The organism is Kribbella sp. NPDC000426 (genome assembly GCF_040300265.1).
Lineage (GTDB): Bacteria > Actinomycetota > Actinomycetes > Propionibacteriales > Kribbellaceae > Kribbella.
The window spans coordinates 57302-113534 of record NZ_JBEPDK010000013.1; the positions used below are offsets into that span (position 1 = coordinate 57302).

Annotated in this window: 57 protein-coding genes and 1 pseudogene (1 of these 58 only partly in view); 38 read left to right on the forward strand and 20 right to left on the reverse strand. The window is 68.8% G+C overall.

Annotated elements, in window-relative coordinates:
• Positions 1-92 precede the first annotated feature (92 nt).
• Complete coding sequence (locus ABT313_RS43305; protein ID WP_350866702.1) at positions 93-848, reverse strand: SDR family oxidoreductase; 756 nt, start codon at positions 846-848, stop codon at positions 93-95.
• Between the two features lie 99 nt (positions 849-947).
• Here ABT313_RS43305 and ABT313_RS43310 point away from each other — a divergent pair, with 99 nt between their 5' ends.
• The 5 genes from ABT313_RS43310 to ABT313_RS43330 all read left to right on the forward strand — a co-directional run bounded on the left by ABT313_RS43310 (position 948) and on the right by ABT313_RS43330 (position 6755).
• Positions 948-1814, forward strand: a complete 867-nt coding sequence (locus ABT313_RS43310) for a helix-turn-helix transcriptional regulator (RefSeq protein WP_350866704.1) — start codon at positions 948-950, stop codon at positions 1812-1814.
• A 42-nt stretch (positions 1815-1856) separates the two neighbouring features.
• Positions 1857-3122: a ThuA domain-containing protein gene (locus ABT313_RS43315; protein WP_350866706.1), complete on the forward strand. Its 1266-nt coding sequence runs from the start codon at positions 1857-1859 to the stop codon at positions 3120-3122.
• Positions 3123-3143: 21 nt separating this feature from the next.
• The gene (locus ABT313_RS43320; RefSeq protein WP_350866708.1) at positions 3144-4217 is read left to right on the forward strand and encodes a WD40/YVTN/BNR-like repeat-containing protein; all 1074 of its coding nucleotides are present in this window, start codon (positions 3144-3146) and stop codon (positions 4215-4217) included.
• 64 nt (positions 4218-4281) lie between these two features.
• Positions 4282-5094, forward strand: coding sequence for an endonuclease/exonuclease/phosphatase family protein (locus ABT313_RS43325; RefSeq protein ID WP_350866710.1), 813 nt, complete (start codon positions 4282-4284; stop codon positions 5092-5094).
• A 248-nt stretch (positions 5095-5342) separates the two neighbouring features.
• On the forward strand, positions 5343-6755 hold the full coding sequence (locus ABT313_RS43330) for a C40 family peptidase (RefSeq protein ID WP_350866712.1): 1413 nt from the start codon (positions 5343-5345) through the stop codon (positions 6753-6755).
• 12 nt (positions 6756-6767) lie between these two features.
• Here the strand turns inward: ABT313_RS43330 and ABT313_RS43335 are convergent, their stop codons facing one another.
• From ABT313_RS43335 to ABT313_RS43345, 3 genes are read right to left on the reverse strand one after another with little or no spacing between them, the layout of a single operon-like run.
• A complete protein-coding gene (locus ABT313_RS43335; RefSeq protein WP_350866714.1) occupies positions 6768-7475 on the reverse strand; it encodes an SDR family oxidoreductase in 708 nt (235 codons plus the stop codon).
• Positions 7476-7521: 46 nt separating this feature from the next.
• On the reverse strand, positions 7522-8412 hold the full coding sequence (locus tag ABT313_RS43340; protein WP_350866716.1) for a LysR family transcriptional regulator: 891 nt from the start codon (positions 8410-8412) through the stop codon (positions 7522-7524).
• 12 nt (positions 8413-8424) lie between these two features.
• Positions 8425-9387: a quinone oxidoreductase family protein gene (locus ABT313_RS43345; RefSeq protein ID WP_350866718.1), complete on the reverse strand. Its 963-nt coding sequence runs from the start codon at positions 9385-9387 to the stop codon at positions 8425-8427.
• A gap of 87 nt (positions 9388-9474) precedes the next feature.
• Between ABT313_RS43345 and ABT313_RS43350 the strand changes: the two genes are divergently transcribed.
• A complete protein-coding gene (locus tag ABT313_RS43350; protein ID WP_350866720.1) occupies positions 9475-9906 on the forward strand; it encodes a MarR family winged helix-turn-helix transcriptional regulator in 432 nt (143 codons plus the stop codon).
• Here the strand turns inward: ABT313_RS43350 and ABT313_RS43355 are convergent.
• Positions 9903-10391 carry an inorganic diphosphatase gene (locus ABT313_RS43355; protein WP_350866722.1) on the reverse strand — a complete coding sequence of 163 codons (489 nt, stop codon included), beginning with the start codon at positions 10389-10391 and terminating at the stop codon, positions 9903-9905. The genes ABT313_RS43350 and ABT313_RS43355 overlap by 4 nt on opposite strands.
• 50 nt (positions 10392-10441) lie before the next feature.
• Here ABT313_RS43355 and dacB point away from each other — a divergent pair, with 50 nt between their 5' ends.
• From dacB to ABT313_RS43435, 16 genes are all read left to right on the forward strand, one after another.
• Complete coding sequence (dacB, locus tag ABT313_RS43360; RefSeq protein WP_350866724.1) at positions 10442-11800, forward strand: D-alanyl-D-alanine carboxypeptidase/D-alanyl-D-alanine endopeptidase; 1359 nt, start codon at positions 10442-10444, stop codon at positions 11798-11800.
• Positions 11801-11839: 39 nt separating this feature from the next.
• Positions 11840-12934 carry an Rv3626c family coenzyme F420 biosynthesis-associated protein gene (locus ABT313_RS43365; RefSeq protein ID WP_350866726.1) on the forward strand — a complete coding sequence of 365 codons (1095 nt, stop codon included), beginning with the start codon at positions 11840-11842 and terminating at the stop codon, positions 12932-12934.
• 25 nt (positions 12935-12959) lie between these two features.
• A complete protein-coding gene (tilS, locus tag ABT313_RS43370) occupies positions 12960-13976 on the forward strand; it encodes a tRNA lysidine(34) synthetase TilS (RefSeq protein WP_350866727.1) in 1017 nt (338 codons plus the stop codon).
• Positions 13977-13981: 5 nt separating this feature from the next.
• The gene (hpt, locus tag ABT313_RS43375) at positions 13982-14533 is read left to right on the forward strand and encodes a hypoxanthine phosphoribosyltransferase (protein WP_130443709.1); all 552 of its coding nucleotides are present in this window, start codon (positions 13982-13984) and stop codon (positions 14531-14533) included.
• 175 nt (positions 14534-14708) lie between these two features.
• Positions 14709-16748, forward strand: a complete 2040-nt coding sequence (ftsH, locus tag ABT313_RS43380) for an ATP-dependent zinc metalloprotease FtsH (protein ID WP_350866729.1) — start codon at positions 14709-14711, stop codon at positions 16746-16748.
• A gap of 54 nt (positions 16749-16802) precedes the next feature.
• A complete protein-coding gene (gene folE / locus ABT313_RS43385; RefSeq protein ID WP_350866731.1) occupies positions 16803-17375 on the forward strand; it encodes a GTP cyclohydrolase I FolE in 573 nt (190 codons plus the stop codon).
• Between the two features lie 133 nt (positions 17376-17508).
• Entirely contained in the window at positions 17509-18645 is a 1137-nt protein-coding gene (locus ABT313_RS43390) for a S1 family peptidase (RefSeq protein WP_350866733.1), read from the forward strand.
• Positions 18646-18748: 103 nt separating this feature from the next.
• Positions 18749-19546 carry a dihydropteroate synthase gene (folP, locus tag ABT313_RS43395; RefSeq protein WP_350866835.1) on the forward strand — a complete coding sequence of 266 codons (798 nt, stop codon included), beginning with the start codon at positions 18749-18751 and terminating at the stop codon, positions 19544-19546.
• Positions 19543-20019 (forward strand): nuclear transport factor 2 family protein, encoded by a 477-nt coding sequence (locus ABT313_RS43400; protein ID WP_350866735.1) that lies wholly within the window; start codon positions 19543-19545, stop codon positions 20017-20019. The genes folP and ABT313_RS43400 overlap by 4 nt, the downstream gene beginning before the upstream one ends.
• Positions 20016-20405 carry a dihydroneopterin aldolase gene (gene folB, locus ABT313_RS43405; RefSeq protein WP_350866737.1) on the forward strand — a complete coding sequence of 130 codons (390 nt, stop codon included), beginning with the start codon at positions 20016-20018 and terminating at the stop codon, positions 20403-20405. Before ABT313_RS43400 ends, folB begins: the two co-directional genes overlap by 4 nt.
• Complete coding sequence (gene folK / locus ABT313_RS43410) at positions 20402-20959, forward strand: 2-amino-4-hydroxy-6-hydroxymethyldihydropteridine diphosphokinase (protein ID WP_350866738.1); 558 nt, start codon at positions 20402-20404, stop codon at positions 20957-20959. Before folB ends, folK begins: the two co-directional genes overlap by 4 nt.
• Before the next feature lie 2 nt (positions 20960-20961).
• On the forward strand, positions 20962-21480 hold the full coding sequence (locus ABT313_RS43415; protein WP_350866740.1) for a DUF3180 domain-containing protein: 519 nt from the start codon (positions 20962-20964) through the stop codon (positions 21478-21480).
• A gap of 95 nt (positions 21481-21575) precedes the next feature.
• The gene (locus tag ABT313_RS43420) at positions 21576-21932 is read left to right on the forward strand and encodes a hypothetical protein (protein WP_350866742.1); all 357 of its coding nucleotides are present in this window, start codon (positions 21576-21578) and stop codon (positions 21930-21932) included.
• Between the two features lie 21 nt (positions 21933-21953).
• Positions 21954-22346: a hypothetical protein gene (locus tag ABT313_RS43425; protein ID WP_350866744.1), complete on the forward strand. Its 393-nt coding sequence runs from the start codon at positions 21954-21956 to the stop codon at positions 22344-22346.
• Positions 22347-22393: 47 nt separating this feature from the next.
• The gene (locus ABT313_RS43430) at positions 22394-23173 is read left to right on the forward strand and encodes an inositol monophosphatase family protein (RefSeq protein WP_350866745.1); all 780 of its coding nucleotides are present in this window, start codon (positions 22394-22396) and stop codon (positions 23171-23173) included.
• Positions 23174-23890, forward strand: coding sequence for an NADPH-dependent F420 reductase (locus tag ABT313_RS43435; protein ID WP_350866747.1), 717 nt, complete (start codon positions 23174-23176; stop codon positions 23888-23890).
• Between the two features lie 4 nt (positions 23891-23894).
• On the opposite strand, the gene ABT313_RS43440 is transcribed toward ABT313_RS43435, so the two are convergent.
• A complete protein-coding gene (locus ABT313_RS43440; RefSeq protein WP_350866748.1) occupies positions 23895-25088 on the reverse strand; it encodes an NADH-quinone oxidoreductase subunit D in 1194 nt (397 codons plus the stop codon).
• 26 nt (positions 25089-25114) lie between these two features.
• On the opposite strand from ABT313_RS43440, the gene ABT313_RS43445 reads away from it, so the two are divergent.
• Entirely contained in the window at positions 25115-25603 is a 489-nt protein-coding gene (locus tag ABT313_RS43445) for a PH domain-containing protein (RefSeq protein WP_350866750.1), read from the forward strand.
• On the forward strand, positions 25600-27000 hold the full coding sequence (locus ABT313_RS43450) for a PH domain-containing protein (protein WP_502884071.1): 1401 nt from the start codon (positions 25600-25602) through the stop codon (positions 26998-27000). Before ABT313_RS43445 ends, ABT313_RS43450 begins: the two co-directional genes overlap by 4 nt.
• Positions 27001-27095: 95 nt before the next feature.
• On the opposite strand, the pseudogene ABT313_RS43455 reads toward ABT313_RS43450, so the two are convergent.
• Positions 27096-27740 (reverse strand): annotated as a pseudogene (locus ABT313_RS43455) (SAM-dependent methyltransferase); the annotation flags it as partial.
• Positions 27737-28291 (reverse strand): 2'-5' RNA ligase family protein, encoded by a 555-nt coding sequence (locus tag ABT313_RS43460; protein WP_350866754.1) that lies wholly within the window; start codon positions 28289-28291, stop codon positions 27737-27739. The pseudogene ABT313_RS43455 and the gene ABT313_RS43460, both read right to left, overlap by 4 nt.
• Positions 28292-28373: 82 nt before the next feature.
• Between ABT313_RS43460 and ABT313_RS43465 the strand changes: the two genes are divergently transcribed.
• The 6 genes from ABT313_RS43465 to ABT313_RS43490 all read left to right on the forward strand — a co-directional run bounded on the left by ABT313_RS43465 (position 28374) and on the right by ABT313_RS43490 (position 33698).
• Positions 28374-29249: a Rossmann-like and DUF2520 domain-containing protein gene (locus ABT313_RS43465; RefSeq protein ID WP_350866756.1), complete on the forward strand. Its 876-nt coding sequence runs from the start codon at positions 28374-28376 to the stop codon at positions 29247-29249.
• Positions 29246-30073: a pantoate--beta-alanine ligase gene (gene panC, locus ABT313_RS43470; protein ID WP_134109822.1), complete on the forward strand. Its 828-nt coding sequence runs from the start codon at positions 29246-29248 to the stop codon at positions 30071-30073. The genes ABT313_RS43465 and panC overlap by 4 nt, the downstream gene beginning before the upstream one ends.
• A gap of 23 nt (positions 30074-30096) precedes the next feature.
• Positions 30097-30951 (forward strand): carboxylating nicotinate-nucleotide diphosphorylase, encoded by an 855-nt coding sequence (nadC, locus tag ABT313_RS43475; RefSeq protein WP_350866759.1) that lies wholly within the window; start codon positions 30097-30099, stop codon positions 30949-30951.
• On the forward strand, positions 30951-31715 hold the full coding sequence (locus tag ABT313_RS43480) for a type III pantothenate kinase (protein WP_350866761.1): 765 nt from the start codon (positions 30951-30953) through the stop codon (positions 31713-31715). The genes nadC and ABT313_RS43480 overlap by 1 nt, the downstream gene beginning before the upstream one ends.
• A 67-nt stretch (positions 31716-31782) precedes the next feature.
• Positions 31783-32229: a hypothetical protein gene (locus tag ABT313_RS43485; RefSeq protein ID WP_350866763.1), complete on the forward strand. Its 447-nt coding sequence runs from the start codon at positions 31783-31785 to the stop codon at positions 32227-32229.
• Positions 32230-32258: 29 nt separating this feature from the next.
• Positions 32259-33698 carry a multicopper oxidase family protein gene (locus ABT313_RS43490; RefSeq protein WP_350866765.1) on the forward strand — a complete coding sequence of 480 codons (1440 nt, stop codon included), beginning with the start codon at positions 32259-32261 and terminating at the stop codon, positions 33696-33698.
• Here ABT313_RS43490 and ABT313_RS43495 read toward each other — a convergent pair.
• Positions 33686-34276: a carboxymuconolactone decarboxylase family protein gene (locus tag ABT313_RS43495; protein ID WP_350866767.1), complete on the reverse strand. Its 591-nt coding sequence runs from the start codon at positions 34274-34276 to the stop codon at positions 33686-33688. The genes ABT313_RS43490 and ABT313_RS43495 overlap by 13 nt on opposite strands.
• A 116-nt stretch (positions 34277-34392) precedes the next feature.
• On the opposite strand from ABT313_RS43495, the gene ABT313_RS43500 reads away from it, so the two are divergent.
• Entirely contained in the window at positions 34393-35682 is a 1290-nt protein-coding gene (locus ABT313_RS43500) for a hypothetical protein (RefSeq protein ID WP_350866837.1), read from the forward strand.
• Here the strand turns inward: ABT313_RS43500 and ABT313_RS43505 are convergent.
• Genes ABT313_RS43505 through ABT313_RS43520 form a run of 4 tightly spaced genes read right to left on the reverse strand, consistent with a single transcriptional unit; the run spans position 35668 to position 38327 of the window.
• Positions 35668-36327, reverse strand: a complete 660-nt coding sequence (locus tag ABT313_RS43505; protein ID WP_350866769.1) for a DedA family protein — start codon at positions 36325-36327, stop codon at positions 35668-35670. The two genes, ABT313_RS43500 and ABT313_RS43505, sit on opposite strands and share 15 nt — an antisense overlap.
• Before the next feature lie 46 nt (positions 36328-36373).
• A complete protein-coding gene (locus tag ABT313_RS43510; RefSeq protein WP_350866771.1) occupies positions 36374-37267 on the reverse strand; it encodes an SPFH domain-containing protein in 894 nt (297 codons plus the stop codon).
• On the reverse strand, positions 37255-37701 hold the full coding sequence (locus ABT313_RS43515) for an NfeD family protein (protein WP_350866772.1): 447 nt from the start codon (positions 37699-37701) through the stop codon (positions 37255-37257). Before ABT313_RS43515 ends, ABT313_RS43510 begins: the two co-directional genes overlap by 13 nt.
• Before the next feature lie 56 nt (positions 37702-37757).
• Positions 37758-38327 carry an ArsR/SmtB family transcription factor gene (locus tag ABT313_RS43520; protein ID WP_350866774.1) on the reverse strand — a complete coding sequence of 190 codons (570 nt, stop codon included), beginning with the start codon at positions 38325-38327 and terminating at the stop codon, positions 37758-37760.
• Between the two features lie 58 nt (positions 38328-38385).
• On the opposite strand from ABT313_RS43520, the gene ABT313_RS43525 reads away from it, so the two are divergent.
• The 6 genes from ABT313_RS43525 to ABT313_RS43550 all read left to right on the forward strand — a co-directional run bounded on the left by ABT313_RS43525 (position 38386) and on the right by ABT313_RS43550 (position 47923).
• A complete protein-coding gene (locus tag ABT313_RS43525; RefSeq protein WP_350866776.1) occupies positions 38386-39609 on the forward strand; it encodes an MFS transporter in 1224 nt (407 codons plus the stop codon).
• 9 nt (positions 39610-39618) lie between these two features.
• Positions 39619-41139, forward strand: coding sequence for a lysine--tRNA ligase (lysS, locus tag ABT313_RS43530; protein WP_350866778.1), 1521 nt, complete (start codon positions 39619-39621; stop codon positions 41137-41139).
• 228 nt (positions 41140-41367) lie between these two features.
• Entirely contained in the window at positions 41368-41697 is a 330-nt protein-coding gene (locus ABT313_RS43535; RefSeq protein WP_350866779.1) for a histone-like nucleoid-structuring protein Lsr2, read from the forward strand.
• A 341-nt stretch (positions 41698-42038) separates the two neighbouring features.
• The gene (locus ABT313_RS43540; protein ID WP_350866781.1) at positions 42039-44588 is read left to right on the forward strand and encodes an ATP-dependent Clp protease ATP-binding subunit; all 2550 of its coding nucleotides are present in this window, start codon (positions 42039-42041) and stop codon (positions 44586-44588) included.
• Positions 44589-44920: 332 nt separating this feature from the next.
• Positions 44921-46903, forward strand: a complete 1983-nt coding sequence (locus ABT313_RS43545; RefSeq protein ID WP_350866783.1) for a coiled-coil domain-containing protein — start codon at positions 44921-44923, stop codon at positions 46901-46903.
• 72 nt (positions 46904-46975) lie between these two features.
• A complete protein-coding gene (locus ABT313_RS43550) occupies positions 46976-47923 on the forward strand; it encodes a DivIVA domain-containing protein (RefSeq protein WP_329003832.1) in 948 nt (315 codons plus the stop codon).
• A gap of 45 nt (positions 47924-47968) precedes the next feature.
• Here the strand turns inward: ABT313_RS43550 and ABT313_RS43555 are convergent, their stop codons facing one another.
• Positions 47969-48859, reverse strand: a complete 891-nt coding sequence (locus tag ABT313_RS43555; RefSeq protein ID WP_350866785.1) for an HhH-GPD family protein — start codon at positions 48857-48859, stop codon at positions 47969-47971.
• Positions 48860-48883: 24 nt separating this feature from the next.
• On the opposite strand from ABT313_RS43555, the gene ABT313_RS43560 reads away from it, so the two are divergent.
• Positions 48884-49528 carry a hypothetical protein gene (locus ABT313_RS43560; protein ID WP_350866787.1) on the forward strand — a complete coding sequence of 215 codons (645 nt, stop codon included), beginning with the start codon at positions 48884-48886 and terminating at the stop codon, positions 49526-49528.
• On the opposite strand, the gene ABT313_RS43565 is transcribed toward ABT313_RS43560, so the two are convergent.
• From ABT313_RS43565 to ABT313_RS43590, 6 genes are all read right to left on the reverse strand, one after another.
• Entirely contained in the window at positions 49525-51027 is a 1503-nt protein-coding gene (locus tag ABT313_RS43565) for a DHA2 family efflux MFS transporter permease subunit (protein WP_350866789.1), read from the reverse strand. The two genes, ABT313_RS43560 and ABT313_RS43565, sit on opposite strands and share 4 nt — an antisense overlap.
• Entirely contained in the window at positions 51003-51575 is a 573-nt protein-coding gene (locus tag ABT313_RS43570; RefSeq protein WP_350866791.1) for a PadR family transcriptional regulator, read from the reverse strand. Before ABT313_RS43570 ends, ABT313_RS43565 begins: the two co-directional genes overlap by 25 nt.
• A 121-nt stretch (positions 51576-51696) precedes the next feature.
• The gene (gene disA, locus ABT313_RS43575) at positions 51697-52791 is read right to left on the reverse strand and encodes a DNA integrity scanning diadenylate cyclase DisA (RefSeq protein ID WP_350866793.1); all 1095 of its coding nucleotides are present in this window, start codon (positions 52789-52791) and stop codon (positions 51697-51699) included.
• A 180-nt stretch (positions 52792-52971) separates the two neighbouring features.
• A complete protein-coding gene (locus tag ABT313_RS43580; protein WP_350866794.1) occupies positions 52972-53910 on the reverse strand; it encodes a beta-ketoacyl-ACP synthase III in 939 nt (312 codons plus the stop codon).
• Positions 53911-54052: 142 nt separating this feature from the next.
• Positions 54053-55453 (reverse strand): DNA repair protein RadA, encoded by a 1401-nt coding sequence (gene radA / locus ABT313_RS43585; protein WP_350866796.1) that lies wholly within the window; start codon positions 55451-55453, stop codon positions 54053-54055.
• Positions 55454-55463: 10 nt separating this feature from the next.
• Positions 55464-56233, reverse strand: partial view of a tetratricopeptide repeat protein gene (locus tag ABT313_RS43590; protein WP_350866797.1) — the 3' portion only. It continues 514 nt past the right edge of the window; only the last 770 of its 1284 coding nucleotides appear in the window; its start codon lies beyond the right edge, outside the window; it ends in the stop codon at positions 55464-55466.

Consider the following 56233-nt stretch of genomic DNA (forward strand, 5'->3'; position numbering starts at 1 on the left):
TAACCACTTTCCACGACTCGACGAACAGGCTCCGGAGCCTGTTGCCACGACTCGGCGAGCGGGCGGGTCCTTCGGCTTATTCTTGAGGGCTGTCAATCCTTCTGGACCCTGTGGGTTGGGTTGAGGGCGGCGACGACGGCTTCGTAGCGGTTTTCGCGTTCGGCGTGGCGGAGGAAGTGGACTCGGTTGACCAGGATTTCGTCGGCGTCGGGGTTTTGCTGGAGGAGGGCCATGGTCTCGTTGATGTAGTCGTCGAGGGGCATGGCGTGGTCGTCGTTCTCCTGGTTCATCAGGGTGGTCTGGACCGCCGGCGGGACGACCTCGATGACCTGGATGCCGGTGTCGGCGAGCTGGATGCGCAGGCTCTGGGTATAGCTGTGGATCGCGGCCTTGGTGGCGCTGTATGTCGGGGTGATCGTCAGCGGCACCGACGCGAGACCGGACGACACGGTCAGGATGGCGGCGTCGCGCTGGTTCAGCAGGTACGGCGTGAAGGTGGCGATCGCGCGGATCGTGCCAAGCAGGTTGATGTCGATCGTCTGCTCCGCGGTCGGGAGGTGACCGGGGTCGCGCAGGTCCTCGATCTGCATGATGCCGGCCATCGTGACCAGCACGTTGACGTCGTGGGCGGCGGTCACCTTCTCGAAGGCGGCCGTGATCGAGGCCGGGTCGGCGACGTCGAGGTAGATCCCCTCGATCCCGTCCTCGAGAGCGATGCTGTCGAGCAGTTCCTGCCGGCGCCCGCTGATGATCACGGTGTTACCGAGGTCGCGGAACCGGCGGGCGAGCTCGAGGCCGATACCCGACGTACCGCCGGTCATGAAGATCGTGTTCCCGGTTGTTTTCATGTCTCCAGCCTGCGGTCGGATGCCCGCAGCAACCAGGCTGCACTCAGCCACTGCTCGGCAAGCAGTGGATAACGATGAAACGCCGTGGACACTGGAGTCATGGAGTACGCCGAACTGTCCGACTTCCTGCGCAAACGCCGCGAAGCCCTGCAACCCGAGGACGTGGGCATGCCCCGCGGCCGCAGGCGCCGTACCCCCGGTCTGCGTCGCGAGGAGGTCGCCGCGCTGGCGTCGATGTCGGCCGACTACTACAGCCGGCTCGAGGGCGGCCGTGGCCCGCAGCCGTCGGTCGACATGCTCGGCGCGATCGCCCGGGCGCTCCGGCTGACACTCGAGGAGCGCGACCACCTGTTCCTGCTGGCCGGCCACGGTACGCCGCCGCGCACGACCCGGGCCTGCCACGTCGATCCCGGCATGCTGCGGATCCTCGACCGCCTGCACGACACCCCGGCGATGCTGCTCAACCGCTGCGGCGAGGTGCTCGCGCAGACCCCGGCGCATGTCGCCTTCGCCGGCGAGCTGACCAACTTCCAGGGCATGGAGCGCAGCGAGGTCTACCGCTGGTTCGTGCACCCGGAGACCCGGACGCTGTACGCCGAACCCGAGCTGACCACCCACAGCAAGCTGCTGGTCTCGATGTTGCGCACGACCGCGACCATCGACGGCCCGAAGTCGTACTCCGCGTCGCTGGTGAAGGCGCTGCAGAAGCTGAGCCCGGAGTTCGTCCAGATCTGGGACGCGCACGAGGTGGTCGTCGGGCACAGCCAGACCAAGCGGTTCAAGCATCCGGTGGTCGGCGACCTGGAGCTGTACTGCGAGCTGATCGACAACCGGGACGGGCAGCAGACGCTGATCGTGTTCACCGCGGAGCCCGGCAGCGAGAGCGCGGAGAAGTTGCAGTTGCTCGGCGTTCTGGGCAGTCAGGCGATGAGCTCTGGACAGGGCTTTGATCGGGAGTTAATTTAAGTCCTGAAATTTCATAAGGTTCTGACGGAAAGGTCCGCCCCCATGCTTTCCGATCGATTTCGCCTGCCCGCCCTCCTGCTCGCCGTCGTACTACTGGTCAGCGGGCTCACCTCCACCGCGGTCGCCAAAGCTCAAGCGACGTTCAACGTGCTCGCGTTCTACAGCGGGACGTACGATGCCGCCCACATCGACTTCGAGAAGGAAGCCAACCAGCGCTTCCCGCAGTTCGGTGCGCAGAACGGGTTCTCGTACACGTCGACGACCAACTGGGACCAGCTCAACAACCTGAGCGCCTCGCAGTACCAGGTCGTGATGTTCCTCGACGACTCGCCGCATACCGATGCCCAGCGCAACGGGTTCAAGAACTACATGGACCACGGCGGTGCGTTCTTCGGCTTCCACGTGTCGGCGTACAACGACGCGAGCGGCGGCTGGCCGTGGTTCAACAACACGCTGCTCGGCACCGGCCGGTTCGAGTCGAACACCTGGGGACCGAGCGCGGTCACGCTCCGGACCGAGAACCGCTCGCACCCGTCGCTGGTGAACACGGGCGCGACGTTCCGCTCGTCGGTGAGTGAGTGGTACAGCTGGCAGAACGACCTGCGGAACAACCCCGACATCCAGGTCCTCGCCTCGATTGACCCGTCGAGCTTCCCGGTCGGCAACCAGCAGGGCAACATCTGGACCTCGGGCTACTACCCGATCATCTGGACCAACAAGAACTACAAGCTGATCTACGCGAACTTCGGCCACAACGCGATGAACTACGAGACCAACACCCGGCTCTCGTCGACGTTCGACAGTCCGGCGCAGAACCAGTTCATGATGGACGCGCTGAAGTGGCTCGGCGGCGGCGGTACGACGCCGCCGGTCGACCAGCCGTCGCCGTCCGCGTGGTACCAGCTCGCCAACAAGGGCAACGGGAAGTGCGTCGACGCCCGCGCGGCCGGAGTCGCCAACGGGACCGTGATCCAGCAGTACACCTGCAACGGCACGCAGGCACAGCAGTTCCAGTTCCAGCCGACGTCAGATGGATTCACCCGGGTCAACAACCGCAACGACGCCACGAAGGTGATCGACGTGACCGGGGTATCGGCCGCCGACAACGCCGGCCTGCAGCTGTGGACGTACAGCAACGGGACCAACCAGCAATGGCAGGCCGTCTCCGAAGGCAGCGGCTACTTCCACTTCGTCAGCCGCTTCAGCAACAAATGCCTGACCGTTCCGAACGGTTCCACCGCCGACAGCACCCAACTGGTCCAACTCACCTGCAACTCCAGTGCGGCGCAGTCCTTCAAGCTGACATGACCTGAGGTTAGATTGCGGCGCATGAGAATCCTGCGTGTGGCCGCTCTCGCGGCAGGAGGTCTGTTGTTGATGTCGTCCCAGGTCATCCCCGCCCAGGCGCACGGTGGCCCGTCGTACCGCTGGGAGCTGACGCCGACCGGAAGTACGGCGCAGTTCCGCGGGCTCGCGGCGGTCAGTAAAGACGTCGCCTGGGTGGGTGGGACCGAGGGGACGGTACTGCGTACCGTCGATGGCGGGAGACACTGGCAGAACGTCAGTCCGAAGGGTGCGGAGGCGCTGCAGTTCCGCGATGTCGAGGCGTTCGACGCGAAGCGCGCGGTCGCGCTGTCGATCGGCACCGGCGAGGACTCCCGCGTCTACCGGACCGCCGACGGCGGCAAGAGCTGGACCGAGACGTTCCGGAACACCGACGAGAACGCGTTCTACGACTGCTTCGCCTTCAACGACGACAAGCACGGGCTGGCGATGAGCGACCCGGTCGACGGGAAGTTCCGGATCGCCGCGACGTCGGACGGTGGGAAGTCGTGGAAGGTGCAGTCGAACGCCGGGATGCCGGCCGCGCTGACCGGCGAGTTCGCGTTCGCGGCGAGCGGGACCTGCCTGGTCGCCGGACCCGGCCGGACCGCCTGGTTCGCGACCGGCGGCGGCGATCGGCCGCGGGTGTTCCGGACGAACGACGGCGGCCGGCACTGGCGGGTCTCGGACTCGCCGATGGCCAGCGGGCCGGCGGCCGGCATCTTCAGCCTCGCCTTCCGCAACCCGCTGTTCGGCGTCGCGGTCGGCGGTGACTTCGAGAAGCCGACCGAGGCGGTGAAGGCGGCCTCGATCACGTACGACGGCGGCCGCACCTGGAAGCTCGTTCCCGCGGACAAGGCGCCGAAGGGGTACCGCAGCGGCTCGCACTTCGTGCCGTGGGCGCCGTCGACCGTCGTCGCGGTCGGCCCGTCCGGCAGCGACGTGAGCTTCGACGGCGGGCGCAGCTGGAAGCAGTTCTACGACGGCAGCTTCGACAGTGTCGAATGCGCCGGGCACGGCTCCCAGGCCGGCTGCTGGGCCTCCGGCGCGAAGGGTTCGGTAGGCCGCCTCGTGCACTGACCGTTCAGGCCGGCGACACTCGCTTGTCGTGCGGGTGTCGCCGGCTTTCCGGAAGGATGGATGTATGCGTAAATTACTGACGGTTCTGGTGGGGTTCCTGATCGCGGTACCGACCGTTGCCGCCGCGCAGCCGGCCGCGGCACGGCCGGAGCGGCCGTTGACGGTGATGACGTACAACATCCATCACGGTGCGGGGATCGACGGTGTGCTCGATCTCGAGCGGATCGCCGTACTGATCGAGCAGTCCGGGGCCGACGTGATCGGGCTCCAGGAGGTCGACCGGCACTGGGACGTGCGGAGCAACTGGGTCGACCAGCCGGCCTGGCTCGCCCAGCGGCTCAAGATGCACTACGCGTACGCCGCCAACCTCGACCTGCCGCCGGTGAACCCGGGCGAGCCGCGGCGCCAGTACGGGACCGCGATCCTGTCGAAGTATCCGATCAAGGACTTCCAGAACACGCTGCTGCCGCTGTACCCGACCGGCGAGCAGCGCGGGCTCGCGGTGGCGAAGATCAAGGTTCGTGGGGCCGACCTACGGTTCGCGAACACGCACCTGACCAGCAACAACAACGCCGAACGGCTCGAGCAGGCGCAGAAGGTGGTCGAGCTGCTCGGCAAGTCGAAGACCCCGACGCTGCTCGTCGGCGACCTGAACGCGACGCCGGAGGCGCCGGAGATCAAGACCCTGACCGCCGTGTACGACGACACGTGGACCGAGGTCGGTGTCGGCCCGGGCTACACGATCGAGGCAGGCAATCCGACCAAGCGGATCGACTTCCAGCTGCACAGCGCCGGCCTGCGCGCGGTGAAGGCCGCCGTACCGGTGACGCCGGCTTCGGACCACCTCCCCGTGGTCGCCTCGTTCGCCCTCCGCTGAACACCTGACGCGTCACCTGAACGCCCTCCGGCTCCGGCCGGAGGGCGTTTTTGCGCGCCGACCTGGGGCTTCGCGGAATTACAAGCTTGTAGTTTGTCAAGTCGACACACGGGTGAAACAAAGTTACTTGTGTGAAAGCTGTTCCCATTGGGGCTGTAGGCAACTAGTGTCACGTATGTGGTCCAGGAGGACCAAAAGTTCACGAACCCTGGGGAAGGGGTTCGTGACCGGCGGAAGGAACGATCCCGATGCGGACGCCCCTCAGGGCCACGTCCGGCGAGCGGGTCGGGAGCACTGGGAAGACCGGTAGGGCGCTGCTCTCCGGGGTGCTCGCGATCTGCTTGGCCGGCACGATGGTCATCCAGCCCCTTGCGGCCGAGGCTGCCAAGCCGAAGCCGCCGGTGATCCCGTCCAAGGCCGCGGTCGAGCGCGCCAAGCAGGCCGCCGCCTCGAAGGCCGCGCAGGTCGCGACCATCGAGCGCCAGCTGGCCGCGGCGAACGCGCGGCTCGAGCAGCTCGGCATCCAGTCCGGTATTGCCGACGAGGCGTACAACGGCGCCGTCTACCGGTTGCAGCAGGCCAAGGCCGACGCGGCCGCCGCCGCGGCCCGGGCGACCGAGGCGGAGAAGACGCTTGCCGTCCAGCGGGCGCAGATCGGCCGGTTCGCCGCCGCGTCGTACCAGGGTGGCGGCGACGTGGCGAAGATCGCGCCGTTGTTCACCGCGAACGGCCCGCAGGACCTGCTCGACTCCGCCGGCGCGGCCCGCTCGGTGTCGGCCGCGATGCAGGGGTCGTACCTGCGGTTCTCGGCCACCCAGGTGATGACGAACCTGTTCAAGGTGCAGGCCGACCAGGCGGTCGTGAAGGTGAAGAAGGCGACCGACGAGGCGGCTGCCGCGAAGAAGGCGGCCGAGGACGCGGAGGACGCGCAGTCGGCCGCGGTGACCGCGATCGGGGTGCAGCGCACGAAGTCGATCGCGCAGCTCGCCGTACTGCAGAACACCTCGGTGCAGGTGGCCGCCCAGCGGCAGCGGGGGCTCGAGGAGCTTGCGCGACAACGAGCCGCCGCTCTCGCCGCGAAGAAGGCCGCCGAGCTGAAGCGGCGGATCGCCGCCCGCGAGGCCGCGGAACGCCGGGCGGAGGCGGCCGAGCGGGCCCGCGAGGAGCAGGAAGCGCGGGAAGAGGCGAAGAAGAACCACGGCAAGAAGCCGAAGCACAAGCCGTCCTCGCCGGGGCGCAACGACGACAACGGCGGCAACAACGGCGGCAACGAGGGCGGCGGGCACAGTTCCGGCGGCAGCGCGCGGGACGCGATCAACTTCGCGTTGAGGCAGCTCGGCGACATGTACCTGTGGGGTGCGACCGGTCCGTCGCGCTGGGACTGCTCGGGTCTGACCCAGGGCGCCTGGGAGCGGGCGGGTGTCCAGCTCCCGCACTACAGCGTCGCGCAGTACGAGCAGATCCAGCACATCGACGAGGACGAGCTGCGGCCGGGCGACCTGATCTTCTGGGCCACGAACCCGAGCGACCCGGGGACCATCCACCACGTTGCCATGTATCTCGGCAACGGGGAGATGATCCACGCGCCGCGGACCGGGAAGCCGGTGCAGATTGACAGCGTCTACTACTGGATCCCGCCGAACTTCTTCGGCCGCCCCTGACCCTATGTCCGTCTAGATCAGCCGGTGTCCGCCGTCGGCGTGGAGAACGGTGCCGGTGATGAAACCATTGCGCAGCAGGGCGATGATGGCGGCCGCGATGTCCTGGGTCCGGCCGATGCGGCCGACCGGGAGGCGGTCGGCCATCGCGGCCAAGGTGGCGGGCGCCGCGTCGCCGGCGACGTCCTGCCAGATCGGGGTGTCGACCCAGCCGGGGGACACCACGTTGACCCGGATCGGCGCGAGCTCGACGGCGAGCGCCGCGGCCAGTGACGCCAGCGCGCCGTTGAGTGCCGCGAGCAACGATGCGCGCGGTCCGGGGCGGTACGCCGCGATACCCGAGGTGAACACGATCGAGCCGCCGGGTTCGAGTGCGGACGCGCCGTGCTTGGCGAGCAGCAACGGGCCGAGCAGCTTGGAGTCGACCGCGGACCGGGCCGCGTCCACGTCGTACTCGCTGATCGGCTGGTAGGCGCCGCCGACGTCCGCGGCGGTGGTGACGATGTGGTTCACCTTGCCGGTGGCGGCAAAGAGCCGCTCGATGTCGGCCTCGATTCCGAGGTCCATGGCAACGGTGTGTACGCCGAGCTCCCGGCGTACCGCGTCGAGCTTGCCGGCCGAGCGGCCGGCGATCGTGACTTCGCTGCCCTGGGCAACGAGCTCGGCGGCGAGAGCGCGGCCCATACCGGAGCTGCCGCCGACGATCACTACGTGTTCCTGCACTGAAACTCCTTCGGTGGTTGACGTTTCGAGCCAACCACCGGACGAGTCAGTCGACCACGACGTGCTGACTAACGACCGTTAGGCCGGGGCTAACGGTCATTGCCTGCAGTACCGGATTGCGTGAATCGATGCGCCAGACCGCGGCGTACCGAGCCATCAGCGGCCGGCCCTCGATGGGTCGCCAGACGACGTCCGGGGTCGCGGCACGCCGGGAGCCGAGACTGATCGCCGACCTGCGGACGAGCAACGCCGAGCGGAGCTGCGAGTGGCTCATGCTGATATCGCTGACCCGTACGCCGGGACCGAGCCGGCGGATCGCGTCGTCGTAGAACTCCGGGGCGGCCGCCCGTGGGATCCAGATCAGCTCGAGCCCGCTCAGGTCGTCGAGAGTGAGCATCGGATGCGAGGCGAGCGGATGGGTCGCGGTCAGCAGTACGCCGAGCTCCTCGGCGGCGAGGTGTTCGGAAGTAATTGCTGGAGGCAACGTTAGCGGTGTCCGGACCAGGCCGAGATCTATCTCGCCGGCGGTCAGCATCCGGAGCTGGTCGGTCGTCGTGCCGGCCTCGAGGGTGACCGTGCTGTTCGGAAAGCGTTCGGTGGCGAGCTGTTCGAGGGCGGCGGGGAGCGAGCCGGGGATGCCGTTCAGCAGGCCGAGCCGCAGGACCGGTTCGTCCAGGCCGGCGGCCCGGCGCGTGTCCTTCAGCGCCAGGCCGGCCGCCTGGAGGGTTTCGCGGGCGCGGGCCAGGAACACCTGGCCAGCTGGGGTGAGCTCGACGCCGCGACTGTGTCGGATCAGTAGCGTGGTGCCGACCTCGCGTTCGAGCTGCTTGATCTGTTGGCTCAGTGTCGGGGTGGAGATGTAGAGCCGCTCCGCGGCCTTGCCGAAATGCAGTTCCTCGGCGACGCCCACGAAGTACCGCATCTGCCGAAGCTCCACCCGGTCATGGTTTCACGGGATGGCGATCAGGCGTCCGAGGTTCTCGCGGGCGTCGAGGGATTCGTGAATGCGGGCGACGTCTGTCAGCGGGTACGTGGCGTGGATGATCGGGCGGAGCTCGCCGGACTGCCAGCGGCGGACGACCTCGGCGATGTCGGCGCGGGCCTCGTCGGGGCGGGCCTGCTGCCAGCCGTACAGCGAGACGCCGGTGAGGATCCGGAGCTGGAGTCCGAGCACCGGGACGGCCGGGACCTCGGTCGTGATGGCGCCGTACGAGACCATTCGGCCGAGCGGCTTCACGAGCTCGAGGCCCTGGTCGAAGACGGTGCCGCCGACCGCGTCGAGGACCGCGTCGACGCCGTCCGGCGCGAGGGCGCGGACCCTGGCCGGCCAGTCGGGGTCGCTGAGGTCGACCGGCTCGGCGCCGAGGTCGCGGATGAAGTCGAGCTTCTTCGCGCTGGACGCCGTACCGATGATCGTCTTCGGGTCGTAGCGGCGGGCCAGCTGAGTGGCCAGGTGGCCGATCGTGCCGGCCGCGGACTGGATCAGGACCGTGCCACCGGCCGGAATCTGGCCCGACTCGAGCACGCGAAGAGCGAGCGGGGCGGTCAGCGACATCATCGAGGCTTCGCCCGCGTCGGCGCCCTCGGGGATCGTGGCGAGGAACGCGGCGTCGGCGACGGCGTAGTCGGCGAAGGCGTCCACGGTGAGCGCCGAGACGCGCTGACCGACGGCGACACCGGGCGGGGTGTCCGGGCCGAGCTTGACGATCCGGCCGACGACGTCGCCGGTGAGCGTGCCGGGGAGCGGGCGGTCCCAGGGTGAGCCGCCGCGACGGAGCACGGCGTCGATCGCGTTCGCGCCGATCGCCTCGGCTTCGATCAGGACCTGACCGGCGGCGGGTTCGGGTACGGCGACCTCCTCGAGCTGGAGGACTTCGGGACCGCCGTGGCGGTGGAAGCGCACTGCGCGCATTGTGGGATCTCCATATCGTGGGATCTATAAATAATGGGAGATGCCCACGATAACGCTATGGCTGACCGATGCCAATAGAGTTGGGGGGTGAAGAAGGCGCCGACGCATCGGCTGGCCGACCGGGTGCTGTGGGCACTCGGACGGTCGAGCCAGCATGCGCAGCGGCTGGTCCGGCAGCACATGACGGAGGCCGGCGTCCGGACGCAGCACTATCACGTGCTCGCCAGCCTGGCCGACGACGGCGAGGCTGCGCAGGCGACGCTTGCCGACCGCATCGGCTTCGACCGCAGCGATCTGGTCACGCTGCTCGACGAGCTCGAGGACCTGAAGATGCTGGCCCGGCGGGTCGACCCGGCCGACCGGCGCCGCAAGATCGTCGCGATCACCCCGGCCGGCGAGCAGCAGCTGGACGCTATGGACAAGCTGATCTACGCCGCCGAGGCCGACCTGCTCGAGCCCCTGACGGCGGCCGAGCGCAAGACCCTCCTGGCGCTGCTGCTCCGGCTGTCAGCCGATTAGTGGCCTTCGGTCTTCAGGCGCTCGAAGGACGCGGTGATCTCGGCCTCGGCGTCGGTGCGGCCTACCCAGGTGGCGCCTTCGACGGACTTGCCGGGCTCGAGGTCCTTGTAGACCTCGAAGAAGTGCTGGATCTCGAGCCGGTCGAACTCCGGCACGTGGTGGATGTCGCGCAGGTGTTCCTGGCGCGGGTCACCGGCCGGGACGCAGAGGACCTTGTCGTCCGGGCCCTTCTCGTCGGTCATCCGGAACATGCCGATCGCCCGGGCCTTGATCAGGCAGCCGGGGAAGGTCGGCTCGGTCAGCAGGACCAGCGCGTCCAGCGGGTCGCCGTCCTGACCGAGGGTGTCCTCGATGAACCCGTAGTCGGACGGATACTGGGTGGCCGTGAACAGGGTCCGGTCCAGCCGGAGCCGCCCGGTCTTGTGGTCCAGCTCGTACTTGTTACGGGTGCCCTTGGGGATCTCGATGAAGACGTCGAACTCCATACGGCAGATACTGTCACGGTTCCGACCGACCGAATGACAGGAGCAGCCAGGTGGCACGACCTGCCCGTGCGGCATTCGTCACGCTGCTGACCACGGCGCTGTGCGCGAGCATGGGCGCCGGCCTGGTGAGCAGCGCAGGCGCCGTACCCGGATCAGTCCAGACCACCGAGCAGGCACCGCCCGTCCTGGCACCGGCGACGACCGAAGGCGTGGCCCCGACGGCCGCCGGTGTCGGCAAGGCGCTCGCCGCCGTCCTCAAGGACCCGTCGCTCGGCTCGCACCACGGCGTCTACGTGTACGACGCCTCCCGCGGCAAGCCGGTGTTCTCGGTCGGCGCGGCCACGCCGTACACACCTGCCTCGACTCTGAAGCTCCTGACCACCGTGTCGGCGCTGGCGACGCTCGGGCCGGACCACACGTTCACCACCAAGGTCGTGAGTGCCGGCAAGGGCTCGATCGTCCTGGTCGGCGGCGGCGACCCGCTGCTCGCTGTGAAGCAGGCGCCGGACTACCCGGCTCGCGCAACCCTTCAGACGCTCGCTGCGAGTACTGCGAAGGCCCTGAAGGCGCAGGGCGTCACCAGGGTCACCCTCGGGTACGACGCCTCGCTGTTCACCGGTCCGGCGGTCAACGCGAACTGGGAAGCCAACTACGTCCCGGAGGGGATCGCCGCTCCGACGACGGCACTCTGGGTGAACGAGGGCCGGCTGTCGCCCGGGATGGCGAAGCGGGCACCCTTGCCGGCCCAGGCCGCCGCGACCTCGTTCTCGAAGCTGCTGGGCACGTACGGGATCACTGTGGCCCCGACCGTCAAGGCTGCGAAGGCACAGTCACAGGTCGCCCCGCTGGCGCTGGTGAAGTCGCCGACGCTCGGTCAGATCGTCGAGTACATCAACCAGCACAGCGACAACGACGGTGCCGAGGTGCTGCTGCGGCAGGTCGGCATCGTGACCGGCAACGGCGGCTCGTACGTCGGCGGGGTCAAGGGCGTGCGCGCCACGCTCACCAAGCTCGGTCTGGACGTCAGCAAAGCCCGCATCTACGACGGCAGCGGCCTGACCCGGGCCAACAAGGTCCCGCTCGACCTGCTGGCCGGTGCGGTCCGGGTGGCGGTCTCCAAGGACCACCCGGAGCTGCGGCATCTCCTGACCGGACTGCCGATCGCCGGCTTCAACGGGAGCCTCAGGGAGCGATTCACCACCGCCGGCACCGGAACGGGGACCGGACTGGTCCATGCGAAGACCGGGACGCTGACCGGTGTCCACAGTCTGGCTGGGTACGCCAGGGACCGCTCGGGCACGCTGCTGGTGTTCGCAGTCGCCAGTGACAGCGTGCCGGTCCCGAAGACGCTGGACGCCCGCGCCGCCCTCGACCGGACCACGGCAGCATTGGCCAACTGCGGCTGCTGACTACGGGCGCATGTTGGGACATAGCACTAGGGTCGTTGTATGAGTACGGCTGAAGGCGAGACCACGACCGAGATGGTCGACTGGCAGCTGGCGACCGGTGTGGCGCGGAAGCTCCTGCGCCCCGGCCCGGCGGTCAGCCGCGCGGAGGCGGACCAGGTGGTCGCCGAGCTGCGCCAGTTCGCGGCCGAGTCCGAGGGCCATGTCCGCGAGTTCACCGGACTGCAGGCCACGTCGGCGACGGCGCCCGTGGTGATCGTGGACCGGCCCGGCTGGGTCCAGGCGAACGCGGACGGCTTCCGGACCGTGCTGCAGCCGCTGGCGGACAAGCTGCGCGAGAAGGCGGAGCGGACGGCCGGTCTCTCGTCCGCGGTCGGCTCACGGGTGACGGGCATCGAGGCCGGCGCACTGCTGGCCTTCCTGTCGTCCCGGGTGCTTGGTCAGTTCGACCCGTTCTACCCGGCGGAGCCCGACCCGGACCGGCCGCACCTGACCGGTCGGCTGCTGCTCGTGGCTCCGAACGTCATGCACGTGGAGTCAGAGCTCGGCGTCGTACCGCGGGACTTCCGGCTGTGGGTGTGTCTGCACGAGGAGACGCACCGGGTGCAGTTCACGGCCGTGCCCTGGCTGCGGGATCACCTGCGGTCGGAGATCGCCCTGTTCCTCGACCAGGCTGAGCTGGACGCGTCGGCGTACGCCGCGATGTTCCGGGAGGCCGTGCAGCGGTTGGGGCGGTCGGTGCGTGGTGAGGCTGAGCTGAGCCTGGTGGACCTGATGCAGTCGCCGGAGCAGCGTGCGGTTCTGGACCGGCTGACCGCGGTCATGTCGTTGCTGGAGGGCCACGCGGACTTTGTGATGGACGGGGTCGGTCCGTCGGTCATTCCGACCGTCGAGAACATCCGGTCCAAGTTCACGTCGCGCCGGCAGAGCGGCAACCCGGTGGACCAGCTGCTGAAGCGGCTGCTCGGGCTGGACGCGAAGCTGCGGCAGTACAAGGACGGTGCGGCCTTCGTACGCCGCGTGGTCGACCAGGTCGGTATGGAGGGCTTCAACCGCGTCTGGACCGGACCGAACACTCTGCCGACCAAGACCGAGATCGCGAACCCCGATGCCTGGGTCGCCCGACTCCACGGCTGAGCCGGCTGCCACGGGCGGGTCGGCCGTGGAGGAGCTGGTCGAGCGCAGACGCGGGAAGCTGCACCCGGCCATAGCTCGAGCCCGCGAGGCAGTCCGGGCGACACTCGCCGAGCTGCCGCAGGGGACCACTGTGCTGGTCGCCTGCTCCGGCGGCACGGATTCACTCGCTCTTGCGGCCGTGACCGCCTTCGAGGCGCCGAAGCTCGGTCTGCGGGCCGGAGCGGTCATCGTCGACCATGGTCTGCAGCCGGACTCCGCACACGTGGCCGCGACCGCAGCTGAGCAGTGCAGGACGCTCGGGCTCGAGCCTGTCCTGGTGCGTGCGGTGGAGGTCGGCAGCGACGGCGGTCCGGAGGCTGCGGCCCGCGCTGCGCGGTACGACGCGCTGCGGGACGCGGCGGACGAGCTGGCAGCGGACGTCGTACTGCTGGCTCACACCCGTGACGACCAAGCGGAGACCGTCCTGCTCGGGCTCGGGCGTGGATCAGGGGCGCGGTCGCTCGCCGGGATGGCTCCGGCGGTCGGACTGCTCCGGCGGCCGTTTCTGGAGGTACCGCGAGCCACTACGGCGGCGGCGTGCATCGCCTCAGGGCTCCGGCCGTGGCACGACCCGCACAACGACGACCCGCAGTACACGCGGGTGCGGGTGCGACATGAGGTGCTGCCGGTGCTGGAGGAGGCGCTGGGACCCGGTGTGGTCGAGGCGCTGGCTCGTACGGCGGGACTGCTGCGGGCCGACGCCGATGCGCTCGACCTGCTCGCTGCGGACGCTGCCGAGACCGCGCTGAGTCGCGCCGAGGGGGAGGTGCGCGCAGAGGTCGGCGTACTGACCGACGAGCCCGCTGCGATCCGCACGCGGGTACTGCGCCAGGCCGCGCTGGAAGCCGGTTGCCGGGCCACGGACCTGACCGCGGGACACGTGGCCGCGGTCGACGCGCTCGTGACCGACTGGCGCGGACAGCGCTGGATCGACCTACCACAGGGCGTTCGCGCGATCCGCAAGGCCGGATTCATCATCCTGGGTCCGGATGTGACAGGCTGATGGCCGTGGATGCGGCGGACATCGAGAAGGACCTGACCAAGATCCATTACACCGAGGACCAGATCCTCGCGAAGCTGCGCGAGCTGGCAGCCCGGATCGAGGCCGACTACGAGGGCAAGGACCTGCTGCTGGTCGGTGTCCTGCGCGGCGCGGTGATGGTGATGGCCGACCTGGCCAGGTCGTTCAGCCGGCACGTGGAGATGGACTGGATGGCCATCTCGTCGTACGGCTCGGGGACCAAGTCGTCGGGCGTGGTTCGGATCCAGAAGGACCTGGACACCGATATCACCAACCGGCACGTGCTGATCGTCGAGGACATCATCGACACCGGGCTCACGCTGAGCTGGCTGGTCAGCAACCTGGAGTCACGCAAGCCGGCCTCGCTGGAGCTGTGCACCGCGTTCGTGAAGCCGGACGCCGCCAAGATGCGGGTCCCGGTCAAGTACGTCGGCCTGGAACTGCCGGACGAGTTCGTCGTCGGCTACGGGCTGGACTACGCGGAGAAGTACCGGAACCTGCGCTGTGTGGCCACGCTGGCCCCGCACGTCTACTCCTGACCGGCTCCGACAAGGCAGACTTGGTGACGGCCTGTACAACGGGTCGTACTGTCCTTTGGTGACCCTCGTGCTGTGTTGTCTTGTGCGACACGAGACACTTGGACTGGTATTACCGTCACAAGCCCGCCATACCCGGGCCTGCCGAGCTAGGAGGGACGGGGCTTAGGCCTCGATCATGGACGTGAAGCGCATCTTCCGCGGACCCCTGTTCTGGATCGTCGTCGCCTTCCTGGGCGTACTGGTGATCGGGCAGCTCCTGACCGGCTCGACCGGGTACAAGACCGAGGCCACCGGCCAGGTCGTGCAGCTGATCCAGCAGGCCAAGTCGTCGAGCGACAAGACGATCAAGTCGGTGACGCTGATCGATCCGGACCAGGAGATCCGGGTCGAGAAGACCGACGGCACCAAGCTCCGGGCGCACTGGGTCGACGGCCAGGGCGAGACCCTCGGCACCGACCTGCAGTCCCTGTTCCAGGACGGCAAGATCGAGCGGTACGACGTCGAGAACCCGAAGCCGAGCTTCATCGGCCAGGTGTTCTCCACGCTGATCCCGTTCCTGCTGATCGCGGTCGTGTTCATCTTCCTGATGAACTCGATGCAGGGCGGCGGCTCCCGGGTGATGAGCTTCGCCAAGTCGAAGGCCAAGCTGATCACCAAGGACACCCCGAAGACGACGTTCGCCGATGTGGCCGGCGTCGACGAGGCGGTCGAGGAGCTCGGCGAGATCAAGGAGTTCCTGCAGGAGCCCGGCAAGTTCCAGGCGGTCGGCGCGAAGATCCCGAAGGGCGTCCTGCTCTACGGCCCGCCCGGTACCGGTAAGACCCTGCTGGCCCGCGCGGTCGCCGGTGAGGCCGGCGTGCCGTTCTACTCGATCTCCGGTTCGGACTTCGTCGAGATGTTCGTCGGTGTCGGCGCCTCCCGCGTCCGGGACCTGTTCGAGCAGGCCAAGACGAACGCCCCGGCGATTGTGTTCATCGACGAGATCGACGCCGTCGGCCGGCACCGTGGCGCGGGTCTCGGCGGCGGCCACGACGAGCGCGAGCAGACGCTGAACCAGCTGCTGGTCGAGATGGACGGCTTCGACGTCCGCGGCGGCGTGATCCTGATCGCGGCCACCAACCGGCCCGACGTGCTCGACCCGGCCCTGCTGCGGCCCGGCCGCTTCGACCGGCAGATCGCGGTCGACGCGCCCGACCTGCCCGGCCGCGAGAAGATCCTGAAGGTGCACGCCCGCGGCAAGCCGATGGCCCAGGACGTCGACCTGACCGCGGTGGCCCGCCGGACGCCGGGTATGACCGGCGCCGACCTGGCCAACGTGCTGAACGAGGCGGCCCTGCTGACCGCCCGCTCGAACGCGCAGATGGTCGACAACCGCGCGCTGGACGAGGCCATCGACCGCGTCATCGCCGGCCCGCAGCGCCGGACCCGGCTGATGTCGGACAAGGAGAAGGTGCTCACGGCGTACCACGAAGGTGGACACGCGCTGGTTGCCGCGGCCCTGCCGCACTCCGACCCGGTGCAGAAGGTGACGATCCTGCCGCGTGGCCGCGCGCTCGGCTACACGATGGTGATGCCGGACGAGGACAAGTACTCGACCACCCGGTCGGAGATGCTCGACAAGCTGGCCTACATGCTCGGCGGCCGTGCGGCCGAGGAGATGGTCTTCCACGACCCGACCACCGGTGCGAGCAACGACATCGAGAAGGCGTCGGCGCTGGCCCGGGCCATGGTCACGCAGTACGGCATGACCGAGCGGCTGGGCGCGATCAAGTTCGGCCAGGACGGCAGCGAGCCGTTCCTGGGCCGCGACTTCGGCAGCCAGCGGAACTACTCCGAGGAGGTCGCCGCGGCGGTCGACGAGGAGGTCGGCAAGCTGATCCTGAACGCGCACCAGGAGGCCTTCGACATCCTGGTCGACAACCGCGCGGTGCTGGACCACCTGGTCGAGGAGCTGCTCGAGAAGGAGACGCTGGACAAGCACCAGATCGCCCGGATCTTCGAGCCGGTGATCATGCGGGAGCGGCGGCCGGCCTGGACCGGCTCGTCCACCCGGGTGCCGTCGGACCAGCCGCCGGTGATGCCGACCGGCAGCAACGGCCGGGCCGAGCAGAACGGCTCGCTCCACGACGTGCTGCCGGGCGGCTCCGTCGGTCCGGACGAGGCCATCCGGCCGACGGACTACGGCAGCGGGCCGACCCCGCCGAACAAGCAGTGACAACTGCGACGCCGCCACCCCTCGGGTGGCGGCGTCGCTGTTTACAGTGGCCGAATGACCTCACCGAATTTCGACCACGCGCGGGCGGCACGGGCGATACGGGAGCTGCTGTTCGCGATCGGGGAGGACCCGGACCGCGAGGGCCTGCGGGACACCCCGGACCGGGTGGCCCGTTCGTACGCCGAGATCACCGCCGGGCTTGGCCAGACCGCCGAGGACGTCCTGACGACCACGTTCGCGCTCGAGCACGACGAGATGGTCCTGGTGAAGGACATCGAGGTCTGGAGCCTGTGTGAGCACCACCTGGTCCCGTTCACCGGCGTCGCGCACGTCGGGTACATCCCGAGCCGGGACGGACGCATCACCGGGCTGTCGAAGCTGGCCCGACTGGTCGACGTGTACGCGAAACGGCCGCAGATCCAGGAACGGCTGACCACTCAGGTCGCCGAATCGCTGGTCGAGATCCTCGAGCCGCGCGGCGTGATCGTGGTGATCGAGTGCGAACACCTGTGCATGACCATGCGCGGTGTCCGGAAACCGGGCGCCAAGACGATCACCTCCGCGGTCCGCGGCCAGCTGCGCAACCCGGTCACCCGCGCGGAGGCGATGAGCCTGATTGTCGGCTGAGCCGTAGCTCCCGGCCCCCTGCCCTCGTTGACGTTTGAGAATCCGTGGCTATGGACATTCTGTCGCTGAGCGTTTACTTTCCGTAGTGGCACTCGGCCAACGGGGACCAGAGTGCCGGTGTGAGGAGGACAGGATGTCGGGGCGTTTCCGGGTCGGCGCCGCACTAGCCGGGGTCGTCGTCCTGACGGCCGGCGGGTTGGTCGCAGCGAACTGGGCCACCGCGGACACGCGGAGCAAGACCACACCCAAGAGCTCCCAGAAGCAGACCGAGGATCCGCTGGTGGCGGAGACCCTGGAGTCGCAGCTCGGGTCCGACTCGGGTGTGGTGGGCAGCTACTACGACAACTCCGGCAAGCTGATCGTCTCTGTATCGGATCTGGCCACGGCCGAGCTGGTCCGCCAGATCGGCGCGATCCCGCGCCTGGTCCGCTTCACCGCCCGCCAGCTGAACGCCGTCCAGGGTGAGCTGAACAAGCTGGCGATGACGTCGAGCGCCGGCAAGGTGCGGTCGTGGTACGTCGATCCTGTCTCGGGGACCGTGGTCGTGTCGGTGCCGAAGGGTGTGCACGACTCGATCACCAACCGGTTCCTGTCCCGCGCCGTGGCGAACGGCGAGCGGGTGACGATCCGCCAGGTGGTGGGGACCGTCCGCCCGACCGCGGACGACTTCAGCCTGCGCGGCGGCGTCCAGGTCGACAAGAACACCGGGTATGTCTGCTCGCTCGGCTTCAACGCCCGGACCCGCAAGGGGACCCGGATCTTCCTGACCGCCGGGCACTGTACGGCGGGCAAGCCGTCGTTCTCCCGCAACGGCTACGTCCTCGGCAACACGTACACCTCGAGCTTCCCCGGCAACGACTTCGGCTCGGTCGGAGTGATCGAGGGCTGGGACCAGCAGGGGTACGTCGAGGGCTGGGGCGCCGGCAACGTCGCGGTCAAGGGGCTCGCGGATGCCACGGTCGGATCGACGCTGTGCAAGTCCGGGAAGAGCACCGGCTGGACCTGCGGCCGGATCGTCGCCCGGAACGTCACGGTGAACTACGGCAACAACCGGATCGTCCGCGGCCTGTTCCAGCACACCGCGTGCGTGGAGGCCGGCGACTCCGGCGGCGCCAACATGACCGGCAACTACGCGCAGGGGATCACCAGCGGCGCGGCGCTGATCAACGGCCAGTGCCTGGAGAAGTCCGGCCAGACCAACGAGTCGTATTCGCAGCCGATCGCCGAGGTTCTGCAGTCCACCGAATCCCGGCTGATCCTCGCCAACTGAGCCCAGACGACAGTCTGGGGGTGCTGGCCACTACGGTGGTGTGGTGAAGGATGTCGAGCGGGTTCACGTGGACGGGCTGCCGGTGGTCGACCGGTGTCTGGTCATGGGCGTTGTGAACGTGACGCCGGACTCGTTCTCGGACGGCGGTGAGTGGTTCGAGCCTGCCGCTGCGATCAAGCACGGGCGGGAGTTGCTGGCCGAAGGCGCGGACCTGCTGGACGTCGGCGGGGAGTCGACGCGGCCGGGCGCAGTACGGCCGACGACGGAGGAAGAGATCCGCCGCGTCCTTCCGGTGATCGAGACCCTCGCGGCCGAAGGCGCGATCATCTCCGTCGACACGATGCGGGCCGGTGTCGCCGAGCTGATGCTCGACGCCGGCGCCACGATGATCAACGACGTGTCCGGCGGGCAGGCCGATCCGGACATGCTCCCGCTGGTCTCCGAGCGGGGTACGCCGTACCTGTGCATGCACTGGCGCGGGCACTCGATCGACATGCAGAACCGGGCCGAGTACGACGACGTCGTCGCCGAGGTCATCGCCGAACTGGGCGAGCGGCTCGACGTACTGCGGCAGGCCGGTATCGACCTGAACCGGGTGGCGCTCGACCCCGGACTGGGTTTCGCGAAGAACGCGCACCACAACTGGGAGATCCTGCGCCGGTTGCGGGAATTCGCCGTACTGGAAAGACCGTTGCTGATCGGTGCGTCCCGCAAGACGTTCCTCGGTAGGCTGCTCGCCGACGAGCAGACCGGCGAACCCAGACCGGCCGTACGACGAGACGACGCGAGCGTGGCCGTGACCGCCCTGGCCGCCGCAGCGGGTGCCTGGTGTGTGCGGGCGCACGCGGTGGCACCGAACGCGGACGCGGTCAGAGTGGCGAAGAGATGGGGAACGGTATGACGGACGGACCGCGGCAGGGCACCGGCGGCGATGGTGCACGCGGTGCCACGGTCGAGGACGTCGTACTGAATGCGAACACCGCGTTCTACAACGCGTTCGAGGCCGGCGACCTGGACCTGATGGCGGCCGTCTGGCTGCCGGAGCCCGATCCGGTCTGCATCCACCCCGGCAACGCGGCGATCTCCGGGTACGCCGAGATGATGCGGGCCTGGGCGATGATCTTCGCGAACACGCCGTACATCCAGTTCTTCCTGACCGATGTGCAGGTCCGGGTGGATGAAGACGTGGCGTACGTCACGTGTACGGAGAATGTCCTGTCGTCGGGTGAGGGTGCGCCCGAGGACGGGTTCGCGGGCGGAAAAGCGCTCGCGACGAACGTTTTCCGTCGAACTTCTGGCGGCTGGCGGTTGTGGATCCACCATGCCTCCCCGGTACTGTCGTCGTCTGGGGGCCGACAGGAGGAGGCGGAATGAGCGGTCCCGTACCCCCTTCTGACGTGATCGAGATCCGGGGCATCCGCGGTTTCGGGCGTCACGGGGTGTTCGACCACGAGCGGGCCGACGGGCAGGAGTTCGTCGTGGACGTCCGGCTGGAGCTGGACACCCGGACCGCCGCGGCCTCCGACGACCTGGCCGACACCGTGAACTACGGGGTGGTGGCCGAGCAGGTGCACACCGCGATCGAGACCGACCCGGTGGACCTGATCGAGACCCTCGCCCAGCGCATCGCCGATCTCTGCCTCGCCGACAAGCGGGTGACAGCGACGGCGGTCACCATCCACAAACCCTCGGCGCCGATCTCGGTGCCGTTCGACGACGTTGTCCTGACCGTGCAGCGCAGAGCCGGAGAATCCTCGTGACTGAGACCCCTAGTCCCCACGTCATCGACGCGGACACCCTGAGCGGTGGTCTGAAGCCGATCCGCCAGCTGATCCTGTCGCTCGGCAGCAACCTCGGCGACCGTGAGGCGAACCTGCAGGGCGCGGTCGATGCGCTGCGGGACACCCCGGACGTCGTGGTGGTCGATGTCTCGCCGGTGTACGAGACCCAGCCGATCGGCGGCCCGGAGGAGTCCGGCCCGTACCTGAACATCGTCCTGCTCGCCGACACCACGCTGGGTGTCGACCTGCTGCTCGAGCGCGCGCAGGCGATCGAGCAGGCGTTCGGCCGGGAACGCAGTGTGCCGGGCGCGCCGCGGACCCTCGACGTCGACCTGATCACCTACGGGCAGAAGACGATCGAGACCGAGGAGCTGACGATCCCGCACCCGCGGGCGCACGAGCGTGCGTTCGTGCTCGCGCCCTGGCTCGACATCGAGCGGGACGCCGTACTGCCGGGCCACGGCCCGGTCTCCGAGCTGCTGGCCAAGGTCGGGACCGACGGCGTGACCAAGCTCGACATCGAGCTGCAGTAGTGGTGTCCGGCGGTCCCGAGCCGGGGCAGGCACCCCGGGACAAGCAGGAGCCGCCGCGTCCGGGCTCGGTGCGGCCGACGTCGCGCCGGCTGCTGATCGCGATCGCCGTCCTCGGGGTCGCGATCGGCGTCACGATGGTGAAGGCGATCGAGTCCGGCGGCGGGGTCGCGCCGGCGGTGTCGTGGCTGACGCTGGTCGCCTGGGCGTTCCTGGCCGCGTTGCTGTTCGCCGCCGCCCGCAACACCCACCAGCGGATCCAGGTCCGCCGGGAGCGGATGGAGCCGTCCCGTGCGGTGTTCCTGTTGATGATCGGGAAGGCCAGCGCGTTCGTCGGCGCGTTGTGTACCGGTGTTTACGCAGGGTTCGCGTTAAGCTTCCTGCAGGCGATGGGCTCCTCGGGCCCTCGTAACCGTGTGATCATGGCCGGTGCGGCGGCGGTGATCTCTGTGCTGGTCGTCACGGCCGGATTGTTGCTCGAACGCGCGTGTCGCATTCCCGAGGACCCCGACGAGACCCCCTAACATGTCGGTCCATGGGGTCAAGGGGTAGCCGCCGTCGAACCAGGACCACCGTTCTCACCGTTGCCAACGCATCTCTGATCGTTGTCTGCCTGGGCGTGAGTATCGCGCTCTTCTCGCAGAATGCCTGGATCCTCCGGGCGGCCGCGGTCGGTGCAGCTCTGGTCGCGATCGCCGGCGCTGTCCTGTTCCGGCACCAGTTACTGGTCGAGCGGCTGGCCCATTCCGACGAGCGTGCGCAGGTCGCGCAGGAGTACTCGCGGATCACCAGCGCCCGCGTGGTCGAGAACGCGGAGTTCGTCGACCTGATGCAGCGCCGGCTGGACAAGATCGACCAGCGCCTCGACAAGATCGACGAAGAGGTCGCCACGGTCGTTGCCGCCGGCGACAAGCACTCGCAGGCCGACGCGCCCACCGTCGTGGACCTGAAGCTCCGAGGTCTGGCCGCCTCCTGAGCCTGGCCCCATACTGCGGTCATGGGGCTGGATGCGAACTACCCGGCTGTGACGATGAACGATCCGAACGGCCATGTCACGGTCTACAACGAGGATCATCTGCCGATCGGGCAGCTGGGGCCGACGCCGTACGAGTCACCGTCGGTGAACGTCACCTGCCGGCGCAAGGCGTGGGAAGACCTGTACTGGTACCGCCTACTGAACCCGGAGGGCTTCCCGTTCCCGGCCGAAGAGGCGTACGTCTCCGCCGAAGAAACCCACGAACTCAACCCCGGCCAGCCGTACCCCATCCCGGACTGCGCCTCCGGCTGCCCCATCAAGATCGGCCAAGCAGCAGCCGTCGGCGCGTTGGCCATCGGCGGAGTAGCCGCAGCCGCCGCCTGGCGCCGCAAGCGCGCGTTGGGGACCGCCTGATGGACCCGCACCGCCCGGCTGAGGGCGGTTCGACGTAGGTTCTAGGTGTGGACTTTGCCAAGTTGCTGAAGGTTGCTGAGGCTGCGGTTGCTCGGGGGCGGGTGGTTACGCAGACGCGGGCGGTGGGGGAGTTGACCGCCAAGGGGGATCGGGACATGGCCTCCGAGGTGGACTTTGCGGTGGAGCGGGAGGTGCGGGCGTTTCTCGAGCGGGAGACGCCGGAGATCGGGGTGCTCGGCGAGGAAGAGGGCGGTGCGACCGACGGGACGCGCTGGGTGCTCGACCCGGTCGACGGGACCGTCAACTTCATCCACGGCGTACCGCTGTGGGCGATCTCGCTCGGCCTGATCCACGAGGGCCGCGCCGTCGCCGGCGTGATCGACCACCCGGCGCTGAACACGACGTACGCCGCCGCCGAAGGTCTCGGCGCCACCTGCAACGGCAAGCCGATCCGCGGTAGCGAGTGCACCGACCTGACCGACGCATTGGTTGCCGTGGGCGACTATGCCGTCGGCGCGAACGCCGAGGCGGTGAACGCCGAGCGGCTCGCCCTGACCCAGCGCCTGTACCCGCGCGTCCAGCGCCTGCGGATGATCGGTACGGCGGCGACCGCGCTCACCTGGACCGCGAACGGGTACTTCGACGCGCTGATCATGTTCTCCAACAAGCCGTGGGACACGATGGCGGGTGTGGCGATCTGCCGCGAGGCCGGCGTCACCGTCCTCGATCTCGACGGCACCGACCACGCTCCCGAGTCCCGCGGCGTCTTCGCCGTCGCCGACGGCATCCGCGAACCGCTGCAGGAACTGCTCGGCCAGGGACTGTAGATGGCGACGCTCGGAATCATCGGCAGCGGCAACATCGGCTCGGTGGTCGCGTGGCTAGCGGTCGACGCCGGCCTCGACGTGGTGATGGCGAACTCGCGCGGCCCGGAGAGCCTCGCCGACAAGGTCCGCGACCTCGGCGTCCGCGCCGGCACCGTCGACGAGGCCGTGCGCGCCGGCGACTGGGTCCTGGTGACCATCCCGCTCGGCCGGTACGCCGACCTGCCGGTCGAACCGTTCGCGGGCAAGGTCGTGCTGGACACGATGAACTACTACCCGCATCGCGACGGCCGGATCGACCGGCTCGACCGCGAGGAGGTGACAACGGCGCAGCTGCTGCAGGAACACTTGCCCGAGGCGCACACCGTGAAGGCGTTCAACAACATCAGCGCCCGGAACATCATCACCCTCGCCAGGCCCGCCGACGCGACTGATCGCAGCGCGCTGCCGATCGCCGGTGACGACGCGGACGCGAAGGCCGCGGCCACGGCGCTGATCCAGACACTGGGCTTCGACGTGGTCGACGTCGGTCCGCTGAGCGAGAGCTGGCGGTTCGAGCCGGAGACGGCGGCGTACGTCACGCCGTACCTGTCGAAGGCGAGTACGGCGAAGCAGCGCGCCGCCGGGCACGCCGATCCAGGCAAGCCGCTCCCGGTGGCCGGCCTGGTGCAGCTGATCGCGGCCGCGCACCGCCCGCCGGTGGCCGGGCGCGAGTTCTGACGCGCTACTTGTCGATGTCGCCGACGACGAAGAACATGCTGCCGAGAATCGCGATCATGTCGGGGATCATCGTGCCGGGCAGCAGCGCCGGGAGTGCGGAGATGTTGTTGAAGCTGGCCGAGCGGAGCTTCAGCCGCCAGGGAGTCTTGTCGCCGCGCGAGACCAGGTAGTAGCCGTTGATGCCGAGCGGGCTCTCGGTCCAGGCGTACGTCTGGCCCTCCGGCACCTTCAGGATCTTCGGCAGCCGCACGTTCACCGGTCCGGCCGGCAGCGTGGACAGCTTGTCGAGACAGGCGTCGACCAGGTCGAGCGAGACCTTCACCTGCTCGAGCAGCACGGAGAAGCGGGCGTAGCAGTCACCTTCGGGGCGGGTGACCACGCGGAGGACGTCCTGCAGGTCGCCGTACGCGAGGTAGGGCTCGTCGCGGCGGAGGTCGGCGTCCACACCGGAGGCACGGGCGATCGGGCCGGAGACGCCGTGCTGCGCGACCAGCTCGGGGGCGAGCTTGCCGACGCCGATCGTGCGGGCGCGGAAGATCTCGTTGCCGAGGATGATCTCCTCGATGTCGGGCAGGCGCTTGCGAACCGCGGCGGAGGCGGCGGCCGCGCGCCCGAGCCAGCCGTACGGGAGGTCCTCCTTGAGCCCGCCGACCCGGTTGAACATGTAGTGCATCCGCCCGCCGGACAGCTCCTCCATCACCGCCTGGATGGTCTCGCGCTCGCGGAACGCGTAGAACACCGGCGTGATCGCGCCGAGCTCGAGCGGGTACGAGCCGAGGAACATCAGGTGGTTCAGCACCCGGTTCAGCTCGGCCAGCAGCGTCCGCAGCCAGACGGCCCGGTCGGGTACTTCGAGTCCCATCATCCGCTCGACCGCGATGACGACGCCGAGTTCGTTGGCGAACGCCGACAGCCAGTCGTGCCGGTTGGCCAGCACGATGATCTGCCGGTAGTCGCGGACCTCGAACAGCTTCTCGGCGCCGCGATGCATGTAGCCGATGATCGGCTCGCAGCTGACGATCCGCTCGCCGTCGAGCGTGAGCCGCAGCCGCAGTACGCCGTGGGTCGCCGGGTGCTGTGGACCGATGTTGAGCACCATGTCGGTGGTCGGCAGGTCCGAGCCGGCTCCGCCACGCTCATAAGCAGGGTCGAATCCGGCAGCTCCGGCCCCGACTCCGACGACTCTTTCCGTGCTCATGCCCCCTATCGTGACAGGCTGGGTGTGTGGATGACCTCTTCGCACCCTCGGATGTCAGTTGGACGCCGGTCTCGCCCAAGCTGGCGACGCTGCGCCGGCTGAACGCGTCGATCGTGGCGGGGCTGGCTGCGATCGCGGCGCTGCTCGTGCTCGGACTGACGCTGGACTGGCTGTACGGCGTACTCGCGGTGGTCGTGATCGGGCTCGCCCTCGGCTGGTCCTGGATCCTGATCGGGCGCAACCAGCGGTCCTGGAAGTACGCCGAGCGCGAGGACGAGCTGCTGGTCAGCCACGGGATCATGTTCCGCGAGCTGGTCGTCGTACCGTACGGCCGGATGCAGTTCGTCGACGTGACCGCCGGGCCGCTGGAGCGTGCGTACGGGATGGCCACCGTGGAGCTGCACACGGCCACCCCGGCGACCGACGCCAAGATCCCCGGGCTGCACCCGGACGAGGCCGGCCGGCTGCGTGACCGGCTGTCCGCTCTCGGTCAGGCGCAGGCGTGGGGCCTGTGACCCAACAGACGGCCGAGGTGGTCGGCCAGCGGCTGCACCCACTAACCCCGTTCGTGAAGGGCTGGGGGTACTTCGTCGTCGCGGCTGTCGCCCTGGTCAACAACGAGGGCCTGCGGCAGAACCTCACGTTCGCCGGTATCGGCCTGGCTGCGGTGCTGGTCGGCGGCATCCTGCTCGGCGCACTGTCCTGGTGGTTCACCAAGTGGCAGCTGACCGGCGATGCGATCCGGGTGGACAGCGGCTTCCTGTTCCGGCGTACCAGGATCATCCGGTTCGACCGGATCCAGGCGATCGACGTCGCACAGCCGTTCGTGGCGCGCCTGTTCGGCATGGCCGAGCTGCGGATGGACGTGGCCGGCGGCGGCAAGAGCGACGGCAAGCTGAGCTACTTCAGGTACGACGAGGCGCGGGAGCTCCGCACGACGCTGCTGGTCCGCGCCAAGGGCCAGCAGGCCGCCGATCAGCAGGAGAGCGAGCAAGAGGCTGAGGTCGAGGCCCTGCTGACTGTCCCGACCACCCGTCTGCTCGGTGCGACCATGCTGTCGTCCACCGTCGTCGGTAGCGCCGGCGCACTGATCTGGTTGATCGTCGCGACCATGGTGCTGAACTTCCACATCGGTCTGTTCGCCGGTCTGCCGCTGCTGCTCGGTGTGGTGCAGCCGATCTGGAAGCAGGTCGTCGGCAACCACGGATTCACCCTGTCCGACACCAGCCACGGCCTGAGGACGAAGCGCGGGCTGTTCGACGTACAACGGCAGACTGTCCCGCCTGGCCGGGTGCAGGGGCTCCTGATCACCGAGCCGCTCATCTGGCGGCTGATCGGCTGGTCGCGGGTCGAGCTGGACATCGCGGGCGTGGCCGGTCAGAAGGAGGACGGCGACGACGCTCTCGAGGGCGCACAGCTGCTTCCGGTCGGTGAGCGTACCGAGGTGGCGTACGTGCTGTCCCGCGTCCTGCCCGGGTTCGACCTGGCTGCTATCCAGATGCACCCGGCGCCGGAGCGGGGCAAGTGGCTGCGTCCGATCGGCTGGCGCTACCTGACGTACGGCGTGGACGACCAGGTCATGGTGACGACGCGAGGCTGGGTGAGCCGCCGTACGTCGATCGTGCTGCACCACAAGACGCAGTCCGTGCGGATGGAGCAGGGACCACTGCAGCGGCGGCTGGGACTGGCCAACGTGCATGTGGACACCCCGCTCGGCCCGACGGACGCCACTGCGCTGCACCGCGACCAGGTGGAGGCTGCGGCGCTGGTGCAGGCTCAGGCGGACAGGGCGCGCGAGGCACGGCGTACGGTGTCGGCGCCGCTCGCGGTCCAGACCCAGCCGAACCCGCCCAGGCCGGAAGGGTCCAGTAGCTCGGCCGCTTCACCGGCTGAGGACAGCTCGGACAGGTAGCGCATCGGGTCGGTCTGCGCCAGGTCGAGCGATGGCCTGGTCGCGCTGACCCCGAGGACTTTCAGTGCGTCGCGCTGGCTCACGACGGTGCCGCCGAGAGAGTCCAGGGCCACGTGGGCGGTGATGTCGCAGGTGCCGTCGGGCAGGGGATCGCACTCACGACCGTTGCGGAAGCCGGTCAGCGTCCCGTACGGCGGCCTGCCTGCTTTCACGTGACCGTAGTCGATCGCAACGGCAAGACTCCCCGGCTCAAGGCGGTCGAGCACGCCGGCCCAGGCCTCGTCACGAGTGGTCCCGACCTCAGCGCGATCGCCCGGCGCACCAGCCCACCAGCGGTCGAGCCACGCAAGGTCGTTGCCTTCGACAACGGGTCCCGGGGATGAATCGGCGAGCAGGTACTGCGGAGTGCCGTCGTCGTCCCACTCGACGACCTCGCACGGGATGTTGTCGAGCCACTCGTTGGCGATCACCAAGCCGGACAGGCGCTCGGGGAGTTCGTCGTCGAGCTCGATGTCGAGCACAGTAAGGCCTTCGGCGCGGAGTACTTTGCCCAGTTCGCCGGAGCCGGCGCCGATGTCCACGACCTCGTCGAGCTCAAGCAGCCGGGCGAGCTGCGCGATGGCCTGCCCGAAGAGCATCGACGCGTGCACCGACGTACGGAAGTGGGCGGCGGGCCGCTCCCGCCGGTAGAAGCCGTCAGGCCCGTAGAGAGCCTCCTGCCAGGCCGCGCGGAAGGTCATCCGAGCGGTACGGCGCCGAACTGATGCCACACACCGGCCGCGTCCTCGCGCCACAGGCCCAGCTCGGTCAGCTGGACTGTCGGGGCAGGCGTCGCGGCCAGGGCAGCCTGGGCCTCGGCTACGACGGCCGGACCGCCCTGGGTGGACGACGAGATGGTCAGGTGCGGATGTGCGTCCGGGAACTCACCGCCGTACGGCGGGCACTCCGGGAAGGCCGCGAACACGCTGTGGAGCAGTGACCGCACAGTCTCGAACGGCTCTGGCTTCAGCCAGGCCGTGCCGTTGGGGAACTGACCCGCTGTCTGGAATCTGAGCTCAAACGGCTGAACTGACGAGACGGCGGACCGCAGTCGAGCAATGTCCGCGTCAGTGGGCTCGGCAACCCAGGGGACCAGCACAGTCACATGCGGTGGGATCAGCTCGGTCAACGGAGCCTGTGGTCGAGCCGTCGACCGTGACACCGAACGCCAACGGTCGGTGTACGCCGCCAGCTCGGGCACTGTGATCAGAATCGCGGTCAATCCGCTCTGTGCCGCCCACGCATCACTCACCCGCACATGCTCTCATCACCTACCCTGGCAGATAGATCGTCTGGTACCCCGCCGTGGGACTGGAACGAGAAGAGAGTGAGTGATGGAACGGATCGGCTTGATCGGAGCCGGCCGGGCCGGGACCGCCGTGGGAGCAGCCTTGGCGGCAGCCGGGCATCGGTTGGTCGGAGTGACGGCGCGTTCGGACGCGTCCCGGGACCGCGTCGCGCAGCTACTGCCCGCTGTGCCCGTGCTGACAGCCGACGAGGTCACCCAGCACGCCGACGTCGTACTGGTCGCCGTACCGGACGACTTGATCCATGACGTGGCGCAGACGTTGCCGTTGACCAGCGCGCAGTACGTCATCCACCTGTCCGGCGCACATGGGCTAGGCCCGCTCGAGGGTCTGGCAGCGACTCCGGTCGCGTTGCACCCCTCGATGACCTTCCCGGGCGGTCTGGTGCGGCTGGATGACGTCATGTTTACCGCGACCGCTCCCGACGCCGCCAGGCCGGTTGTAGAGCGACTGGTGAAGTCCCTCGGCGCACAGGTGCAGTGGGTGGCCGACGAGCAGCGAGCGCGGTACCACGCCGGTCTCGCGCACGGTGCGAACCACCTGACCACGTTGGTGTCCCAGGCGATCGGCGTACTGCGGGAGGCCGGCGTGGCAGATCCGGTGGCGACACTGCGGCCACTGGTCACCGCAACCCTCGACAACACGCTGCGATCCGGTCATCATGCGCTCACCGGGCCGATCGCCCGCGGCGATGTCGACACGGTGGCAGCACATCTGACAGCACTACAGGTACTGCGGGACCGCACGGCCACGACGTACGCCGAGCTGGCCCGCGCGACGGTGGAGATGGTGGCGGCGGACGGGCGGCTGGACGCCGAGACGGCCCGCCGGTTCATCGAGGTGCTGGACGGGCACCGGGCAGGGGTCCCAGGGCAGGATCGGACAGGGGAGACACCGCGATGAGACTCACCCAGACCAAGGCCGAACTGCGAGCGGCGGCCGCGATCCGGCCCCGGGCGGTCGTGATGACGATGGGCGCCCTGCACGAGGGCCACGCGGCGTTGCTGGCCGAGGCCCGCGAACGGGTCGGACCGGACGGCAGCGTGGTGCTGACGATCTTCGTGAACCCGTTGCAGTTCGGGCCGTCCGAGGACTTCGACCGCTACCCGCGGACGCTGGCCAGCGACCTGGCGATCGCGAAGAACGAGGGTGTCGACCTGGTCTTCAACCCGTCGCGAGACGAGCTGTACCCGAACGAGCCGTCGATCACCGTGCATCCGGGGCCGCTGGCCGACGAGCTGGAAGGCGTGTTCCGGCCCGGGCACTTCTCCGGCGTACTGACCGTGGTGTCGAAGCTGCTGCACCTGACCGCGCCCGATCTGGCGCTGTTCGGCGAGAAGGACTACCAGCAGCTGACGCTGATCCGCGAGATGGTGTGCGACCTGGACATGGACGTCGACATCGTGCCGGTGCCGACCGTGCGCGAGCCGGACGGGCTCGCGATGTCCTCACGCAACCGCTACCTGAGCGAGACCGAGCGTGACGAGGCCCTGGTGCTGTACCGCGCGCTCAGCGCCGGCGCGAAGGCAGGGATGAACGGCCCGGACGCGGTGATGACGGCTGCCCAGGCCGAGCTGGAGGCAGTTCCGTCGGTGAAGATCGACTACCTGGCCCTCCGCGCGCCCGATCTGGGGCCGGTGATCGGCCCTGGTGAGGCCCGCATGCTGATCGCGGCCCGGGTCGGCCTGACCCGTCTCATCGACAACATCTCCATTACCCTGCGCTGAATCCGGTTGATACGGTCACCGGCATGGATGAGACAGTCGACCGGCAATGGGTCGTTGACCTCGTGGGGGCCACGATCGAGGAGGATCTGGCCGGCGGCGTCGACGTCACCACCACGGCCACCGTCGACCCGGACCAGATCTCGGTCGCCGAGCTGGTCGCGCGCGCCGACGGTGTGGTGGCCGGGCTGGAGATCGCCGAGCTCGTACTGCGGCTGGTCGCCGCCCCGGACGAGCTCGAGATCGAGCACTCCGTTCGTGACGGCGCATCCGTGCAGGCCGGCGCGATCCTGATGACGGTCCGCGGCAAGACCCGTCAGCTGCTCACCGCCGAGCGCACCACGCTGAACCTGCTGTGCCACCTGAGCGGTGTCGCCACCCTGACCCGGCGCTGGGTCGACGCGGTCGCCGGCACCGGCGCGGTCATCCGCGACACCCGCAAGACGATGCCGCTGCTGCGGACCCTCGAGAAGTACGCCGTCCGCTGCGGCGGCGGCAAGAACCACCGGATGGGGCTGTCCGACGCCGCCCTGATCAAGGACAACCACGTCATCGCGGCCGGCGGCGTCGCCGAGGCGTACCGGCTGGTGCGCAAGGCTTACCCCGACATCTCGATCGAGGTCGAGGTCGACTCGGTCGAGGACGCGCTGATCGCGGTCGAGTCCGGCGCCGAGCTGATCCTGCTCGACAACATGGACGTTCCGCTGCTGCGCGAAGCGGTCGAGAAGGTCGGCGGCCGGGCGCGGCTCGAGGCCTCCGGCGGACTGACGCTGGACAAGGCCCGGGCGGTGGCCGAGACCGGGGTCGACTTCCTCGCGGTCGGCGCGCTGACCCACTCGGCGCCGGTGCTGGACATCGCCCTGGACCTGAAGGACGTCTGATGTTGCTGGCCGTCGCCGTCGAGAACACCAGGACGCTGGTCGGCCTGGTGTTCGAAGGCACGGTCAAGCGGCATTGGTGGGTCGGCACGGACCCACGGCGTACGGCGGACGAGTGGGCCGTGCTGCTGCAGGGGCTGCTCGCCGGTGAGTCGCCGGTGTCCGGGATCGCCGTCTGTTCCGCCGTGCCGCATGTGCTGCACGAGCTGCGGGACGTGGTCTCGCGCTACTACCAGGACGTGCCGAGCGTCGTCGTCGAGCCGGGTGTGAAGACCGGACTGCCGGTGCTCGTCGACAACCCGCGAGAGGTCGGCACGGACCGGATCGCGAACGCGCTGGCCGCGGTGCACAAGTACGGCGCTCCCTGCCTGATCGTCGACGTCGGCACGGCGATCACGATCGACGTGGTCAACCCGGCCGGCGCGTTCATCGGCGGAGTGATTGCCCCAGGCATCGAAACCGCGACCGACGCGCTCGGGTACGCCGCCGCGCAGCTGCGTCGCGTCGAGCTGGTTCGGCCGCGGTCCGTGGTCGCGAAGAACACGGTCGAAGCGCTGCAGTCCGGCGCGATCCACGGCTTCGCCGCGCTGGTCGACGGTCTGGTCGCACGCATCCGGACCGAGCAGTCCTTGAACGCGGAGAGTCCCGTCGTCATCACTGGCGCCCTGGCGCCGCTGCTGACCGGCCAGCTGACCACGCCGGTCCGCGACGAACCGTTGCTGACATTGCACGGTCTGTACCAGGCCTACGCGCGCAACCACGGCTGAGCTTTAACCTCTTGTGCCCTTGAGGTGATCTGCATCACCATGAGGGCAGCTACTTTGGGGGGAAGCCATGAGAGCTACTTATCGGGTACTGGCCGGTCTCATTGCCATCGGGGTGCTGGTCCAGGCGGGAGCGATCGCGCTCGCCTGGTTCACGGTTCTCAAGGACGTCGACGACGGCTCGGTGTTCAGCAAGGACACCGACGCCAATGTCGGACACATGATCCACACGATCGTCGGGAGCGGCGTCATTCCGCTCCTTGCGATCCTGCTGCTGGTCGTCTCGTTCTTCGCCAAGGTCGAGGGCGGCGTCAAGTGGGCGCTGTTCGTGTTCGGCATGGTCGTCCTGCAGTTCGGGCTGGCCGCGCTGTCCTTCGGTCTACCTGCGGTCGGCGCGCTGCACGGCCTGAACGCGTTCGCCCTGCTCGCGGTCGCCGTGACGGCCTCGCGCCGGGCGGCCGGTCCGGCGGTGGCGGCCGGGGCTTCCCCGGCGGCGACCACCGAGGCGACCACCTAGATGCCCTTGGCAACTGACAGGTGGCGGTCGTGAGTGTGCGACCGCCGTCTCGTCGCACGCTGATCGCGATCGCCGCGACGATCGTCGTGCTGGCGCCGATCGTGTTCTTGTGGACGCGCAGCCTGGTCCCGAACGATCTTTCGCCGATGTCGATGGGCTACCCCGACTACGGCGGCGGTCCGGTGTCGGAGCATCTCCATCACGGCGAGGACGTCAGCCAGCTGACCGGTCCGCCGACCCAGAAGCCCGACGTGGCGGTGGATCTGGTCGCCCGCAAGGAGCGCTTCGACATTCCGGGCCGCGGTTCGATGGACGGCTTCACACTGAACCACACCTCGCCCGGGCCGCGGATCGTCGCAAAACAAGGCGATCTGGTGCAGGTCACCCTGCACAACGAGAACGTGGCCGACGGGATCACGCTGCACTGGCACGGTGTCGACGTACCGAATGCCGAGGACGGTGTTGCGGGCGTCACCCAGGACGCAGTCAAGCCGGGGCAGTCGTTCGTGTACCGCTTCATGGCCAAGGATGCCGGCACATACTGGTATCACTCGCACCAGGTATCGCACGAGCAGGTGCAGAAGGGTCTGTACGGCGTACTGATCGTGCAGCCGTCTCCTGACGACGTGATCGCCGCCGTCCACACCTACGACAAGGTCCGCACGGTCAACGGCGAGTACGGCGAACGCCACGTGAAGGCACCTGGTCCGACGGCCCGCGTGCGCTTGATCAACACCGACAACGGACCGATGCCGGCCTGGGTCGACGGCGCGCCGTACAAGGTGGTCGCGGTCGACGGGACCGACCTGAACGCGCCGACCGAGGTGAGTGGCAAGTCCGTGCTGGTCACGGCCGGCGGGCGGATCGATCTCGAAGTACGCACGGACAAACCAGTGCGGATCGGGCTCGGTGGCGGACCGACGACGCTGGTGATCGGGGACGGTGACGCCCCGACGGGGACCGAGCCGAGGGACCGGGTCGATCTGCTGACGTACGGGTCACCGAAGGCGATCGGGTTCGATCCGGCCAAGGCGACGCGGGTGTTCCGGTACGACATCGGTCGGCGGATCGGCTTCTTCGACGGGAAGCCCGGGCTGCGGTGGTGGACGATCAACGGGCACACGTACCCGGACGTGCCGATGTTCGTGGTGAGCGAGGGCGACATCGTCCGGATGACGATCAAGAACACCTCGGGCCAGGTCCATCCGATGCACCTGCACGGCCACCACCTCGTCGTCCTCAGCCGGAACGGCGTGCAGGCCACCGGGAGCCCGTGGTGGACAGACTCTCTCAACGTCGAGGACAAGGAGAGCTACGAGGTGGCCTTCGTCGCGGACAACCCGGGTATCTGGATGGACCACTGCCACAACCTGCCGCACGCGGCACAGGGCCTGATCACGCACCTGATGTACAACGGCGTCAGCACGAAGTTCCACCTCGGCGGCGGGCCGGGCAATCACCCCGAGTAGATCGGGCGGCCGACGGTCAACGCCGTACGGAGGGTGTCGGGAAGGTTGTTGAAGACCGAGTCGGGCTGCGTGCCGGTCGCGTCCAGCGTCTTGGAGAAGAACGCGCGCGCCGCGGCGGCCAGCACGACATCGAGTACGTCGGCGTCGCTCAGGCCGAGTGCTTTCAGCCCGTCGACGTCTTCCTGGGTGACCTTGTCGGCCCCCAGTGCGACCTTCCGGGCGAAGGCCATCACGGCCTCGTCGACCGGGTTGTTCGGCGGCTCGTCGACGAGCGCGGCCACCTCCTCGGCTGTGTAGAACTTGTCGGCCAGTACCTGTCCGTGCGCGAGGCTGCAGTAGCTGGATCTGAGCGCGGTCGCGGCCGCCAGCGTGGCCAGCTCGTAGCGGCGCAGGTCCATGGACTCCTTGATCGCGCCGTTGAGCTGTTTCCAGGCGTCGTACACGGCCTGCCGTGCGGCGAAGGTCTGGACGAAGTTGGGCACGTGCCCGGCCGGTGCCCGGTTCGCGTCGAAGAACGCCGGGTCACTGGGTGTGTCGATGAACGCCATCGTGGTTTCCCCCTCTGTGGCTCCTCTCACGGTAGGAGCGTGATACCGATCCGGCAACGGTGATGGGGATCGGGTACTCCCGACTGGGTATGGTTCACGAGGTTTGGTTGTGAGGCAGCTGAGACGAGGTGGTTCGAGTGCGGCGGATGCTCGCCGTGGCGCTGGCAGTGGTCGCGGGTGCGACCTTGCTGACCGCGTGCGCCTCGGATCCGGCGCCGAGCGACGTGGCCGTGGCCTGGGCGCCCAAGGGCCGGGCCGCGGTGCTGGTGACCTGGAAGGACGCCAACCAGCCGAACCGGATCACGATCGAGGGTGTGCTCAGCGAGAGCCCGTCGTACGTGAAGTACATCCCGGCCGGTGACCCGAACCGCTGGGAGATCCCGACCTCGGCGTTCCCGCCGGACGGGAACTACAAGGTCGCGGTGGCGACCGGGACGTCGCAGGGCGGCGTGACCAGCAAGCTCACCAAGTCGCCGGTGTTCGACACCGACGGACCGGTGCGCCCGAGCGCGGCCGCCGTGGCACCGCAGGGGCGCGGGGTGCTGATCAGGTGGTCGGTGCCGGTCGCGCCGCAGGACTTCACCCCGAACGACCCGCTGGACATCAAGGGCAAGAAGACCCAGCGGTACGTGCCGATGATCGGACGGCCCGGCGAGCGGCTGAAGGCGATCGGCCCGGCCACGACGTCGAACCGGCAGGTGATCAAGAGCATCAAGCCGCCGTACGCCTTCCAGCTCCGGACGACGAACGAGTGGAGCACGCAGATCGGCGGGCAGGTCCTCGGTCTGACCAGCTCGATCAGCGGCGCGGTGCCGCCGCTGGCGCAGTACAGCGTGCCGATCCGGGTCCGCGGGCGGGTCATCCTGCACCAGGTCGGCTGCGACCTGGAGAGCCCGTGCACGAGCCAGCGGGCGACTCCGGCCGGCGTGCCGGTCGTGGTCCTCACACAGGTCACGCCGGGCTCGCGATGGACCCCGGCGGCGCGCGGCACGACGACGGCGGGCGGGTACTACGACATCGGCGTACCGACCGCGGGGAGCAGGCCGTACAAGATCACCGTGCCGGTGTACTCGAAGGCCGGCATGATCACCGGGACCTCGACCAGCAAACCGGGGTACACGAAGAGCGTCGTCCGGGTCGCGTCGGCAGGATTCGCCGGTGGGGACACGGCGAAGAAGGCCGGCTCGATGGTGACGATCTCGGCGACGGTCAAACCCGCCATGAACACGATTGTGATGCTGCAGGCCTGGAACCGGCAGACCCGCACCTGGGCGAACCTCAAGGCGATGGCGATGCGGCAGGGCCAGACCGCGCTGGCGTTCAAGGCCGGCCAGCCGGGCGACTTCGTCTACCGGTTCGTGATCCCGGGCGCGATGATGTTCGGCCGTCCGATGCAGGGCATCACCACGGCCGGTCTGCAGCTACACGTCCGCTGACGCGGCCGGCTTCGGCGCCGGTACGTCGGTGTGCTTGTGCCGCTTGCGCACCTTGTGGACGACGTACAGCGCGACCGCGACGGCCGCGATGCCGACCAGCGCCCACAGCGACACCCGGCCGAAGATCTTGTCGGCGTTGTCGCCGATCTTGTAGGCGACGATGCCGATCGTGGCCGACCAGGCGATACCGCCGGCGGCGTTGGCGGCCAGGAAGCGCGGGTAGTGCATCCGCAGCATGCCGGCCATCGGGCCCGCGAAGATCCGCAGCAGCGCGACGAACCGGCCGAAGAACACCGTCCAGACGCCGTACTTGTGGAAGTACCGCTCGGCGCGGACGATCCGGTCCTCGGAGAAGTGGTGGAACCGCCGGCCGAGCCGCTCGAACAACCGGCGGCCCGCCTTGCGGCCGACGAAGTACCCGATCGAGTCGCCGATGATCGCGCCGGCGGCAGCCGCCAGGATCACGAACTCGATCTTCAGATGGTGCTGCGAGGCGAGCAGCGCGGCCGCGACCAGGGTGGTCTCACCCGGCAGCGGGACGCCCATGCTCTCGACGCCGATGACGAGTCCGACCACCAGGTACGCGAGCACCGCCACTCCGGTCGGGATGGCGATCGCCTGCGCGAGCAACAAAGGTTCCCCCATGCACCCATAGTGACATCGAGGGACAACCGATTTGGTGACAGGGCAACTAAGTCCGGGGGATTTCAGGGTTGTGGCCGTTCTCCGACGGGATCGCCACCGGAGCGGGTGTCTCGCCGGTGAACGCCTTGGTGACGTTCTGCAAGGCGCTGGTGACCTCGGACGGGATGACCCAGAACGTGTTGCCGGGGCCTTTCGCCAGTTCGGGCAGCATCTGCAGGTACTGGTAGGCGAGCAGTTTCGGGTCCGGGTCGTTGCGGTGGATCGCGTCGAACACCGTGTCGATCGCCTTCGCCTGGCCCTCGGCCCGCAGGATCGCGGCCTGCCGGTCGCCCTCCGCGGTCAGGATCCGCGACTGCCGCTGGCCCTCGGCGTTCAGGATCGCGGCCCGCTTCTCCCGCTCGGCCCGCATCTGCTTCTCCATCGACTCCTTGATCGACGCCGGCGGCTCGATCGCCTTCAGTTCGACCCGGTTCACCCGGATCCCCCATTTGCCGGACGCCTCGTCGAGGACGCCGCGCAGGATCGAGTTGATGTGCTCGCGCGAGGTCAGCGTCTTCTCCAGGTCCAGCGCGCCGATGACGTTCCGCAGCGTGGTCACGGTCAGCTGCTCGATGGCCTGGATGTAGTTCTGGATCTCGTACGCCGCCGCGCGCGGATCGGTGACCTGGAAATACAGCACCGTGTCGATGTGGACGACCAGGTTGTCCTCGGTGATGACGGAGTTCGGCTGGAACGAGACCACCTGCTCGCGCAGGTCGATCAGTTGCCGGGGCCGGTCGACGAACGGGATCACGATGTTCAGTCCGGGCTCCAGCGTGCGCAGGTACCGGCCGAGGCGCTCGACGTTGCTCGCCCGTGCCTGCGGGACGATGCGGACGGTCCGCAGTACCAGCACGACCGCGAGCAGTGCGACGACGATTCCGATGATCAGTTCGGCCATGGCTCCTCCTGAGGGTGGACGAGGGCGGTGGCCCCCTCGATGGCGAAAACATCGACCCGGGTGCCTGCCGGGATGTGCAGGTGCGGGTCGTACGACCGGGCGCTCCATTCCTCGCCGCCGATCCGGACGCGACCGGTGTCCCGGTCACACGCAGCGAGCACCACGGCCTCTCGCCCGATCAGGGCAGCCACCCCGGTGCGCAAACGCGGATGCCCGGTCAGGTGCCGGCGAGCGACGGGCCGGACCAGGACGGCCAGCGTGGCGGCGGTGACCGCGAAGGTGAGCACTTGGAAGCCGATACCGAGTCCGAGCCCGGCGATCGCCCCGGCGGAGAGCGCCGCGATGGCGAGCAGGAGCAGGTCGAAGGTCGCTGCCATCAACTCAGCCGTGCCGAGGACGGCGGCGACGATCACCCAGAGCACCCAGGACTGCATGACAAGTACCTCTACTCCGAAGGTACTCCTGGATACGTCGTTCCGTAGCTAACGGTTCAGCTGTCTTCCGGCACCTTCCCGATCGGTACGACGGCGAACAGTGAGCTGATCTGGCGGGCGCCGGCCGGGTGGTCGCTCTGCGTGCGCTTCTTCTTGAACCGGTCGACCAGGTCGTTCAGCTCCTGGCCGAACCGGACGGCTTCGTCGTGGCTCAGCCACAACCTGGACCGGCTCATCGTGCTGACGTCGTCCCACGGGTCGTCCTCGGGTAACTCCTGGAATTGCTCGAGCACCCCGGTCATCGCGGTCCGCATGATCGCGTGACCGGCCAGCCGCCCGGCCCCGCCGGTGGTCGAGTCGATCCGCAGGCTCGCGGCCCGCGCCCGCCACGGTCGCTCCCGGCCGTCCGCGGACTCCTCGGCGCGCTCGATGATGCCCCACTTCTCCAGCGCCCGCAGGTGATAGCTCATCGCCGACGGCGTGAGGCCGGCGATCTCCGCGCACTCGGTCGCGGTCAGCACCTTGCCGTTGTAGAGCTCGTCGATCACCCGCTGCCGGGCCGGGTGGGCCAGGGCGCGGATCGCCTGCGGATCGGAGATCACCACAACGGGCTTCTGCTTGGCCACGACGTCAGCGTAGCGAAACCCTTGACGGATCGGAATATGAAGCATTAACTTCACATCTATGAAGCAAACCCTTCAGACTTCGATCTGGTCGCACCGCGACATCCGCCTGGTGCTGCCCGCCCGTGCGCTCTCCTATGCAGGTGACTCGATCGCGCTGATCGCGTTGATGCTGCGTGTCTCCGACGGCCACGGTCCGGCCGCGATCACCGCCCTGCTGCTCGCGTTCGCGGTACCGACCGTCGCGATGATCCCGTTCGCCGGGCGGATCGTGGACGGGTTCGACTCCCGCACGGTCCTGGTCTGGTCGGGTTTGCTGCAGGTCGCGGCCGGCGTCGGCCTCGCCTTCGTCCACGACCTGGTCAACACGCTGCTCCTGGTCTGCGTCCTCCAAGTTGGGCAGGCCGTCGCGGGCCCCGCCTGGGGAGCGCTGATCCCACGGATCGTCGGCGAGGAACTCGTCGGCCGGACCACCGGGACCAGCCAGGCCTTGATCGGGGTTGCGACGCTCGCGGGTTCGGCTGCCGGTGGCGTGCTGGTCGGAGCGGCCGGGACCCGCGGGGCGCTGCTCGTCGACGCCGGGACCTTCCTGGTTCTCGTCATCGTCGCCCGCCTGGTTCAGACCCGCCGCAGGCCGGAGCCGGCTACCGCGGACCAGCGCGGCGGGGTGTCGGCCGGGCTGCGGGCCATCTTCGGGGACGACGTACTGCGGGTCCTGGTGCCGGCGCTCTGGTTGTTCGTCGTCGCCGGTGAAGCGGTGAACGTCGTCGAGGTCTTCCTGATCACCGGCGAACTCGGCCTCGGACCGAGCCTGTACGGCGCGGCGGGTGCGGCGACCGGCGCCGGCGCGATCCTCGGCGCCTGGTACAGCGGCCGGCTGCGTAGTGACCGGGCACGGTCCATGGCGGTCGTGGCCGGGATGGCGGCGATCGGCGGATCCAGCGTGCTGATGGGCCTGGCCGGGAACTTCGTGACGCTGATGATCGGGGCCACGACGATCGGCGTCGGCAGCGGGCTGCTGAACGCGGCGACCAGCGCCCTGCTCGTGATGCGGTCGGCCGAGGCGGTCCGTGGCTCGGTGATCGCGGCGCTGAACGGGACGGTCCGGTCCTTCAGCATCCTGGCGATGCTGCTGGGCGGTCTGGCGGGCGCGCTGCTCGGTCCCCGCGGGACGTTCGTGACCTGTGGCGTGGCCTGCGCGGTGGCCGCCGCGGCGGTCGGCGCTCTCCTCGCCCGGGTGAAGGACGGAACAAAGGATTCGGAGCTGGAGGCGGTCAGTCACTAGCCTTGAGCCATGACTGATACGCACGTGGACCCGGTGAACCCCGACAACGGGCAGGACGACCTGCCCGAGCAGATGCGGGTTCGCCGGGAGAAGCGTGACCGTTTGCTGGCCGAAGGTGTCGAGCCGTACCCGATCTCGGTGCCGCGGACCCACCTGCTGAAGGACCTGCGGGCGAAGTACGACAGCCAGGATCTGGAGCCCGACACCCGGACCGGCGAGCAGGTCTCGGTGGTCGGCCGGGTGATCTTCCTGCGCAACACCGGCAAGCTGTGTTTCGTCCGGCTCCGGGAGGGCGACGGGACCGAGCTCCAGGTGATGCTGTCGCTCGCCGATCTCGGCGAGGAGGAGCTGGCCCGGTTCAAGCAGCTCGTCGACATCGGTGACCTGCTCGCCGTTCAGGGCGAGGTGATCACCAGCCGGCGCGGTGAGCTGTCGGTGCAGGTGACCGGGTGGCAGATGGCCGCCAAGACGCTGCGTCCGCTGCCGAACGAGCACAAGCCGCTCAGCGAAGAGGCCCGCGTCCGGATGCGGTACGTCGACCTGATCGTCCGGCCCGAGGCCCGCGAAATGGTCCGCGCGAAGGCCGCCGTGCTGAAGTCACTGCGCGCGACCTACGACGGGCACGGTTTCGTCGAGGTCGAGACGCCGGTGCTGCAGCTGACCAACGGCGGCGCCGCGGCCCGCCCGTTCAGCACGCACCTGAACGCCTTCGACCAGGAGATGAAGCTGCGGATCGCGCTCGAGCTCGACCTCAAGCGCGCGATGATCGGCGGCGTCGACCGGGTCTACGAGATCGGCCGCACGTTCCGTAACGAGGGGCTGGACTCCACCCACTCGGCGGAATTCTCGATGATCGAGGCCTATCAGGCCTACGGCGATTACGACTCGATGGCCGAACTCATCCAGGAGCTGATCCGGAACGCGGGCCGTGCGATCGGTCGTACGACGATCACCGGGCGCGACGGTTCGATCATCGACATCGAGCAGCCGTTCCAGCACGCGACGCTTTTCGGGCTGCTCTCCGAGGCCGTCGGCGAGAGTGTCGACGTGACCACCGACCTGGCCGCGCTGACCAAGTTGGCCGAGCAGCACGACGTCGAGCTGCAGCCGGGCCGGAATGCCGGTGAGATCGCGGTCGACTTGTTCGAGAAGCTCTGTGAGCACACGCTGATCCAGCCGACCTTTGTCCGCGACTATCCGGAGTCGGCGCGGCCGTTGGCCAAGCCGCACCGCGAAATTCCGGGCCTGGTCGAGGCCTGGGACCTGTTCTTCAACGGCGTCGAGCTCGGGGTCGCGTACTCGGAGCTGAACGACCCGGTGATCCAGCGCGATCGCCTGGTGTCGCAGTCGTTGCTGGCCGCGGCCGGCGATCCGGAAGCGATGGAGCTGGACGAGGACTTCCTCCGGGCGATGGAATTCGGGATGCCGCCGGCCGGCGGCATGGGGATGGGCCTGGACCGGTTGGTGATGCTTCTCACCGGAACCGGTATCCGGGAGACGATTCTCTTCCCGTTGCTCCGGCCGGAATGATGCTCCGAATCCCTCCGCAGATCGTTGCATAGCACAACGGACTCGTTCGGCAAATTTGGGGTCAATTCATTCCGGTCCAGCCGGTTTCGGACCGGATGAATACTCAAAGTTACGACGGCTGCGCGGCGTCGATGAATGACACGAACCCGGTTTGTGCGGTACAAATCAGGTGCTAACAATTCGGCAGGGGGATTGTGCCCGATGGCGGGCGCGGAAAGGTTGTCATCGATGGCGCAAAGGGTTCAGGTGGTTCTCGAGGACGATCTCGACGGCGGTAAGGCCGACGAGACCGTCACCTTCGGGCTGGACGGAACGACGTACGAGATCGACCTGTCCAAGAAGAACGCCGCAAAACTGCGTGACGCACTGGCCGCTTATGTCGGCTCCGGGCGCCGGGTCTCCGGCCGCCGCGGCGGTGCGGGCCGGACGCGTGGCCGCGGCCGCTCGGCCTCGGACTCCGCCGACATCCGGGCCTGGGCCAAGGACAACGGCTACGAGGTCAGCGAGCGGGGCCGGATCTCCGCCGAGGTGCGCGCGGCGTACAACGAAGCCAAGTAACTTTTTCTTCACCCCGGTCCCGGCCCCCTTAACGGGGTGCCGGGACCGTCCGCATTCCGGTTGTTTCACAGAGTGGGACACGGCGTGTCGGATCTGATGACTGACCGGACAGGTAGTCGGGGAAATTCGCTGGTGGCGAACATGCTGTCTGATCGGGTCCACGCGGGAACACGCTGGTGATCAGTGCGGTTGTCCCCTTGTGATGCCGCCCGGGCCGTCGACGGAAGCGTGATCGGATGTTCGCCGAGAGCGAGCCTGTCGGCGCCGGGGACTAGCATGCATGTACGGGGGTCGGCCACCACGGCACGTCCGACTCCTCTGAGGCAAGGAGCGCTTTGGCGATGTTTGAACGATTTACGGACCGCGCCCGTCGGGTAGTCGTCCTGGCTCAGGAAGAGGCCAGGATGCTCAGCCACAACTACATCGGGACCGAGCACATCCTGCTCGGCCTGATCCACGAGGGTGAAGGGGTCGCCGCCAAGGCTCTCGAGAGCCTGGGTATCTCGCTCGAGGCCGTTCGTTCCCAGGTCGAGGAGATCATCGGCCAGGGGCAGCAGGCCCCGAGCGGGCACATCCCGTTCACCCCCCGCGCCAAGAAGGTGCTGGAGCTCTCCCTGCGCGAGGCCCTGCAGCTGGGCCACAACTACATCGGCACCGAGCACATCCTGCTCGGCCTCATCCGCGAGGGTGAGGGTGTCGCCGCGCAGGTCCTGGTCAAGCTCGGTGCGGACCTGAACAAGGTCCGGCAGCAGGTCATCCAGCTGCTGAGCGGTTACCAGGGCAAGGAGGCCTCGACTGCCGGCGCGCCCACGGAGGGCGCACCCAGCAGCTCCCTGGTGCTCGACCAGTTCGGCCGGAACTACACCCAGTCCGCTCGTGAGGCGAAGCTCGACCCGGTGATCGGGCGCGAGACCGAGATCGAGCGGGTCATGCAGGTGCTGTCCCGGCGGACCAAGAACAACCCTGTCCTGATCGGTGAGCCGGGTGTCGGCAAGACCGCCATCGTGGAAGGTCTGGCCCAGCAGATCGTCCGTGGTGACGTCCCGGAGACGCTGAAGGACAAGCAGATCTACTCCCTCGACCTGGGCGCCCTGGTAGCCGGTTCGCGCTACCGCGGTGACTTCGAGGAACGCCTGAAGAAGGTGCTCAAGGAGATCCGCACCCGCGGTGACATCGTGCTGTTCATCGACGAGATCCACACCCTCGTCGGGGCCGGTGCGGCCGAGGGCGCGATCGACGCCGCGAGCATCCTGAAGCCGATGCTGGCCCGTGGTGAGCTGCAGACGATCGGCGCGACCACCCTCGACGAGTACCGCAAGTACGTCGAGAAGGACGCCGCGCTCGAGCGCCGGTTCCAGCCGATCCAGGTGGCCGAGCCCTCGATCGCGCACACGATCGAGATCCTCAAGGGCCTCCGCGACCGGTACGAGGCGCACCACCGGGTGACGATTACCGATGCCGCGCTGGTGAACGCCGCGCAGATGGCCGACCGGTACATCTCGGACCGGTTCCTGCCGGACAAGGCGATCGACCTGATCGACGAGGCCGGGGCCCGGTTGCGGATCCGCCGGATGACGGCTCCGCCGGACCTGCGCGAGTTCGACGAGAAGATCGCGACCGTTCGCCGGGAGAAGGAGTCGGCGATCGACGCGCAGGACTTCGAGCGCGCCGCGCGGCTGCGTGACGACGAGAAGAAGCTCATCAACGCGAAGTCCGAGCGGGAGAAGCAGTGGAAGGCCGGCGACATGGACGTCGTCGCCGAGGTCGACGAGGAGCTGATCGCCGAGGTGCTCAGCACCGCGACCGGCATCCCCGTGTTCAAGCTGACCGAGGAGGAGTCCTCCCGGCTGCTGGACATGGAGAAGGAGCTCCACAAGCGCTACATCGGCCAGGAGGACGCGGTCAAGGCGCTGTCCCGCTCGATCCGGCGGACCCGCGCCGGGCTGAAGGACCCGCGTCGCCCGAGCGGCTCGTTCATCTTCGCCGGCCCGTCCGGTGTCGGTAAGACCGAGCTGTCGAAGGCGCTGACCGAGTTCCTGTTCGGCGACGAGAACGCGCTGATCAGCCTCGACATGTCGGAGTACTCCGAGAAGCACACGGCCTCGCGGCTGTTCGGCTCCCCGCCGGGGTACGTCGGCTACGAAGAGGGTGGCCAGCTGACCGAGAAGGTCCGCCGCAAGCCGTTCTCCGTGGTGCTGTTCGACGAGGTCGAGAAGGCCCACCCGGACATCTTCAACTCGCTGCTGCAGATCCTGGACGAGGGTCGTCTGACCGACGCCCAGGGCCGCGTGGTCGACTTCAAGAACACCGTCATCATCATGACCACGAACCTCGGCACCAAGGACATCGCCAAGTCGGTGAGCCTCGGCTTCGCCCAGGCCAACGATGTCGGCGGTTCGTACGAGAAGATGAAGGCGAAGGTCACCGAGGAGCTCAAGCAGCACTTCCGGCCCGAGTTCCTGAACCGCGTCGACGAGATCGTGGTCTTCCACCAGCACACGATGGACGACATCGTCCGGATCGTGGACCTGATGGTCGCCCAGATCGAGCAGCGGCTGAAGGACAAGGACATGGGGATCGAGCTCACCCCGGCGGCGAAGAAGCTGGCCGCCGAGCGTGGCTTCGACCCGGTGCTGGGTGCCCGTCCGTTGCGCCGCGCACTGCAGCGTGACATCGAGGACGTGCTGGCCGAGAAGATCCTGTTCGGGGAGCTGCGTCCGGGCCAGATCGTCCTGGTCGACGCGATCCCCGAGGGCAAGGTCAACGACGACGGCGTGACCGAGTTCTTCACCTTCAAGGGCAACGAGAAGTCCTCGGCGTCCGACCTGGAGCTGACCGACCTGACCGCCGGCGGCGGCACCGGTCCGGCTTCCGGCGTCCAGGACTCGTAACAAGCGCCACCCCAGAAGGCCCCGCTCCGGCGGGGCCTTCTGCATGTCCGCAGGCCCGCAGTGGTCCAGGCCGGAGTACTGCGCCTCGGCTCTGCGTACCGCTGCGACACGCCTGATTTGCGCGAAGGCTACTGACTGGTCGTATCGTCCTGCGGAGCGTAACCACTTCGATACGGGAGTGGGTCGCGTCCGCCAACGTATCGATGGGAAGATCGCGCAACTGCTGATGAAGCAGTTACCTACCGCCTGTCTACCGCGTTGTTAACCCTGTGAGCACGCTGTTCGGACCCGGACTGTCGGAAAGGGGGCCGGGGATGGAATCATCTCGTCGCATGGACGCTCCGCGTCTGCCCCTGACCCAGGAACCGGTCGCTGACACCGGTTCCTTTGGCGTGCGGCAGGCCGGCGGTGTGCTCGAGCGGGCCCAGCGGATCGCGGACACGTTGCGCGAGCAGGCCGAGCACGAGAACGACCTGGCCCGCGACGAGGCCGACCGGATCCGCGCCGAGAACGAGCGCCTGAAGGCTGAGGCCGAGGCAGCCGCCCGCAAGCTCCGGACCGACGCGATGGCGGCCGCCCAGCGCGTCCTGAACGACGCGGAGCGGGCCGCCGAACAACTCCGCACCGGCTCCGAGGCCGAGGCCGAGCGGGTCCGTTCCGAGGCCGAGGACGCCGCCGACCGGCTGCGTGCCGAGTCCACCGCCGAAGCCGATCGGGTCCGCCGCGATGCTGCCGCCGCGGCCGAGAAACTGACAGCCGACGCGAACGCGGAGGCCGAGCGGGTCCGGTCCGAAGCCACCGCGATCGCGGAGCGGCTGAAGACCGAGTCGGAGTCTGCCGCCGAGCAGTTGCGCGCCACCGTCGCCGACGAGGTCGCGAAGCGCCGGGCGGAGTCGGAGGCAGCGGCCGAGAAGTTGCAGCTGGAGAGCCAAGCGGCCGCCGACCAATTGCGGGCCGAGTCGCAAGCGGCGGCGCAGCGACGGATCGCAGCGGCCGAGAGCGAAGCGGCTCGCGTGAAGGAAGAGGCCGACGAGCTCCTCGAAGAGGCCCAGCTGGCCCGCGAGTCCGCACAGGCCACCGTCGAGCGGGCCGGCAAGGAGGCGCAGCAGCTGGTCTCGGACGCCGGTGAGCAGGCTGGCCTGGTGTCGCAGGCCGCCGCGCGCAACGAAGCTGCCCTGATCGCCCGGGCCGAGTCCGAGGCCGCCGACCTGCGGGCCGCGGTCGAGCGCGAGGTCGAGGTGGCCCGGGAGAAGTCCCGGCGCGAGATCGGCGAGGCGCATGCGGAGATCGAGCGGCTGCGCGGCGAGAACCGCACCGAGCTCGAGCGTCGTACTGCGGAGCTGGAGGAGACCGAGCGGGCCAAGCTGGCCGCGATCTCGCTGGAGATCGACAAGCTGCGGGCCGAGGCCGTCGCCGAGATCGCCGAACGCAAGGCCGAGACCGAAGCCGGCAACGAGCGGCTGATGGCCGACGCGCGGGCCCAGGCCAAGCTGGTCGTCGACTCGATCGAGGCGGACCGGCGGACCGCGTCCGCCGAGGCGCAGCGGATCGTCGAGGACGCCAACAGGGCGGCCGAGGCGGCGATGGCCGAGGCCGAGAAGCAGACGCTGTGGAGCAAGAAGACCGTCGACGACCTGATCGGCGCCGCCGAGAAGGAGGCCCAGTCGATCCGCGACGCGGCCGCTGCGGAAGCCACCGAGCTGATGCGTCAGAAGCGTGCGCACCTGCGTCGCGTCGTCGGCCGCTCGACCAGCCGCCTGAAGCAGACCCAGGAAGCGATCGCCAAGGAGAACGCGGAGCTGACCGCGCTGGCCGAGACGACGCTGTACTCCGCCGGCGAGCAGGCCGAGGCGACCCTGGCCGCCGCCAAGCGGGAGGCCGAGAAGGTCACCGCCCAGGCGCAGTCCCGGGCCGACCGGCTGAAGGGCGCGGCCGCCAACGACGCCCGCGAGATCATCGAGCGGGCCAACCGCCGGGAGGCCGAGGCGGAGGCCGCGACCCAGCATCTGCGCGAGCGCGCGGCCAACGACCTGGCCGAGGCGCAGCGTCAGTCGCACGAGCTGATCCGCAAATCGCGGGGCGAAGCCCAGCAGTTGGAGGCCCAGGCGCGCGACCACGCCGATAGTCTGCGCGCACAGGCACGAAAACTTCTCGCCGAAGCCGAGGCGAGGGTCGCGGCGTTGAACCAGCGCCGTGATGAGATCACCAAGGAGCTCACCCAGCTTTCGGGTGTGATCGAGGCACTCGCTGTACCGGGGTTCCGCCCAGGTGGTGGAATGTCCTCCAGTGAGGGTTCCACGGGGGAATCAGGATGAGGACGTGACAGTCAGATCCTTGTCAGTGACAATGTGTGATCCACCCACCCATCGAAGTGAGCATCGGAAAACATGAGCAGTGAAAGCCCAACCCCGTTCCGTACCGTTCTGCGTGGCTACGAGCCTGCCCAGGTGGACCAGCACATCCGTGAGCTGACCACCTCTCTGACTGCGCTGCAGCAGCAGTCCGAGCAGCTGCAGCGTCATGTGCAGGAGCTGCAGTCCCGCACGGACGCAGCGGAAGCGGCCGTCATCTCCGCCCAGGAGGACTCCAAGGACCGGACGCCGACGTTCACCGAGTTCGGTGAGCGCGTCGCGAAGATCCTGTCGCTGGCCGACGACGAGGCCCGTGACCTGGTGACCCGCGCCCGCACCGATGCGGAGGCGATCGTCGCCGACGGTGAGGCGCACGCGAAGAAGGTCCGCAAGGAGGCCGAGCAGTACTCCCTGGACTGGAAGAGCGAGGTCGACGCCGAGGCCGCCCGGATCCTCGAAGAGGCCCGGACCCAGGCCGACGACATGCGCGACGAGGCCGAGCGCGACGCCACCGCGCGCCGCAGCGAGGCCCAGGCGCTGTACGAGCAGGAGCGGGCCAAGTCCGCTCAGGCCGCGGCCGCCTTCGAGACCACCCTGGCCGAGCGCCGGGGCAAGGTCGAGCAGGAGTTCGCTGCCCGCACCGCGCTGGCCGAGCAGCAGCTGGCCGCCGTCACCGACCGCGCCGCCCAGGTGCAGCGGGAGGCCGACCGGTCGCGTTCCGAGGCCGAGCGGTTGTCGCAGCAGCAGCTGGCCGACGCCAACCGGCAGGCCCAGGAGATCGTCGCCGCCGCGAAGGACAAGTCCGAGCGGATCCGCGCCGAGTCCGAGCGTGAGCTCGCCGCCGCGACGCAGCGCCGGGACAGCATCAACGCGCAGCTGACCAACGTCCGCCAGATGCTGGCGACGCTGTCCGGCAGCCCGGCGATGCCGCTCGACCTGCTGGCCGACGACGAAGAAGAAGCCGCCGGCAGCAAGAAGAACTGAAGCAGCACCTAAGGGGCCGGCTCGAGTCGTCGAGCCGGCCCCTTGCTATGCCGGGAGTCGGTAGCGTTTGCGGGCGAGCGGCTCGACGAGGCCGTCGGCAACTAATCCGTCCAGCGCGCGTTCGCGTTGTACGGCGTCCGGCCAGGTCGCGTCCAGCTTGTCCTTGGAGACCGGCGCCGATGCGGCCCGCAGTACGGCGAGGAGCCGGCCGCGGGCCTGGCGGTCGGTGCCTTCGTATGTCTGGCCCCGACGCGGCGGGCCGTCGTACGGCGGGCTGCCGGCGCGGACCCAGGCGCACTGCGAGCGGATCGGGCAGTCGGAGCAGTTCGGCGTACGGGCGGTGCAGATGAGGGCGCCGAGCTCCATCGAGGCGACGGCCCAACGTGCGGCTGTCGGCTCGTCGGCCGGAAGCGCACTGGTTGCCAGCCGCTGATCCGCGGCGGTGGGGGAGATGGTCGGCTGGGCGACGCCGGTCAGGGCTCGGGCGAGGACCCGGCGGACGTTCGTGTCGACGACGGCATGACGTTGGCCGAAGGCGAACGACGCGATCGCAGCGGCCGTATAGGTCCCCACGCCCGGCAGCGCGAGCAGTGCGGCGTGGTCGTCCGGTACTTCGCCGCCGTGACGCTCCACAATCGCCTGAGCCGCCGCGTGCAGCCGCAGGGCGCGCCTGGGGTACCCGAGCCGGTCCCAGGCCCTCACAGCCTCACCAGGGGCCGCTGCGGCCAGGTCCACCGGCTTCGGCCACCGCTCCAGCCAGCTCCGGTACGCCGGCAGCACCCGGTTCACCGGTGTCTGTTGCAGCATGAACTCGCTGACCATCACCGCCCACGCTCCCGCGTCCGGCTCCCGCCACGGGAGCACGCGGGCGTTGGCGTCGTACCAGCGCAGTACCGGGTCGTGGAGGGCTAGCGGCGAGCCTGAGTGGTCCAGCACAGTGCCGATATTAGAGTGCGCTTCATGAGCAGCCTGCTCCGTCCGGTCGGGCACCTGCCCGCCAGCGTGTACTGGTTCCGCCGGGGACTGGTGCTCGCGGTCGTAGTTGTGCTGGTCTTCCTGGTCTCCCGGCTCTTCTCCGGCGGCGGCGACGCGCAGAACACCGCCGCGACCGATCCGCAGCCGAACCCGTCCGGCGCCCCGCCGGCCTCGGCACCGAGCACCTCCCCGAGTACGACGCGGACGCCGACTCCGAAGCCGACGAAGACCACGCCGCCCGCGGACCTGGCCTGCAAGGGTTCCGACGTACGCATCGACGCGCTGCCGGGCAACCGGAAGATCGTCTCCGGCTCGATGCTGAACTTCGTCGTCCAGCTGAGCCCGGTCGACGACGAGTGCAAGGCAACGATCGACAACGACAAGCTGACCGTCACCGTCACGTCGGGCAAGGACCTGATCTGGAGCACCAGCCAATGCGGCAAGGTGATCCAGACCGCCACCCTGGTCGTTGCCAAGGGCAAGCAGGCGGCCGTCACGGTGCCGTGGAACGGGCACCGTTCCGGGCCTGGCTGTCTACCGGCGCAACCGGTCGCCAAGCCCGGAACGTACGTCGTCAAGGCCGAGTACGACGGCCACCTGTCGAGTGCACAGGCCTTCCAGGTCGTCTAGGCCTCGACCGGCTGGGTCGCCGTGTCGGGCTTCTTCTGCAGGTACGACGGCGCCACGAAGAACAGGGCCGCGACCAATCCGATCAGCAGCACGGCGGCCGGCAGCAGCAGCGACTGCGCCATCGAGTCACTGAACCCTTGCCGCACGGCCTCCGGCAGCTTTCCGGTGAAGCCTTCGGACGCACCGCCACTCATTCCCGGCAGGTTGTGCGCCAGCCGCGACTCCATCAGTACGGCGATGCTCGCGCTGCCCAGTACTGCGCCGACCTGACGAGTCGTGTTGTAAACGCCGGCGCCGGCACCGGCCTGGTGCATCGGCAGGTTCCGCGTCGCGGTCGTGCCGAGCGGCGCCCACATGAATCCGTTGGCCACACCAAGCAATGCGATCGGCAGCAGCAGTTTCCAGATCGCGACGTCGGGCTCGATCACCTGGCTCATCCAGAACATCGACACCGAGCAGCACAGCAGTCCGAACCCGGCGATGAACCGCGGCGGCGTCCGGTCGACCAGCCGGCCGACGAACGGCGCGAGCGCGCCCGAGATGACCGCCATCGGCACCAGCAGCAGTGCCGCCCTGGTCGGCGACAGCCCGCGGACCGCCTGTGCGTACAGCATCAGCGGGAACGCCATCGCGGTGATCGCGAACCCGACCGTGGTGATCGCGACGTTCGCCAGCGAGAAGTTGCGGTCCTTGAACAGCCCCAGCGGCAGCAGCGGCTCACCGCGGTTGCGGGACTGCCAGAAGACGAAGATCGCCAGCACGACCAGGCCGGAGATGATCAGCGACCAGACCGTGATCGGACCCTTGATCTGACCCCAGTCGTACTTCTGCCCCTCCTGGATGCCGAACACCAGCAGGAACAGACCGATCGCGCTCAGCGCGACGCCGATCAGGTCGAACTTGTGCTTGTGCGTCGGCAGGTCCGGCACCAGTCGCAGCGCCAGGAAGAAGCCGACCACGCCGACCGGCGCGTTGATGAAGAAGATCCACTGCCAGCCGAGCCCGTCGACGAGCACGCCGCCGAGGATCGGGCCGACCAGCGTCGCCACACCGGCAGTCGCGCCCCACAGGCTCATCGCCCGGCCGCGCTGGTCCGGCGGGAAGATCCGGGTGATGACGGCCATCGTCTGCGGCGTCATCATCGAGGCGCCGAGGCCCTGGAAGACCCGGGCCACGATCAGCATCTCGATCGTGTTCGTCAGCCCGCACCAGACCGACGCGAGCGTGAACAACGCCAGTCCGGCCAGGTAGAGCTTCTTCGGGCCGATCCGGTCGCCGAGGCGTCCGGTGATCAGCAGCGGTACGGCGTACGCCAGGAGGTAGGCGCTCGTCACCCAGACCACGGTGCCGACGTCCGACCCGAGGTCCTCGAGGATCGCGGGGGTCGCGACCGACACGATGGTCGAGTCGACCAGGATCATGAAGAAGCCGAGCACCAACGCCCACAGTGCGGGCCAGGGCCGCACCTCGGGCCTCACTGCGTCTTGTCCGGTTGCCATTCCAGGTCCTTGCTCTCGATACGTTCGATGATGTTGGTGAGGTAGTCGCGTTCGGCCGCGACCTGGGCCCGGACATAGGTGCCGGCCAGCCAGTACGGCTCCGGAACGGCGCGGGCCTTGGCGCTGTCCATCGCCTTGTCCACGTCGGCCAGCCAGAAGTCCATCTCCTCGATCCGGCGGCGGAACCGCAGTACGGCGTCCTCGGCGTCGAGGTTGTGCGCCTCGGCGAGGAACACCGGGAAGACCGGGTACTCGTAGACGAAGGTCTCGATCCCGCTCTCGACCCGGCGGATCATCGCCTCCCGGCCGGCCGGGGTGATCTCGTACGTGGTCCGCTCGGGCCGGTTCCCGGCCCGGTCGGTGCCGATCGCCCGGACGTATTCCTGACCGGCCAGCCGCTCGACCGTGTGGTAGAGCGAACCCGGCCGGACCTTCACGATCCGGTGGTTGTGGCGGCTGACGAGCAGTTGGTACATCTCGTAGGCGTGCATCGGCTTCTCCTCGAGCAACGCCAGCACCGAGATCGCCAGCGGGGTGAGGTCGGCCATGATCCTCCAGGTGGATTGTTCCGCGCCAAATGTTCCATGTGGAGTATTAGTCGATCCGCGCCGAAATGCAAGACGCCTCCGGTTCTTTCACGAACCGGAGGCGTCTGGTGACGTTCAGTTGCTAGACGTAGCGTTCCAGGATGCTGGACTCGGCCAGCCGGGACAGGCCCTCGCGGACCGTGCGGGCCCGGTTCTCGCCGACGCCCTCGACCGTCTGCAGGTCGTCGATGCTTGCCGCGAGCAACTTTTGTAGGTGGCCGAAGTGGTCGATCAGCCGGTCGATGACCGCACCCGGCAGGCGCGGCACCTTGGCCAGCAGCCGGTAGCCGCGCGGGGTGACCGCGGCGTCGAGCTGCTCGGCGCCGCCGAGCTGCAACGCGCGGGCGACCTGGCCGATGTCGAGCAGGTCCGTCGGGCTGACCGCGTCCAGCTCGAGCAGTACGTCGTCGGCCGTCTTGGGCTTGCGCCCCGTGGCCGGCGGGAGGTAGTCCCGGACGACCAGTTCGCGTTCGCCGGCGACGCCGGCGACGAGCTCGTTGAGCTGCAGCGTGAGCAGCCGGCCGTCGGTGCCGAGCTCGACGACGTATCCGTCGATCTCGGTGGCGATCCGGCGGACCATCTCCAGCCGCTGTGCGACCGCGGCCACGTCGCGGACCGTGACCAGGTCCTCGATCTCGAGCGCGGACAGCGTGCCGGACACCTCGTCCAGCCGCAGCTTGTAGCGCTCGAGGGTGGCCAGGGCTTGGTTCGCGCGGGACAGGATCGCGCCGGAGTCCTCGAGCACGTACCGCTGGTCGTCGACGTACAGCGCGATGATGTGCATCGACTGCGAGACCGAGATCACCGGGAACCCGGTCTGCCGCGCGACCCGGTCGGCGGTCCGGTGCCGGGTGCCGGTCTCCTGGGTGACGATCGCCGGGTCCGGCATCAGGTGTACGGCGGCCTGGATCAGCCGGGTCGCGTCGCGGTCGAGGACGATCGCGCCGTCCATCTTGCTCAGCTCGCGCAGTCCGGTCGCGGTGAACTCGACGTCGATCTCGAAGCCGCCGGTGGAGATCGCGTCGACGGCCTTGTCGTGACCGAGCACGATCAGTGCGCCGGTCCGGCCGCGCAGGATCCGTTCCAGGCCTTCGCGCAGTTCGGTGCCGGGCGCGACCGCCGCGAGTGTCGAACGCAGGCGGGCGCCGGTGCTGTTCTTGTCCGTGTTCGGTGCCACGGAACCTGAGTCTATGCGGTTACGCGGACGCAGTTGTGCGGATATCTGCCGCCCGGCCGGACACACCCGCTGCCGCGAGGTCCGCAGTTGCGGTTGCGCGTGCACCCGCCCGTGCATCCGGACCGTGCAGTACTGGATTCCCGCGTGATCACGCGGGACCGCGGTCCGACGGTTGTCGCGTCAGGGGCAGCGGATGACCTGACCGGCGTACGACAGGCCGCCGCCGAATCCGAACAGCAGCACCGGCGCGCCGGACGGGATCTCGCGCTTCTCGACCAGTTTCGACAGCGCGATCGGGATGCTCGCGGCCGAGGTGTTGCCGGACTCCACCACGTCCTTCGCGACGACCGCGTTGGTCGCGCCGAGCCGCTTCGCGAGCGGCTCGATGATGCGCAGGTTGGCCTGGTGCAGGACGACGCCGCCGAGCTCGTCGGGCTTCAGCCCGGCCTTCTCGCAGACCTGCTGGGCGATCTCGGGCAGCTGCGTGGTGGCCCAGCGGAAGACGCTCAGGCCCTCCTGCTGGAACGGGCCCTCGCGCCCCTCGATCCGGACCGCGTCGGACATCTCCGGCACCGAACCCCAAACGACCGGGCTGATCCCGGGGTCCTCGTCGGCGACCACTACCGCCGCGCCGGCGCCGTCGCCGATCAGCACGCAGGTGGTGCGGTCGGTCCAGTCGGTCCAGTCGCTGAGCTTCTCGACGCCGATCACGACGGCCTTCGTCGCGGCGCCGGCCCGGATCGCCTGGTCGGCGGTCGCCAGCGCATACGCGAACCCGGAGCAGGCGGTGTTCAGATCGATCGCCGCCGGGTTGCCGAGGCCGAGCCGGGCGGCGACGCGGGCAGCGATGTTCGGCGAGCGGTCGATCGCCGTACAGGTGGCGACGACCACGTAGTCGATCTCGGCGACGTCCAGGCCGGCGTTCGCGATCGCCTTGTCGGCGGCCCGCCAGGCCATCTCGTCGACGGACTCGTCCGGGGCCGCGATCCGGCGCTCGCGGATGCCGACCCGGCTCTGGATCCACTCGTCGTTGGTCTCGACCATGGTGGCGAGCTCGTCGTTGGTGAGCACCCGTTCCGGCTGGTAGTGGCCGAGCGCGACAACTCTTGATCCGGTCATCAGATGCTCCTGCAGTCATCCGGGGGATACCCAGGTTCGACGATGAACCCGGCGTGGGGGCGCCCCCAGAGTACGTTCCCGACCGCGCGTCTGTTGATCCCCCGTCCGTCCTGTGGCGGCGAACGTGGCGGGGAACACAGCCTCAGGCGAGACCGGCGGCCATCAGTGCCGACGGCAGGTCCGGCGCGGCGAAGGTACGCAGGCCGTACTTCTTCTGGATGTCCATCGGCTTGAGGTCCTTGCTGCGGTTCGGGATGTCGGCCGGCACGATCGCCTTGGTGAACCCGAGCCGGGCCGCCTCCGCGAGCCGCTTCTCCAGACCACCGACCCGCCGGACCTCGCCGGCCAGGCCGACCTCGCCGATCGCGATCAGTCCAGGGTGGATCGGCTTGTCCATCACCGAGGACGCGACCGCGATCGCGACGGACAGGTCCGCGACCGGCTCGGTGATCTTGACGCCGCCGACGGTCGCGACGTACACCTCCTTGTCGGTCAGCTTCAGACCGGCCCGGTTCCCGAGGACGGCGAGCACCATCGCGACCCGCGAGGACTCCAGCCCGGACGTGGTCCGGCGCGGCTGCGGTGCCGCGGACGGCCCGACCAGCGCCTGTACTTCGGCCAGCAGCGGCCGCCGGCCCTCCATCATCACCGTCACGCATGTCCCGGCGACGGGCTCGGCGTGCTCGGAGACGAACAGGCCGGTCGGGTCGGTCACCTCGACGATCCCGGTGTCGACCATGTCGAAGCAGCCGACCTCGTCGGACGGGCCGAACCGGTTCTTGGTCGCGCGCACCATCCGGAACCCCGAATGCCGGTCGCCGTCGAACGCGAGCACGACGTCGACGAGGTGCTCGAGCATCCGCGGACCGGCGATCGCGCCGTCCTTGGTCACATGGCCGACCAGCACGACCGCGATGTGCCGCTCCTTCGCGAGCCGGACCAACGCGCCGGTCACCTCGCGGACCTGCGTCACGCCACCCGGTGCGCCGTCGACCTCGGGATGCGCCATCGTCTGCACCGAGTCGATCACCAGGAATGCCGGCTCCACGGCGTCGATCTGCCCGACCACTGCGGACAGATCGGTCTCGGCGGCAAGGAACAGCTCGTCGACGAGGGCATCCGTGCGGCCGGCGCGCAGCCGCACCTGAGCAGCCGACTCCTCGCCGGAAACGTAGAGGGTCCGCTGGCCGCCGCGTGCGGACTGCGCCGCGACCTCCAGCAGCAGGGTGGACTTGCCGACCCCCGGCTCACCCGCGAGCAGGATCACCGCGCCCGGCACGACGCCGCCGCCGAGCACGCGGTCGAGCTCGCCGATGCCGGTCGGGCGCGACTCGGCCTCGATCGCGGACACCTTCGCGATCGGCATCGCCGGCGACGACACCGGACCCGCCGTGATCCGCGCGGCCTTCGGCGCACCGACCTCGGCGACCGTCCCCCAGGCCTGGCACTCGCCGCACCGCCCGATCCAGCGCGCCGAGGTCCACCCGCACTCCGAGCACGCGTATGCGGGCTTCCCCTTCGCCTGCGTCGCCGCCTTCGCCATAAGGACCAACCTAGACGGAGCGTCCGACAAATCCCTTCAACGACCGGAGGACCCGCTTCATCCAGCCGGTTGTACGGCGTGGGACGTCGTCGGCGACGACCGGCAACTGCGTGGTCTGTCGGGCGGCTTCGAGGTACTTCGTCAGGATCTCGCTCTCCGACGTCCGGAGCAGTGCGCTCTGTTCGAGCAGTTCTAGTCCGGCGCTCAGGCGGCCGGCGGTGACCTCAGCGGAGCCGAGGTGTTGCAGGCAGCGGGCGTGGCCTTCGCGTTCGTCGATCTCGGCGTACAGGTGGGCGGCGTGATCCCAGCGGCTGACGGCCTCGTGCGGATTGCGTTGCATCCACGCGGCGACGCCCATCAGCTCGAGCGCGTGCGCCTGACCGCTCAGATCGCCTGCTGCGGTGGCCCGGGCGACGGCGGGTCGCAGGTGGTCCAGCGCACCCTCGGCGTCCTGCTGGTACAGGTGTACGACGGCGAGATTGACGGCGATCGCCACATCGGCCGCGAGGTCCGGACCGGGTCGTCTGAGTCGTGCCTCATCCAGCCGGTCGCGCGCGTTGAGCACTGCCTCTTCGCGGTCGTTCCCTGCCGGTGACCGGTCCGCGCGGGCCAGGGACAACAGGGCTCGCTCGACCTGCCGACGCGTCGTCATCGCGGCTGCAGTGCGGTTGTGAGTCGCGATGTTGTCGGAGATGCCCAGCCGGGTGCTGGCCGTGTCCAGGTCACCCAGCATCCGGTACGCCGTTGCCGCGCGTGCCGCAGCGAGCTCGGCCAGATCAC

Excerpts from the sequence above, each read along its gene's own strand:
- ABT313_RS43390 (WP_350866733.1), top strand. The coding sequence starts at position 17,509 with ATGTCGGGGCGTTTCCGGGTCGGCGCCGCACTAGCCGGGGTCGTCGTC.
- ABT313_RS43400 (WP_350866735.1), top strand. The coding sequence starts at position 19,543 with ATGACGGACGGACCGCGGCAGGGCACCGGCGGCGATGGTGCACGCGGT.
- ABT313_RS43315 (WP_350866706.1), top strand. The coding sequence starts at position 1,857 with ATGCTTTCCGATCGATTTCGCCTGCCCGCCCTCCTGCTCGCCGTCGTA.
- ABT313_RS43355 (WP_350866722.1), bottom strand. The coding sequence starts at position 10,391 with ATGGAGTTCGACGTCTTCATCGAGATCCCCAAGGGCACCCGTAACAAG.
- ABT313_RS43545 (WP_350866783.1), top strand. The coding sequence starts at position 44,921 with ATGGACGCTCCGCGTCTGCCCCTGACCCAGGAACCGGTCGCTGACACC.
- radA (WP_350866796.1), bottom strand. The coding sequence starts at position 55,453 with ATGGCGAAGGCGGCGACGCAGGCGAAGGGGAAGCCCGCATACGCGTGC.
- ABT313_RS43310 (WP_350866704.1), top strand. The coding sequence starts at position 948 with ATGGAGTACGCCGAACTGTCCGACTTCCTGCGCAAACGCCGCGAAGCC.
- folB (WP_350866737.1), top strand. The coding sequence starts at position 20,016 with ATGAGCGGTCCCGTACCCCCTTCTGACGTGATCGAGATCCGGGGCATC.
- ABT313_RS43550 (WP_329003832.1), top strand. The coding sequence starts at position 46,976 with ATGAGCAGTGAAAGCCCAACCCCGTTCCGTACCGTTCTGCGTGGCTAC.
- folP (WP_350866835.1), top strand. The coding sequence starts at position 18,749 with ATGGGCGTTGTGAACGTGACGCCGGACTCGTTCTCGGACGGCGGTGAG.
- nadC (WP_350866759.1), top strand. The coding sequence starts at position 30,097 with ATGGATGAGACAGTCGACCGGCAATGGGTCGTTGACCTCGTGGGGGCC.
- ABT313_RS43525 (WP_350866776.1), top strand. The coding sequence starts at position 38,386 with ATGAAGCAAACCCTTCAGACTTCGATCTGGTCGCACCGCGACATCCGC.
- ABT313_RS43515 (WP_350866772.1), bottom strand. The coding sequence starts at position 37,701 with ATGCAGTCCTGGGTGCTCTGGGTGATCGTCGCCGCCGTCCTCGGCACG.
- ABT313_RS43500 (WP_350866837.1), top strand. The coding sequence starts at position 34,393 with ATGCTCGCCGTGGCGCTGGCAGTGGTCGCGGGTGCGACCTTGCTGACC.
- ABT313_RS43435 (WP_350866747.1), top strand. The coding sequence starts at position 23,174 with ATGGCGACGCTCGGAATCATCGGCAGCGGCAACATCGGCTCGGTGGTC.
- lysS (WP_350866778.1), top strand. The coding sequence starts at position 39,619 with ATGACTGATACGCACGTGGACCCGGTGAACCCCGACAACGGGCAGGAC.
- ABT313_RS43505 (WP_350866769.1), bottom strand. The coding sequence starts at position 36,327 with ATGGGGGAACCTTTGTTGCTCGCGCAGGCGATCGCCATCCCGACCGGA.
- ABT313_RS43510 (WP_350866771.1), bottom strand. The coding sequence starts at position 37,267 with ATGGCCGAACTGATCATCGGAATCGTCGTCGCACTGCTCGCGGTCGTG.
- ABT313_RS43330 (WP_350866712.1), top strand. The coding sequence starts at position 5,343 with ATGCGGACGCCCCTCAGGGCCACGTCCGGCGAGCGGGTCGGGAGCACT.
- folE (WP_350866731.1), top strand. The coding sequence starts at position 16,803 with ATGACCTCACCGAATTTCGACCACGCGCGGGCGGCACGGGCGATACGG.
- ABT313_RS43440 (WP_350866748.1), bottom strand. The coding sequence starts at position 25,088 with ATGAGCACGGAAAGAGTCGTCGGAGTCGGGGCCGGAGCTGCCGGATTC.
- ABT313_RS43560 (WP_350866787.1), top strand. The coding sequence starts at position 48,884 with ATGAGCAGCCTGCTCCGTCCGGTCGGGCACCTGCCCGCCAGCGTGTAC.
- ABT313_RS43320 (WP_350866708.1), top strand. The coding sequence starts at position 3,144 with ATGAGAATCCTGCGTGTGGCCGCTCTCGCGGCAGGAGGTCTGTTGTTG.
- ABT313_RS43580 (WP_350866794.1), bottom strand. The coding sequence starts at position 53,910 with ATGACCGGATCAAGAGTTGTCGCGCTCGGCCACTACCAGCCGGAACGG.
- ABT313_RS43535 (WP_350866779.1), top strand. The coding sequence starts at position 41,368 with ATGGCGCAAAGGGTTCAGGTGGTTCTCGAGGACGATCTCGACGGCGGT.
- ABT313_RS43325 (WP_350866710.1), top strand. The coding sequence starts at position 4,282 with ATGCGTAAATTACTGACGGTTCTGGTGGGGTTCCTGATCGCGGTACCG.
- ABT313_RS43305 (WP_350866702.1), bottom strand. The coding sequence starts at position 848 with ATGAAAACAACCGGGAACACGATCTTCATGACCGGCGGTACGTCGGGT.
- ABT313_RS43565 (WP_350866789.1), bottom strand. The coding sequence starts at position 51,027 with ATGGCAACCGGACAAGACGCAGTGAGGCCCGAGGTGCGGCCCTGGCCC.
- ABT313_RS43345 (WP_350866718.1), bottom strand. The coding sequence starts at position 9,387 with ATGCGCGCAGTGCGCTTCCACCGCCACGGCGGTCCCGAAGTCCTCCAG.
- ABT313_RS43540 (WP_350866781.1), top strand. The coding sequence starts at position 42,039 with ATGTTTGAACGATTTACGGACCGCGCCCGTCGGGTAGTCGTCCTGGCT.
- ABT313_RS43570 (WP_350866791.1), bottom strand. The coding sequence starts at position 51,575 with ATGGCCGACCTCACCCCGCTGGCGATCTCGGTGCTGGCGTTGCTCGAG.
- ABT313_RS43480 (WP_350866761.1), top strand. The coding sequence starts at position 30,951 with ATGTTGCTGGCCGTCGCCGTCGAGAACACCAGGACGCTGGTCGGCCTG.
- ABT313_RS43425 (WP_350866744.1), top strand. The coding sequence starts at position 21,954 with ATGGGGCTGGATGCGAACTACCCGGCTGTGACGATGAACGATCCGAAC.
- panC (WP_134109822.1), top strand. The coding sequence starts at position 29,246 with ATGAGACTCACCCAGACCAAGGCCGAACTGCGAGCGGCGGCCGCGATC.
- ABT313_RS43365 (WP_350866726.1), top strand. The coding sequence starts at position 11,840 with ATGAGTACGGCTGAAGGCGAGACCACGACCGAGATGGTCGACTGGCAG.
- ABT313_RS43485 (WP_350866763.1), top strand. The coding sequence starts at position 31,783 with ATGAGAGCTACTTATCGGGTACTGGCCGGTCTCATTGCCATCGGGGTG.
- ftsH (WP_350866729.1), top strand. The coding sequence starts at position 14,709 with ATGGACGTGAAGCGCATCTTCCGCGGACCCCTGTTCTGGATCGTCGTC.
- ABT313_RS43465 (WP_350866756.1), top strand. The coding sequence starts at position 28,374 with ATGGAACGGATCGGCTTGATCGGAGCCGGCCGGGCCGGGACCGCCGTG.